This is a genomic window from Streptomyces sp. YKOK-I1, from assembly GCF_054660435.1.
In genome coordinates, this window is record NZ_BAAGDR010000001.1 from 2,501,483 (window position 1) to 2,557,612 (window position 56,130).

Genomic DNA, 56,130 nt, shown 5'->3' on the forward strand with positions numbered 1-56,130 from the left:
TTGCCGAGGGTCTGGCCGATGACCAGGTCGTCCACGGCGGACGGGTCGGCGCCGTGCATGCCGGTGGCGGCCAGGATCAGCCGGCAGAGGATCTCGCTCTCGGCCATCCGGCCGGGCTCCAGCGGGACGGCCGGGGGCGAGTAGCGGACCTGGTTGCGCACGGCGAGGGCGTTGAGCGCGAAGTCGTGGTGCGGGCTCTGGGCGGGCGGGGGCGGCGGCAGCACGACGTCGGCGTGGCGCGAGGTCTCGTTGAGGTACGGGTCGACGCTGACCATGAAGTCGAGCGCGCCGAGCGCCTTGTCGAGACGGTCGCCGTCCGGGGCGGACAGCACCGGGTTGGCGGCCACCGCGATGAGCGCGCGGATCGGCTCGCCCTCCTCGGTGGCGGTGTCGATCTCCTCGGCGAGCGCGGACAGCGGCAGTTCGCCCTTCGCCTCGGGGTGGCGGCTGACGCGGGAGTGCCACCGGCCGAGCCGGAAGCCGCGCCCGGGGCCGGCCGGGCGGGGCGTCCGGTCCGTCGCGGCCAGCGGGAAGAGGGCGCCGCCGGGCCGGTCGAGGTTGCCGGTGAGGATGTTGAGGACGTCGACGAGCCAGCTGCCGAGGGTGCCGAAGGGGACCGTGCAGCTGCCGATGCGGCCGTAGACCGAGGCGGTGGGGGCGGCGGCGAGTTCCCGGGCGAGGGTCCGGATGACCCCGGCCTCCACGTCACAGGCGAGGGCGACCGCCTCGGGGGCGAACTCCCGCACGGCGTCCCGGACTTCGTCGACCCCTTCGAGATGCGGGGCCAGCTCCCCCAGGTCCACGAGGTCTTCCTCGAAGAGCACGTACGTCATCGCCGCGAGCAGGAGGGCGTCGGTGCCGGGCCTGATCTCCACGTGCCGGTCGGCGAGTTTGGCGGTGCGGGTGCGGCGCGGGTCGATGACGGTGAGGGTTCCGCCGCGGGCCTTGAGCGCCTTGAGCTTGCCGGGGAAGTCGGGGGCGGTGCACAGACTCCCGTTGGACTCCAGGGGGTTGGCGCCGATGAGGAGGAGATGGTCGGTGCGGTCCAGGTCGGGCACGGGGATGGCGAGGGCGTCGCCGTAGAGCAGTCCGCTGGAGACGTGCTTGGGCATCTGGTCGACCGTGGAGGCGGTGAAGACGCTGCGGGTGCCGAGCCCGCCGAGCAGCACGGTGGGGTAGAGGGCGCCGGCCACGGTGTGGACGTTGGGGTTGCCGAGGACGACCCCGACGGAGTGCGGCCCGTACCGCTCGACGACCGGGCGGATCCCGGCGGCGACGGCGTCGAAGGCCTCCGCCCAGGTGGCCTCGCGCAGCTCGCCGCCCCGGCGGACGAGCGGGGTGCGCAGCCGGTCGGGGTCCCCGTCCACGGCGCCGAAACTGGCGCCCTTGGGGCAGATGAACCCCTTGCTGAACACATCCTCCCGGTCACCGCGGGCGCCGGTGACCTTGCTCCCCTCGACGGTGAGCGTCAGCCCGCAGGTGGCCTCGCACAGGGGGCAGATTCGCAGGGCAGTGCGGGACACGGGTCCTCCCGGGAGCGGCGGCGTTGCCTTCGTTCCGCCGAGCATACCGACCGGTATGCCCTTCGGCGAGGGGTCGCCCCCGGCAAGACCCACCGAGCCCGGCCCGAACCCGCCCCGGGAACGGCACGGCGGGGCGTGGCGGGACGCGGTGGGACGCGGCACGGGAACGGCACGGCGGGGCGCGGTGGGACGCGGTGACGGCACGGTGGGGCGCGGTGACGGCACGGTGGGGCGTGGCGGGACGCGGCGCGGGAACGGCACGGCGAGGCGTGGCGTGGCGGGACGCGGTGACGGCACGGCGCAACGTGGGAACGACACGGCACGGGAGCGGCACGGCACGGGAAGGGCGCGGATCGGCCCGTCCAAGGAACAGCAGGGCCCGGCACGACCCGGGAACGGCGCGGCGCGGCGCGAGAACAGCACGGCCCGGCAACGGCCCGGCAGGCCGGGCACAGCCCGGAACGACTTGACGCGGGAACGGCACGGCCCGACCCAGCACGGCCCGGCACACCCAGCACGGCCCGCCACGACCTCGCACGCCACAACACCGCACACACACCCCGGCAGGCCCGGCACGGCCCCGCACGCCACGGCCCGGGTGCGGCCCGGCAAGTCTGGCACGACCCTGCCCGGCGCGGCCCGACACAGCCCGCCGACCCCGCACGCCACGACACAACACGCCCCCGCACGGCACGGCCCGGCAAGCCTGCACGACCCCGCCCGACACAGCCCGCCATAACCCCGCACGCCACGACACAACACGCCCCCGCACGGCACGCCACGGTGCGGCCCGGCCCGGCGTCAGGAAGGCTCAGTCCAGTACGCGTGCCAGATACGCCCGCAGCAGCTCCCGCATTTCCGCGATCACCTTCGCGTCGCCCTCCGGGTCCACGCGGAAGGCCAGCTGGACCAGGGTGTCGGCGGTTTCGACGGCGATGAGGAAGGTGCGGCGCAGATCGTCGTCGGGGGTGCGGTCGAGGTAGGCGGAGAGCAGGTCGGTGAGGCGGTCGGCGACGCGGTGGTTGGGTTCGGCCTGGCGGGCACCGACCGGGATCTGGTTGCCGAAGTCGACGAGGGAGAAGCCGGGCGCGGTGCGCTTCATGGCCAGGTACTCGTCGAGCACGGCGTCCATGGCGGCCCGCCAGTCACCGTGCCGGGCCCCCTCGAGCCGCTCCGTGACGCGCTCCGACCAGCGCTCCAGGTTGCGCTGGGCGAGGGCGTCGGCCATCTGCCGCTTGTTGCCGAAGAACCGGTAGACGGAGCCGATGGGCACACCGGCGCGCTGGGCGACGGCGCGGGTGCTCAGGGCGTCGTAGCCGACCTCGTCCAGCAGGTCGGCGCAGGCGTCCAGGATCCTGGTCAGCCGTTCGGCACTGCGCCGCTGGACCGGCGCACGACGGAGCGATGTCGCTTGGGGCACGGACTTCATGATGCCTTTCCGTCGGAGCCTGGTGGAACCTCGCCCCCGGTACGGAGAAAGGTGGCCGTTGCACTCAAGGTGCCCCGGAGGGGGACGGTGAGGGCTCCGAGACCGTGATGTCGGCCGTGCTCTCGACGGGCTTGCCGTCGACGGCCCAGACCGTGCCGTCGTCCGCGTACAGCCGCGCGGTCACCTGGTGGGTGCCGTGCGGGAGGTAACCGGCGGGGATACGGTAGGCCGGGCTGCGCAGATCGGCCACGGGCTGGCCGTCGACCGAGAGCCGGGCGGTGCCGTGGCCGGTGACCGCCCTGGCGCGCGCGCCGGACGGCGAGAGGCGGAAGTCGGTCAGCCGCAGCCGGACGTCCCAGCTGCCGTCGCTGTCGGGCTGGACCTCGACGCCCACCCGGGGCGCGCCCTTCTTGTCCACCTCGCGGTAGTGACGCCCGTCGTCGTCCGTGTCGTCCAGGACCTTGCCGACGGGCGAGGGCGAGACCACGGTCCCCTGTTCCCGGGCATCACCGGACCCGCAGCCCACGGCTCCGGCCAGCGGCAGGACACAGACCGTGAGCGCGACGACGGCTGCGCGCTTCCACGACATGCCCGGGAGATTAGAGCACCTGTCCGACACGCGGATCCCCCTGGGGTCTGGTTCTGGCCGGGTGTGATCGTCCTCAGTGAGGAGGAGCGGCGGACCTCTTGCGCCCACGAAAACGCAATCCTACGGTGATGCATAGGAATCGGCCGGGCAAGGAACCGCAAGGAACCGCCACGCGAGGGAGCGACGATGAGCAGCGGGGACGCACGCAAGACCGCCGAGGGACTGTCCTACCTCTCGGGGTTCGGCAACGAGCACGCCTCCGAGGCCGTGCCGGGCGCGCTCCCCGAGGGCCGCAACGCGCCGCAGCGCGCCCCGCTCGGCCTGTACGCGGAACAGCTCAGCGGTACGGCCTTCACCGAGCCGCGCGCCCGCAACCGCCGTTCCTGGCTGTACCGGATCCGCCCCTCGGCCGCCCACCCGGAATTCACCCGCGCCGGCAACGGTGAGCTGCGCACCGGCCCGTTCACCGAGACGGTCGCCGACCCCAACCGGCTGCGCTGGGAGCCGCTGCCCGAGCCCGCCGACGGCACCGACTTCCTCGCCGGTCTGTGGACCCTGGGCGGGAACGGCGACGCCGCGCAGCGCACCGGCATGGCCGTGCACCTCTACCACGCGAACGCCTCCATGGACCGGGTCTTCGGCGACTCCGACGGCGAGCTGCTGATCGTGCCCGAGCGGGGCGGGCTGCTGCTGCGCACCGAGTTCGGGCTGCTGCACGCCGAGGCGGGGCACGTGGCGCTGATCCCGCGCGGGGTGCGCTTTCGCGTGGAGCTCCTGGACGCCTCCGCGCGCGGGTACGTCTGCGAGAACTACGGCGCCCCCTTCCACCTCCCCGACCTCGGCCCGATCGGCGCCAACGGACTGGCCAACCCGCGCGACTTCCGCGCGCCCGTCGCCGCGTACGAGGACGTCGAGGGGCCGGTGGAGGTGGTCAACAAGTTCTGCGGCAACCTCTGGAGCGCGACGTACGACCACTCGCCGCTCGATGTGGTCGCCTGGCACGGCAACCATGTCCCGTACGTCTACGACCTGCGCCGCTTCAATGTCATCGGGAGCATCTCGTACGACCATCCGGACCCGTCGATCTTCACGGTGCTGACGTCCCCGTCGGACACCCCGGGTCTGGCCGAGGTCGACTTCGTGGTGTTCGCGCCGCGCTGGCTGGTGGGCGAGGACACCTTCCGGCCGCCGTACTTCCACCGGAACGTGATGAGCGAGTACATGGGGCTGATCGAGGGCGCGTACGACGCGAAGTCGGCCGGAAAGGGCGGCTTCGTGCCGGGCGGCGGCTCGCTGCACAACATGATGTCGGCGCACGGGCCGGACCGGGAGACCTTCGACCGGGCGAGCGCCGCCGAGCTGCGGCCGCAGCGGGTCGACGACGGCCTCGCGTTCATGTTCGAGACACGGTGGCCGCTCACCCTCACCCCGCACGCGGCCGGCGCGGACCATCGGCAGCGGCGCTACGACGACGTGTGGCACGGCCTCGAACGCCACTTCCGCCCCTTGCACCGGCCCGTGCCGACCGGTACGGATGGCCCGTGACCTCCTTCGCCCCGGACTCGATCGTCCTCAACCGCAAGCTGCCGCTCTGGTACCAGGTGTCGCAGTCGCTGCGCGCCTCGATACTCGGCCGCTCGCCCCGCGACCCGCTGCGGCTGCCCACCGAGGAGCGGCTGGCCGAGCACTACGGGGTGAGCGTGCTGACCATGCGGCAGGCGCTGAAGGAACTGGAGGACGAGGGTCTGATCACCCGGCACCGGCGGCGCGGCACGTTCATCGAGCCGGATGCGCGGCGGGGGGCGCCGGTGCGGCTGCTGGGCTCGGTCGACGCGATCGTGGCCCAGCAGTCCGGCATGGCGACCCGGCTGCTCGGGCACGGGCGGGCCCCGGTGCCCGCCGGACTCGCCGAGCACTTCCCGGACCTGGCCGAGGTGGCGACGTACCACCGGCTGCGCAGCGACGAGAAGACGGGCGAGCCGACCAACCACGCCCGCAACTACGTCCGTCCCGAGATCGCCGCCCGGATCGACCCGGACGACCTGGTGCGCTGGCCGATGACCAAGGTGCTCAGGGACGTGGTGGGCGCGGACATCGCCCGGATCACCGACACCGTGGAGGCCCGGCTCGCGGACCCGGAGACCGCGCAGCTGCTCCAAGTGCCCCTGCTCAGCCCGATCCTGCACTACACGGGCGTCATCCACGACGGCGACGGGCGGGTCCTCGACGCGGCCGTCATCCACTACCGGGGGGACCGTTTCTCCTTCTCGGTCACGCTCGACGCGACCCCCGGCACGACGTGACATGCCGCGGGCAGTCCCCCGTACCATGCCCAGCGTGACGCACGACGACGCTCCGCGGCTGGCGGACCTCATGCCGTGGTCCGTCGCACCGCCGCGGCTCGGCCGGGGGTGGCCGGCGGCCGCCGACCCGGCTTCCCTGAAGGCCCGCTGGCAGGCGCTGGTGACGGCCGAGGGCCCGGAGCGCGAGGCCCTGTTCGAGCCGACGCGCTCGCGCACCCTGCACACCGCGGTCGGCCGGCTGCCCGGCGGCGACGGCGGCACCGAACGGCTGGTCCGGGCGTCCGGCCCCTGCGCGGAGCCCGTACGGGTGCTGGCCGCCCCGTTCGACGAGCAGTGGCTGATCCCCGACCACCGGCTGATCGACGCGGCCCGCCCGGAACTGTGGCGGGTGGCGGACGAACGGCAGGTGTTCGTGGTGGAGACCCCCGACCTGCCGGCGGCCCCGCTCCTCGCCACCTCCCTGCTGCCCCTGGTGCGGCCCGGCCGCGTGCGTCCGCTGTACCGGCGTCCGGGCGGCGCGGAGCCGAATCTGGCGCCCCGGCTCCTCGAGCACCTGGGCCACTCCCCCGATCCGGTGGACTTCCTGGCCTGGACCCTGACGGCCGTCCGCCCCGATCTCACCGTCCCGCTCCCCCGGGACCCCGAGGTGTGGGCCCGGGGCGTCGAGTCGGGCCGGCGGGCGCTGTGGCTGCTGCGCCGGGACGGCGAGCGCCCCAAGCTGCCCGGCGGCCGGCGCCCCTACGTCCGCGCCCCGCTCCCGGCCCGTCCGCTGACCCTCCTCTACGACCGTGAGGAGGAGACCCTCCATCTCGACGAAGGCCGGATCTCGCCGGTCCCGCCGGAGGCCTGGGACTTCGAGACCGGCACGGGGGTCCGGGTCCTGGAGCGCTGGTTCACCTCCCGGACCGACGAGAGCGCCGAGCCGGGCACCCTGGCGGCGATCCGTCCGGCGGTCTGGCAGCAGACGTGGACGTCCGAACTCCTCGAGCTGATCACGGTGTTGGCGCTGCTCGCGGAAGTGCACGCAGGCCGTCGGGAGCTGACCGTCACGGATCGGGTCACGGCCGGGGAGCTGCGGGCGGCCGGAGTGCTGCCGGTCCCGGACTCCGCCCGGCGCCCCGCCTCCGTGCTGGACCATCAGGAGGAGGGCCCCGAGGGGCAGTTCGCGCTGCTGTGAGTCAAGGGCCGCCCCGGGGCGAGGCGTTCGGCGACCACGGTGTGCGGTAGCGCGGTGCCGAGACCCCGGCCGTGAAGGCGCGGACGCTCGCGGCCGAGGTGGTGACCCGCCAGTCGATCACCCGGACCGCCTCGTACCAGATCACGCCGATGATCCCCGGGTGGCGGGGCAGCGAGCGGAACATGTCGGTGATCCACTCCGCCTTGCGGCCGGCCGCGTCCGTGGCCCCCACCTCGGTGATCACCAGGGGCTTCGCGGTGAGCCGGCGCAGCCGCCGCTCCGAGGCGGTGAAGATCCGGTCGAAGGACTGGTAGTTCTCCAGACCCACGGTGCCGTAGTAGCCGGACAGGCCCACCCAGTCCACGTACGCGTCCCCGGGGTAGAGCTCCTCGAACGGGGTGGCGTTCTCGTAGTGGACGTTGGGGCTCCACACCCAGACCGCGTTGTCGGCGCCCGCCTGCTCGAAGAGGCGGTGCACATGCCGCCAGGCCCGCGCGTACTCGCCCGGCCGGTTGCCGTTGGCCTGCTCGCACCACGGGTACCAGTAGCCGTTCATCTCGTGGGCGAAGCGGATCCCCACCGGGTAGCCGAGCGAGGCGACGCCCTTCGCCCAGGCGCGGATGTACGGGTCGAAGGCGCCGTCGATGATCCGGGAGAGCCGGTAGCGGGGCTGGACCCCGCGCAGTCGCTCCTCGTCGGGCTCGGCGCGGTGGTCCCAGGGTTCCCAGGCCAGCAGGGGCATCATGCCGCGCCGGGCGATGTCGTCGACGGGCCCGGCGTCGAAGGGGTCGCTCGCCCAGTCCAGGGAGAACTCGTAGACCTGCGGGAGGTGTCCGGTGGCCCGGGTGAAGCGGGCCGCCTCGGTGAGGTCGTGGACGCCCGCGTCGGTCATGATGCCGACGAAGGCGTCCCCGGGCGCGGGGAACGTGGCCCGGCGGTCCGGGCGGCCCCGGTGGACGGGGTGGGTGGGCGGCAGCGCCGCGTCGATCGCGGCCGTGCGGCGCCGGTCCCGCTCGCCCGCGAGGTGCGGCGCCACGACGAAGACGTACCCGCCGAGCAGCAGGGCGAGGACCACGGCGAGCACCCGTGCCGGGGTGGGCCTCACCGGGTCTCCCGGGCCGCGAGCAGCGGCGGCAGCAGTCCCGTCAGCAGCGCCAGCACCGCCCACAGCCGGGGTGCCGGGTTGGTGTGGCCGAGGAGGTGACTGGCCGTCAGCGGGGCCGCCATGAGGGCCGCCCAGAGCAGATGGAGCCGGAAGGTGCGCGGTGAGTCGGGGCTGCGCAGCTCGCCCTTGGCGGTGACCGCGTAGCCGAGGGGGCGGCGCAGGAGCGCGGAGAGGGCGGCCGACACGTAGACGGGCCCGGCGAACAGGGCCAGGGCGAAACCCCGGACGCCGAGTTCGCGCCGCTCGTGCTCGGCGAGGTTGAAGCGGCGCAGCCACCACCACAGCCACAGCCAGTTCCCCATACCGGCCGACCACAGGCCCAGCCAGGTCGGCCCGTCGAGACCGGCGGTCGTCACCCCGAGCAGCAGGGCGAGGGCGGTGGCGAGCGTGCCGAGGAGGAGGGTCGCGGCGACGCTCGGGTAGTAGAACTGGACCAGGGCGTAGAGCAGCCGCTGGCGCCGGTCGAGCCGGATGCCCTCGGTGAGGCGGCGGTTGAGCTTGATCTCCCAGACGCCGTAGGCCCAGCGCTTCTGCTGGTTGAAGTAGTCGGTCCAGCTGGTGGGGCCCTCGCCGACGGCGATCACGTCCGGGGTGTAGACACCCTTCCAGCGGTGGCCGGTGGCCGGGTTGACCGTGCCCTGGACGCGCATGCTGGTCAGATGGTCCTCGATGATCGAGTCCTGGTAGCCGCCGATGCTCCGCCAGGCCGTCGCCCGGTAGAGGTGGTTGGTGCCGATCAGCAGCGGCGCGCCGAGGCCGTTGCCGCCGCGCTCGACGATCCCGCTGAACAGGTACTGCTGGACGGAGGCGCCGTGCGCGATCCAGTTGTCGTCCATGTTGCCGTACACCTGGGGCGCGACGACGAACGCGACGTCGGGGTCGTGGAAGTAGCCGAGGCAGCGTTCCAGGAAGCAGGGCAGCGGGACGTGGTCGGGGTCCATCTGGGCGATCACGTCGTAGCCGCGCTCGTGCTCGGCGCGCCACGCGTTGTGGTTCCCGGCCTTGGTCCGGGTGCGGAAGATCCCCCAGGGCCGGTGGTACTCGGGGCGGCCGTTGCGGGTGAAGTGGTGGACGCCGAGGCGCGCGGCGAGGGCGCGTACGGCGGGGTCGTCGCCCTCGTCCAGGATCCACACGTCGACGCTGCCGCCGTAGTAGGTGACCCGGCGCATGGCCCGCAGGGTGCGTTCCACGACGTCGAGGGGTTCCTTGGCGGGCACGATGGTGGTCAGCATCGCCACCCGCAGGCCGATCGGCGGGGTGAGCGGCACGGGGTCGCGGGCGTGCCGGGCGAACGTCCAGACGGCGAAGACCTGCACCACCTTGACGAGTTCGATGGTGACGACCACGCAGAAGGCGAGCCGGGCGAGGATCAGCCGCCAGTCGCCGAGCGCCAGGGCGCCGCCGCCGGGCACGTGCCGGGGCAGCAGCAGCCACCCGGCGAGCACGAGCCCGCTGCACCCGGTGAGCAGCGCGAGGGCGGTGAGGGCGATCCGCTGCGAGGTGCTCAGCACGCTCCGGAACCGCACCTCCACCGGGCCGCCGCCCGTCGGCGCCGACAGCGGCCCGGTGAGCCGGGCACAGCGCCGGTACGACTCCCGCGCCCCCGTCTGTGCTTTCGCCGTCCAGGACACCGGCTCCCACCTCCCCCGCGAAGAACCCCCGGGCCGTACTTCAGACACGCACCGCCGACGGCCGGTTCCGGCCGGCGGGGGCGCGTGGGAGCGCGGGCGGAGCGCGCGGGGGAACGTCAGGTGCGCACGGCGTAGAGCCGGCTGTCGGCGCCCCCGAAGTACACGGCGTCGGCGGTGGCGGTGGGCGGCCCCACCTCCGCACCGGCCGTGAACGTCCAGCGCTTCTCACCGCTGCCGGCGTCGACCGCGTACAGCCGCTGGTCGCTGCTTCCGACGTACACGACCCCGTCGGCGGCGGCGGGCGCGCCCACGTCCCCGTCGGTGGCGAGCGACCAGCGCCGCTCGCCGGTCCGGGCGTCCCAGGCGCGCAGTTCCCGCCCGCTCCCGCAGTAGACAGTCCCCCGCGCCACGAGCGGTCCGGCCTGGGCGGAGACCCCCTTCGCCCGCCAGACCTCCGTCCCGCCCGCGACCCGGACTGCGTACAGGTTCCGGTCGGTGCTCCCGAAGTACACGAGCCCGCCCGTCACCACCGGGAACCACGAGACGGCGCCCGCCGTGGTGAACCGCCAGCGCAGCTTGCCGGTGGCCGCGTCGACGGCGTACAGGCGGGTGTCGCTGCACCCCACGTAGACGGTGTCGCCGGCGACCGTGGGCGAGTGGGTGTCGTGGCCGGTCCTGAACCGCCACCGCCTGCTCCCGTCCGAGACGTCGACGGCGTAGAGATACCCGTCCGAGCTGCCGAGGTAGGCGACCCCGCCGCCGACCGCGGGCGAGTGCACGATCCCGCCCGTGCGGAACGCCCAGCGTCTGGCGCCCGAGCGGGCGTCGAGGGCGTACAGCCCGCCGTCGTCGCCGCCGAGATAGACCACGCCGCCGAGCACCCAGGGCGCCGAGCCCAGCGCCGCACCGGTCGTGTACGACCATCTGCGCGCCCCGGACGCCACGTCGACGGCGTACAGCGTGCCGTCGTTGCTCGCCGCGTAGACCAGGTCCCCGGCGACACTCGGGTGGTTGACGAGCACACCGGTGACCGGGAACCGCCACAGCCGGGTGCCCGCCCTCGCCGGGGGCCCGTCGTCGAGCAGCTTCCAGCCGGTGAACCCGAGGGCGGCGGAGGCGGTGACCCCGGCGGCGGCGAGGAGGAGACGACGACGGGTGGGGGCGGAGGGGGCCGCCGGGGCAGGCTCGGGGCCGGGGGCGGGGGCCGTGGCCGGCGGGTGGGTGGGGCCGCGCGGGGCGGACGCCCCGACGGCGTCCGGGTGCCGGCGGCCCGTCCCCGCGCCCCGGACCAGGAGGTGCCGTGGATCGCCGGTGCGGACCGGGGCCGTCGTGCCGAGGGCGGCCGCGACCTCGCCGAGGCCGGGGCGCCGTGCCGCGTCCTTGGCCAGACAGGCGGCCACGACGCCGAGCAGCCGGTCCGGGACCGCTTCCAGATACGGCTCCTCGTGGACGATGCGGTACAGCAGCACATCGGGCGAGGCCTCGCCGAACGGCCCGGTGCCGGTGGACGCGAAGACCAGGACGGCCCCGAGCGCGAAGACGTCGGTGGCGGTCCCGGTGCCCTCGCCGCGGATCTGCTCCGGTGCCATGTAGCCCGGGGAGCCCATGGTGGTACCGGTGTGGGTCAGCGCGCTGGCGTCGCTCACCTTCGAGATGCCGAAGTCGATGACGCGCGGACCGTCGGACGCCAGCAGCACATTGCCCGGCTTGAGGTCGCGGTGGACCACCCCGGCCGCGTGGATGGCGCCGAGGGCCTGCACCAGCCCGCGCCCCAGCTCGCACACCGCCCGCGCGCCGAACGGCCCGCCGCCGCGCACGGCCTCCGTCAGCGAGGGCCCGGGGATGTAGGCGGTGGCCAGCCAGGGCGGACTGCCCTCGGGATCCGCGTCGACGACGCCCGCGGTGAAGGGTCCGCCGACACAGCGGGACGCCTCGACCTCGCGGGCGAACCGCTTGCGGAAGGCGGGATCCCTGGCCAGTTCGGGCTGGATGACCTTGAGCGCGACCTGCTCGTCCGTCTCCGACCGGGCGAGATAGACCCGCCCCATACCACCGCACCCGAGCCGCGCGAGGAGCCGGTACGGACCGATGCGCCCGGGATCCTCCGCCCCCAAGGACTCCAAGCCCCCACCCCCTCGACTCCGCGCGGGATGGAGCCTTCCCCGAGGGGACTTCTGACACACAGCGGGGCCAACTCCCTCAGGGGCGCGGGGAACTGCGCGACCAGCCCCACGCACCCGCACCCGCACCCGCACCCGCACCCGCACCCGCAGAACAACCCGTCACCCCCGCGGAGCGAACGCGTCCAGCACCCTCTCCACCGCGAACCCGAAGACCGCCTCGAGATCGATCGGCCCCGGATCCTCCAGGAACGCCGCGGCCATCCGCGGATAGGCCCCGCCAGCCAGCTGGCTCCCGAGATAGCCGATCCGCACCGCGTTCTCCTGCTCCTCCGACCACGGCAGCGACCGGGCCCGCTCGGCGGTGGCCAGCTCATTGACGACGTACATCGTCACGACCCCGTTGATCATGCCGACGAGCTGCATCTTCACGCCGTACGTCGTCTCCAGCGGATCCAGGCAGGCCAGGCAGTGCTCCAGGTACCGCAGCGCGTGCGGGCTGAACCCGTACACGGGGGACATCAGCCTCGGCAGCCAGGGATGCCGGTGCATGAGCGCGCGCGTGTCGCCGGCGACCCTGCGCATGTCCGCCCGCCAGTCCCCGCTCGGCTCCCACTCCTCGTGCTCGCCGCTGACCGCGTCCACCATCAGCTCGTACAGGTCCTCCTTGCGGGGGACGTAGTTGTACAGCGACATGGTCCCGCAGCCCAGCGCGGCGGCGACATGCCGCATCGAGACCGCGTCGAGCCCGCCCTCGTCGGCGATCCGCACCGCCACCGCGGCGATGTCGGCACGGGTGTACGCGGGCCTCGGCCCCCGGCCCGTCCGCTCGGGACGGGCCCAGATCACTTCGGGTACGGCCGCTCGGCCCGCCATCGATCATCACCTCGCCCACCATCGTAGTTACGTACACCGTACGTAGTGCGCTATGGTCGACCCATGACAACTACGTACGGTGTACTTAGTGAAGGTCTGGAGAAGCGGTTCGGCGAGGTGCGGGCCCTGCGCGGCCTGGATCTGGCCGTGCCGCGGGGGACGGTCTGCGGGATCCTCGGGCCGAACGGCGCGGGCAAGACGACCGCGGTACGACTGCTGACCACGCTGCTGCGTCCGGACGCGGGGTCGGCCCGGGTCGCCGGCCACGACCTGGCCCGGGAGGCGGCGGCCGTACGCCGAGCGATCGGCGTCACCGGCCAGTACGCGTCGGTCGACGGGGACCTCACCGGCCGCCAGAACCTCCGCCTCTTCGCCCGGCTGCACCGGGTACGCGGCCCGGCCGGGCGCGCCGACGACCTGCTCGCCCGTTTCGGCCTCGCCGAGGCCGCCGACCGCGCCGCCTCGACCTACTCCGGCGGGATGCGCCGCCGGCTCGACCTCGCCGCGAGCCTGATCCGCCGCCCGGAGGTGCTGTTCCTGGACGAGCCGACCACGGGCCTCGACCCTGCCTCCCGCACCGACATCTGGGACGCGGTGCGCGAGCTGAAGCGGGACGGCACCACGGTCCTGCTGACCACCCAGTACCTGGAGGAGGCGGACCGGCTCGCCGACGACATCGCCCTGATGGAGCGGGGCCGGGTGGCCGAGACCGGCTCCCCCGCCCATCTCAAGGCGCTCATCGGCTCCTACGCCGAGGTGGTCGTCGCCGACCGGGGGGAGCTGGCGCGGGCCGCCGCCGTCCTCGACCGGCTCACCGGCGCCGAACCGTCCTTCGACCACGAGCGGGGGGCCGTCGGCGCGGTCACCCGCGACGGCACGCTCACCCTCCCCCGGCTGGTCCGCGAACTCGACGCGGTGGGCGTGCCGTTGCTCGACGCGAGCCTGAGACCGCCCACCCTCGACGACGTGTTCCTGCGCCTGACCGGCGACAAGGTGATGGCGGCATGAGCGCGTTGGCGTACGACGGCACGGCCATGCTGGGCCGGCAGCTGCTGCGGGTGCGCAACAACCCGGCGCTCGTGATCCTGACCCAGACCATGCCGATCACGATGCTGCTGTTCTTCGGGTACGTCTTCGGCAGCGCGCTGGCGATGCCCGGCGCCGCGTACCGCTCCTTCCTGGTGCCGGGCCTGCTGGTGGCGACCGCCGCCAACGGGATCATGACCGGGATGTTCCAGGCGGCGCAGGACGTCCACCGGGGGGTGACGGACCGGCTGCGCACCCTGCCGATCAGCCGGGCGGCGGTGCCGCTGGGGCAGGCGGCGGCCGATGTGCTGGTGACGGCGGCGGGGACGGTGCCCTTCCTGCTGGTGGGGCTCGCGGTCGGCTGGCGTGTGGAGGGGTCGGCGGCGGGGGCCGTCGGCGCGGTGGGTCTGCTGCTGCTGTTCCGGTTCGCGTGCACCTGGGCCGGGATCTTCCTCGGGCTTCTCGCACGCAGCGAGGAGGCGGCCGGCCAGCTCGGCAGCGCCACGTTCATGCTGCCGCTGCTGTCCAACGCCTACATCCCCACGGACAATCTGCCGGGCTGGCTGCGCGCGCTCGCCGAGTGGAACCCGCTCAGCGCGGTGACCACGGCCCTGCGGAAGCTGTTCGGCAACGCGCCCGTGCCCGAGGGCGCCGCCTGGCCGGTGGCGCATCCGGTCGCCGGGTCGCTGCTCTGGTGCGCGGTGCTGATCGCGGCGTTCGCGCCGCTCGCCGTACGGCGTTACGCCCACCCCCGCACATGACCGACCCGGGAGCGGTGGCGGGGAAGTGGGTGCGCCGGTCGGGCCGTCGGGGGTGCCTGCCGCTGCCTCCGATCACACTGCCGGGCGGGTCGGAGGCGGGGAGGGGGGACGTGCCCGCGCTCGGGGAGCACACCGAAACGCTGCTGCGTGCCGCGGGGATGACGGACGAGAAGATCGCAGCGCTGCGCCGGGACGGTGTGGTCCGCTGAGCGCGGGGCTCAGTGCTTGTGTCCGCCGAACAGGGAGCGGCGCAGCCGTCGCAGGGGTGCGAACAGCGAGACGCGGGCCGTCCTGTTGCGGGCGTGAGCGGGTTCGCGTGCGGTCAGTTCGAGCATGAGCGAGGTCGCCTCGACCGTCTCCCGTTGCGGTATGGCGGGGCCCGCCAGCACCGAGAGATGGCGGTCGAGCCGCGCTTTGGTCGCGCTGCTCCCGCAGGTGATCGCAGGGACCCTCGCCCTGCTGCGCATCGTTATCTGTTCCATGTCACTCCCCACCCGTACGAGTCCACCCGGCCCGGGCAGGGTAACCCTATCGCCCCGTCCGGGCACGCGTGTAAAGAGCTCACAGGAATCACCTTCCCCGTAAGGGGGTTGACGACTCCTGTCCGATCACTCTCCGAATCCAACCGATTTCAGGGTGAGTTGGACAATCGGCTGACTGGTGGGCTGAGCTGAGCCCCCGTCGGGCTCCACGGTCACAGCGAGTGATGTCGAGGTCTTGTCGAGACCGGTCGCGACCAAGGGCGTGTCGCCGTCGAAGAGGCCCAGGGAGCGCGGTTGCACGTTGGGGCGCATGAGCCAGAGCTGATGCACCTGCCCGCCGGCCGGCTGCCCGTATCCGCTCAAGGTGATGATCGCCTCACCCTCGGACGCGGAAGCGATTACTCCGATACTGCGGCCCTTGGTGTCCGTACCCGTGTTCGCCCGGGCGTCCGGAGCTGCGAGAACGTGGGCGATCTCACGTGCCTGGGCGCGCTCCGCGTTCAACTGGTCCTGGGTGCGGTTCGCCTGGACGGCGAAGAGCGAGGCGACGACGAGCGCCGCGGCGGCGGTGGCCGTGGCGAACGGCACGAACACCGGCCGGCGCGCGCGGGGCGCACGGGAGCGTCCCGGCGCCGGCCGCGTGCCCCAGACATGTGGGGGCAGTTGGGGCTCGTACGCCCGCTCCGGCGCACGCCCCGGCTCCTGCGGGGTGGCGCGTACGGCGGCCAGCACCCGGTCACGCATCGCGGCCGGCGGCGGCGCCGACTGGGACCAGGCGAGCCGGACGGCGTCCTCGGCCAGGGCGCGCACCTCGGCGGCGCAGCGGTCGCACTTGTCGAGATGCTTCTCGAAGCGGCGGCGCTCGTCCCGCTCCAGGGCGTCCAGGGCGTAGGGCGCGGCCAGCGAGTGCAGGTCACCCCGGCCGAACAGTTTTCCGAACACACTCACGCGGCGCCTCCCAGACAGTCCCTCAGCCGCGTGAGTCCGTCGCGCATCCGGGTCTTCACTGTGCCGAGCGGCAGCTTCAGCCGCTCGGCGACCTCACGGTACGTGTAGCCGTCGTAGTAGGCGAGGGTGACGGACTGCCGCTGGAGATTGGTCAGCCGGTCCAGGCAGCGGCGCACCAACTGCCGCTCCAGGCCCGCCTCGACCTCCTCCGCCACCTGGTCGAAGGCCGGGTCGTGATAGCGCCGGCCCTCGCGCTGCTCGCGGTCGGAGGCGGCGCGGGCGCTGCGCACCCGGTCGACGGCGCGCCGGTGGGCGAGCGTGAGGATCCAGGACAGGGCGCTGCCCCGGCCGGGGTCGTAGCGGGCGGCGGAGCGCCAGGCCTCCAGGAGCACCTCCTGGGCGACCTCCTCGGACTGGGCCGGGTCGCGCACGACCCGGCGCACGAGTCCGAACACCGGCCCGGACACCAGTCCGTACAACTGCTCGAATGCCCGGTGATCCCCGCCGGCGACGAGCACCAGCAGCTCGTCCGCCTCCATCCGGTCCCCCTCTCCGCGGCCGCACCCGGGCCGTCCCGTCACACCAGGCATTCGCAACGGACACACCTCCGGATGGGGTACGGATCCGAGCGGCCGAAACGCGGGTGGAGCAGCGAAAAAAAGTTTTTTGTTTTCGACCAATCCGATCGGCCCTCCGGTCCGTATCACTGTCCGTCAGGCAAGTTGGCACAGAGGACGGACGGCAGGACGGCATGACTGCAGCTATCTCCAACAGCGGCTCGGGGCGCAAGGGCGTCGCGACTCTCATTTGTGGGGCGCTCGCCGCCGGGGGGCTCACCGCCGCCGGCGTCGCCGTTCTGGCCCCCGGAACGGCGAACGCCTCCAGCCACCGCGAGGCTCCCCTCATCTCGGGGACCCCTCAGTACGACAACACCGACTTCTACGCGTTCGTCAGCCCGGACCACCCGGACACGACGACGATCATCGCGAACGTGATCCCGTTCGAGGAGCCCGGTGGCGGCCCGAACTTCTACCAGTTCGCCGAGGACGCGCAGTACGACATCCGCATCGACAGCAACGGCGACGCGAAGGAGGACCTGGTCTTCCGCTACACGTTCAAGACGAACGTGAAGAACCGGAAGTCCTTCCTCTACAACACGGGTGTGGTCGACAGCCTGTACGACCCCGACCTGAACGTCACCCAGACCTACGACCTGACCCTGATCAAGGAGAAGGACGGCAAGGTCGAGCACGAGACCAAGCTCGCGGACGATGTGCCGGTGGCGCCGTCCAACGTGGGCAAGGCCTCGATGCCGAAGTACTCCAAGCTGCGCGACCAGGCGATCTACAAGCTGTCCAACGGCGCCAAGACGTTCGCAGGCCAGGCCGACGACCCGTTCTTCGCCGACCTGCGCGTGTTCGACCTGCTGTACGGCGGTGACCTCTCCGAGGTCGGCCGGGACACCCTCAAGGGCTACAACGTCAACACCATCGCCCTCCAGGTGCCGAACGACCTGATCGCCGAGTCCGAGGACCAGCCGATCGTCGGCATGTGGTCGACGATCCAGCGCGAGAACGCGCAGGGCTACTACGAGCAGGTCTCGCGCCTGGGCATGCCGCTGGTCAACGAGGTCGTCAACCCGATCAAGGACAAGGACAAGTTCAACGCGTCCAAGCCCAAGGACGACGCCCAGTTCCTGAAGAACGTCACCAACCCCGAGCTGCCGAAGCTCATCGAGGCGATCTTCAAGATCAAGGCGCCGGCCGAGCCGCGCAACGACCTCGTCGACGTGTTCCTCAAGGGCGTCAAGGACCTCAACCAGCCGCCGTACGTGACGCCGTCCGAGGAACTGCGCCTCAACACCTCCATCAAGCCGGCGAAGGACCCCAAGCGGCTCGGTGTGCTCGACGGCGACACCGCGGGCTTCCCGAACGGACGCCGCCTCACCGACGACGTGATCGACGTCGCGCTCCAGGTCGTCGAGGGTGAGCTGGTCGGTGCCAAGAACGACCTCGGTGACGCGGTCGACAAGAACGACAAGAAGTTCCAGAACTACTTCCCGTACGTCGGCCTGCCGACCGCCGGTTCACGCGGCAAGACCGTGAAGAGCGGCGCCGACACCAAGAGCGCCCTCGGTGACGGCCTGAGCACCACCTCCGAGAACACCCCGCTGATCGCCGCGTCCGCGGGCGCCGGCGCCGCGGGCATCCTGCTCATCGGCGGTGCCCTCATGTGGTGGCGCCGGATGCAGCGTCCGTCGTACCGCCGCCACTGAGGCACCGGCCGGACCCATCACCCGGTGGGCCGTGGAGAATCCTGCGCTCCCCGGCCCGCCTCGCTCCCCCCACGAACTGGCGCGGCCCGCGTACTCATCCCCCACGGCGCGGGCCGCGCCACCCCCTCCCCCCACACCCGCAGGCCGATTGACCCCAGGCGAGCTAGGAGAGGGCATGTCCCCGCGTACGAACCACGGCGAACCGGAGCACGAGCGGCCGGAATCCGGACCCATGTCCGAGGACGCCACCGCGGCGGACCCGGACCTGCGGGAGAACACGGCGGACGGGGCGACCGCCACGAACACCACCGCCGAGGCCCCCTCCGACAAGACCACCGAGTCCCACCCCACCCACAGCACCACCACCGAGGCCGACCCCGACCGCAGCACCACGACCACCGCGGTCACCTCCGACCCGGCGGCCACGACCACAGAGGCGTCCCCCGACGGCAGCACCACCACCACCGAGGCCAGCCCCGACCGCAGCACCACCACCGCCGAGGCCGACCCCGACCGCAGCACCACGACCACCGCGGTCACCGCCGACCCGGCGGCCACGACCACAGAGGCGTCCCCCGACGACAGCACCACCACCACCGAGGCCGACCCCGACCGCAGCACCACGACCACCGCGGTCACCTCCGACCCGGCGGCCACGACCGCCGCGGTCACCGCCGACCGCGGCACGACCGCCGCTGACGGTCCGTCCGACCGTGAGGTCGTCTCCGGCGTGGACGCCGGTCTCGGGGTCGACTCGGGCTCCGGCCCCGGGGCCGACAGCGGCTTCGACCTGGTCGACGAGCGGGTGGCCGCCGTGCGGCGGGTCGGGGCCGCCGGCCGGCGGTGGCGGCGGGTGCAGCTCGGCGCCTGTGCCGCGATGATGGCGGTGGGACTGACGGCGGGGGCGATCGCGATCGGCGCCGTCCGGGACGGCCGGGCCCCCCACGTGGCCACCGCCGCCGCCGTGTCCCCCGGCCTCCTCGCGAGCGGTGACCTGGACACCGCCATCGCCGCGCTCCAGACCCATCTGCGCGCCCAGCCCAAGGACTACGGCAGCTGGGCCACCCTCGGACTCGCCTACGTCGAGCAGGCCCGCACCAAGGGCGACCCCTCCCGCTACCCCCAGGCCGAGCAGGCCCTGAAGCGTTCCCTGTCCGTGAAGAAGGACAACGACGCGGCGCTGGCCGGCCGGGCCGCGCTCGCCGCCGCCCGCCATGACTTCGCGGGCGCGCTGACGTACGCGGACAAGGCGCTGAAGGAGAACCCCTACAGCGAACGCGCCCTGTGCTCCCGTATCGACGCCCTCGTGGAGCTCGGCCGCTACGACGACGCCGAGCAGGCCGCGAACCTCGCGGACCAACGGCGCCCCGGAGTCCCGGTGTTCACCCGCTACGCGTACGTCCACGAACTCCGCGGCGACGTCACCACCGCCCGCCGCGTCCTCGAACGGGCGCTCTCCGCGTCCACCACGCCCGGCGACATCTCCTACGTGGCCGCCCAGCTCGGCCAGCTCGCCTGGAACCAGGGCCGCTACGAGGAGGCCCTCACCTACTACGCCCGTGCCCTCGCCGCCGACGACACCTACCTCCCCGCGCTGGAGGGCAGGGCCCGCGCCCAGGCCGCGAGCGGACAGCGGGCCGAGGCGATCAAGGGGCTGGAGACCGTCGTCGCCCGCTACCCGCTGCCCGGCCCGCTCGTCGCCCTCGGCGAGCTGTACGAGGCCCGGGGCGCGCAGGGCGACGAGGAGAAGGCACAGAACCAGTACGCCCTCGTCGACGCCTGGACCGCGATCGCCCGCGCCAACGGCGTCAACGTCGACCTCGACACCGCACTCGCCGCCGCCGACCACGGGGACGGGGCGACCGCCCTGCGCGCGGCCCGCGACGACTGGTCCCGCCGGCACACCGTGCACACGGCGGACGCCCTCGCCTGGGCCCTGCACGTCAACGGCAAGGACGCCGAGGCCCTCGCCTTCGCCCGGCAGGCCACGGCCACCGGCTACCGCAACGCGAGCTTCCTCTACCACCGCGGGGTGATCGAGAAGGCCACCGGTCATCCCGACGACGCCCGTACCCATCTCGCCGCCGCGCTGAAGCTGAACCCCGGCTTCTCCCCGCTGGGCGCCCGCGAGGCCCGTACGGCACTCAAGACGCTGGAGGCGGACAAGTGAGGACCCGTCGTCTGTTCGCCTCCTGCGCGGCCGTGTTCACGGCCGGCGTCGCGCTCGCGCTGGCTCCTTCCACCAGCGCGAGCGCGCACCCCCTCGGCAACTTCACCGTCAACCGCTACGACGGTCTCGTCGCCGCGCCCGGACAGCTGCGCGTCGACCATGTCGAGGACCTCGCCGAGATCCCGGCGACCCAGGCCAAGCCCGATCTGAAGCGGCTCGGCACCACCGAGTGGGCCCGGCAGCGGTGCGAGAGCGCCGCGAGCGGCAGCAGGCTCACCGTCGACGGCGAAGCCGTCCCCCTCACGGCCGGCCGCAGCAAAGCGGTGCTGCGGCCGGGCCAGGCCGGACTGAACACCCTGCGGGTGGAGTGCCGGCTGACCGCGGAGCTGCCCGAGCAGCGGACGTTCTCCCTCTCCTTCCACAGCGAGGGCGCCTCCACCGGCCCCGGCTGGCGCGAGATCACCGCGCGCGGGGACCGGATGACGCTCACCGAGTCCGACGTACCGGAGAAGTCGGTGTCGGACGAGCTGACCACGTACCCCAAGGAGCTGCTCTCCTCGCCCGCCGACACCGCGACCGCCGCGCTGACGGTACGCCCGGGCGGCTCGGCGCTCGCCGCGGACGACGACCGGGACGCGCCCGCCGCGTCCGTCCTCCCCCGGGGCGCCGACCGCTGGACCCGGGCGCTGGACAACCTCGTCGCCCGCCAGGACCTCACCCTCGGCTTCGCCGCGCTGGCGCTGGTGATCGCCATCGTTCTCGGCGCGATGCACGCGGTGGCCCCGGGCCACGGCAAGACCATCATGGCCGCGACGGCGGCCGCCCGGGGCGGCAAGGCCCGGATGAAGGACGTCCTGCCGCTGGCCGCGTCGGTGACCATCACCCACACCCTCGGCGTGGTCGCCCTCGGCGTGCTCGTCACCGCCGGCTCGGCGGCGGCCCCCTCGGTGATCGCCTGGCTGGGTCTGGCGAGCGGCGCCCTGGTGCTCTGCGCGGGCGTCACCCTCGCCCGCCGCGCCTGGCGCAACCGGGGCCACGGGCACGGGCACGGCCACAGCCACGGCGGTCACACCCACAGCCACGGCCCCGACGGCGGCCATTCGCACGACCACGGCCACGACCACGACCACGACCACGGTCATCCGCACGACCACTCACCCACCCCCAGCCGTGAGCTCGTCCTCTCCGGCGCCTCCGCCACCCGCGTGCACAGCCTCACGAAGAAGGCCCCCGCGCCCCACGAGCACGAGCACGGACACGAGCACCACCCCGAACACACTCACGACCACGACCACGACCACAAGCACGGCCACAGCCACGCGCACGGCGGTCACACGCACACCCACGGTGGTCACACCCACACCCACGAGGTCGCCCCCACCCTCCGCGGCACCATCCTGCTCGGCTTCGCCGGCGGCATGGTCCCCAGCCCCTCCGCCGTGGTGGTGCTGGTCGGCGCGGCGGCGCTGGGGCACGCCTGGTTCGGGCTGCTGCTCGTCGTCGCGTACGGCATCGGCCTGGCGCTGACGCTGACGGCCGCCGGGTTCGCCGTGGTCAGGCTGGGGGCCGGGGCGACCCGCCTCCTGGACCGGCAGCCGCGCTGGACGACCCACCCGGTGCTGACGCTCGTCCGGCGCAATCTGCCCGTCTGGTCCGCGCTGCTCGTCGTGGCGCTCGGGGCCGGACTGGTGCTCAAGGGGGCCGCATCCGTACTCGGCTGAGCTACGTTTGTGGGGTTGCGGAGGATTTCGCCCGGATGCGATGTGCGAATGGGGGACGCCGTGTCCGAAGAACCGGGCAGTGAACGTCTGATCGCGGGCCGCTACCGTCTGCTGACCCCGCTCGGCGAGGGCGGCATGGGAACGGTGTGGCGGGCCCGTGACGAGGTGCTGCACCGTGAGGTCGCCGTCAAGGAGGTGCGCGCCCCGGCAGGGCTGGCGGCCTCGGACGTCGAGCGGATGTACGCCCGGCTGGAGCGGGAGGCCTGGGCCGCGGCCCGGGTCGCCAACCGGAACGTCGTCACGGTGTACGACGTGGCCATGCAGGACGGCCGGCCATGGATCGTCATGGAGATCGTGCGTGGGATCTCGCTCGCCGAGCTGCTGGACGCCGAGGGTCCGCTGGAGCCGGCGCGCGCGGCGCACATCGGCGCGGAGGTGCTGTCCGCGCTGCGGGCCGCGCACGAGGCCGGGGTGCTGCACCGCGATGTGAAACCGGCCAATGTGCTGATGTCGAACGACGGCCGGGTGGTGCTCACCGACTTCGGCATCGCGACCGTCGAGGGCACCTCCGCGCTGACCATGACCGGCGAGGTCATCGGCTCCCCCGAGTTCCTGGCGCCGGAACGCGCGCTGGGGCGTACGCCGGGGCCGGAGTCGGATCTGTGGTCGCTGGGCGTGCTGCTGTACGCGGCGGTCGAGGGGAACTCGCCGTTCCGTCACGACACCCCGCTGAGCACCCTGCGCGCGATCGTCGACGAGGAGCTGCCGCCGCCACGGCGGGCCGGTCCGCTGGCGCCCGTGATCGAGGGGCTGCTGCGCAAGGACCCGGCGGAGCGGCTGCCGGCCGAGCAGGCCGAGCAGGATCTGCGGCTCGTCGCGGCGGGAGGCAGCCCGCGCTCGGGCACGCTCCGCTCCGCGCCGTACGCGCCCTACGCACCGACCGTCTCGACGCCGCCGACCCCGGTCGAGCCCTACCGCCAGGAGGCGCCGCAGACCGCCCCGTCGTGGGCGGACACCGGGGACGACCGGGCGGAACGGGGCCGCAACCGCACGGTGTTCGTCATCGGGGTGGTGGTGCTGGCGCTGGCGGTCGCCGGGCTGACGTACGGACTTCTGAACCGGGGCGACGACGACAAGGGCGGTGGCGGGGCGGCCACCGACAGCCAGACACAGGGGCTGAGTTCCACGCCGTCCCCGCAGAAGAGCAGCGAGTCGCCGAGCGATTCGCCGAGCCCGAGCCGCAGCGCCTCGTCGGCCGCGCCGCAGCAGACCGTCTCGGTCTCCGTCACCGGCGCGAACACGGACTACCGCGGTTCCTGTCCGCCGCCGAACGACTCCGCGCCGGCCTTCACGGCCACGATCACGGTGGGGCGGCTGCCCGCCACGGTGACCTACCGCTGGGTGGCGAAGGACGGCGAGCTGTCCGGCCAGACCTGGAAGACGCTCGAGTTCCCGTCGGGCGGCGGGAAGTCGAAGCAGGACAAGGTGGTGCTGTCGACGTACGCGCAGAGCGGGACGTACGAGAACGCGATCCGGGTCGAGGTGAGCGATCCGGTGAAGGCGACCTCCGCGTATGTGCCGTTCTCGGTCACCTGCGAGGGGGAGACCCCGACGGGCGGGGCCTCCCCCTCGTCCTCACCCAGTGAGTGATCAGGCAGCGCTGGTGAGCACCGGCAGATAGCCACCCGACTGGCCGGAGGCGGTCGGGTGGTAGGACTCGCCGATGTTGAGCAGGTTGAGGCTGTGCAGCCAGGAGCTGCCGGAGCAGATCTCGTGGCCGCTGAACGTCGTACGGACGTCGCCGAAGGTGAAGCCGTGCGCGGCGGCGCGGCGGGCGACTGCGGCGTCGAGGTAGTCGGCCGCGTTGTTGATGGCGGAGCGCTTGGTCTCGGACAGGCCGAGGCAAACCGTGCCGAGCTTGTAGAAGCGGGGGTAGCCGAGGACGACGACCTCGGCGTTGGGGGCCTTGGAGCTGATGGCCGAGTAGACGGTGTCGAGCTTGCCGGGGAGGGTCGAGTCGACGTACGCCCGGGCCGTGTTGATGCGGCTGACGCAGGTGCTGTCGGAGCTGGTGACACAGGTCGTCATGACGTCGGCGAAGCCCGCGTCGTTGCCGCCGACGCTGATCGAGACGAGGCCGGTCGAGGAGTTCAGGCCGCCGAGCTGACTCGCCAGAACTTCATCCGTTCGGGCGCCCGAGCAGGCGGCGAACGTGAACGAGGAGGGTGAGTGGGCGGCGTTCCAGAGGTAGGGGTACGCCTTGGTGCTGCGCTTGCAGCTGCCGCTGGAGCTGATGTAGCTGCCCGCGCCGACTCCGGAGGAGTAGGAGTCGCCGAGCGCCACATAGCCGCCGCTCGCGGCGAGTTGGGACGCGTGGGCGGCGCTCGCCCCGGTGAGGGCGGCGGCGGTGGCGAGGAGGAGTGAGCTCAGGAATACGACAAGTCGGGAACGTCTCATGGAACCTCCCTTTAGCAGGATCTCTGCCCCAACCGTCGTAGCAACCACGCGCGTTGACGGGAAGTGTCCATGCCAAGACTTTCCGGGCCCGACCACGTGGCCACGGCAGGCTTATTGACACCTTTTCAACACCTTCCGCACATCACCGACACACCGCGCGCACCTCGGAAACCGGGTGCACGGGGCGGCCTCGTGCCGGATCATGGCGGGCATGTCTGCGCACCCACACGAGGCTCTGCCGATCCGGCTCACCGTCGACGACTCCGACTCCCCGTCCGACGTCGTCGACGCGCTGTTCCTCGGCCGCTTCGCGACGGGCGAGCAGCCGTACTCGCACGCGGTGAACATCGACCGCGTACGCTCCGGCGCGACCCTGCTGCCGCCGCAGGCCCGCGTGCTGCGCGTGGCCCGCGACGACGACCGCAGCGCGACGCTCGCCGAGGGCGACGGCTGGACGCTGCTGGTCTCCCGCTGGAACCGCGGCGCCGACGTCACGGTCACCGCGACCAGCGCCGAACTCGCCTCGAAGGTGCTGGACGAGGCCACCGACGGCGCGGCGGACGAGCCCGAACCCCAGCCGGAGAACGTGACGATGGGGTTCTGGTACGTCTCCCCGCGGCGCGGCCCGCACCGCACCACCCGCCAGATCTCCGCCGGCACCTGGGAGGAGATCCGCCCCAACTACACGGCCCCCGTCGCCGAGGCCCTGGACCGGCTGATGGCGACCACCCCGGAGGACATCGCCGGCCGGCTGCTCCTGCTGCACGGCCCGCCCGGCACCGGCAAGACCTCGGCGCTGCGCACGCTGGCCCGGTCCTGGCGGGACTGGTGCCAGGTGGACTGCGTCCTGGACCCCGAGCGGCTCTTCTCCGACGTGGGCTATCTGATGGACATCGCGATCGGCGAGGAGGACGCGGCGGGCAAGGGCCGCTGGCGTCTGCTCCTGCTGGAGGACTGCGACGAACTGATCCGCGGCGAGGCCAAGCACACGGCCGGCCAGGCGCTGTCCCGGCTGCTCAACCTCACCGACGGCCTGCTCGGCCAGGGCCGCAACGTGCTGGTGGGCGTCACCACCAACGAGGACCTGGAGCGCCTCCACCCGGCCGTCGTCCGCCCGGGCCGCTGTCTCGCCCGGATCGAGGTCGGCCCGCTGACCCGCGCGGAGGCGGTCGGCTGGCTGGGCGCCGAGGAGGGGATCGGCCGCGAGGGGGCGACCCTGGCGGAGCTGTACGCGCTGCGGCGGGGCACGTCCCCGACCGCGCTGCCGGAGCCCAGGGGCCGCGCGGACGCGGGGCTGTATCTGTAGGCGCTGTCCGCAGGTGCTTTCATGGAGGTATGACCCTGTACGTCGGCACGTCCGGCTGGCAGTACAAGGACTGGCGTGAGGTCCTGTACCCGGCGGACGTGCCCGTGCGCCGGTGGCTGGAGGAGTACGCCGAGCATTTCGCCACCGTCGAGATCAACAACGCCTTCTACCGGCTGCCGTCCCGGGACACCTTCGCGTCCTGGGCCGGGCGGGTCCCGCCGGACTTCGTGGTCGCGGTCAAGGCGAGCCGCTATCTGACCCACATCAAGCGGCTGCGCGACCCGGCGGAGCCGGTGCACCGCCTGATGGACCATGCGGCCGGCCTCGGCGCCCGGCTGGGTCCCGTGCTGCTCCAGCTGCCGCCGACCCTGCGCGCCGATCCCGAGCTGCTGGACACCTGTCTGTCCCGCTTCCCCGCCGGCACCCGGGTGGCCGTCGAGCCGCGCCACCCCTCCTGGTGGATCCCCCCGGTCCGCGAGGTGCTGCGGGCCCGGGGCGCGGCCCTGTGCTGGGCGGACGTGGAGTCCCGTCCGGCCACCCCGCTGTGGCGGACCGCCGAGTGGGGCTATGTCCGCTTCCACGAGGGCCGCGCCAGCCCCTGGCCGCGCTACGGCCAGCACGCCCTGGAGACCTGGATCGACCGCATCGCGACGACCTGGTCCGCGCACGACGACGTGTACGCCTACTTCAACAACGACCCGGGCGGCGCGGCGGTGGGCGACGCGGCCCTGTTCGGCAGAACGGCCCGGCGGGCGGGCCTGCCGGTGACCCGCACCCCCCGGGCGCTGGCCACCCGCTCACGCTGACCCGTCGGTCATCCCTGATAGGCCGCCCGCAGGGCGTCCCGCACGGCGGCCGACGCCTGCTCCTCGGTCAGCCCCAGCCGCACCACCCGCTCGGCATAGGCCTGCGCGGCGAGCGCGGCCTCGCGCTCCGCGGCCGAGCCCGCCGCGGCCACGAAGGTCCCGTGGCGCCCCCGGGTCTCGATCACGCCGTCCGTCTCCAGCGCCCGGTAGGCCTTGGCCACGGTGTTCGCCGCCAGCCCCAGCGACTCGGCGAGCCCCCGCACCGTGGGCAGCCGGTACCCCACCGGGAGCGCCCCGGACCGGGCCTGTTCGGCGATCTGCGCCCGCACCTGCTCGTACGGCGCGGCGCTGTCATCGATGTGGATCTTCAAGGTCACGGCCCGATTGTCCCCCACCCGGCGGAAAAGCCCAGCGGGAAACCCGGCGAAAAATGGGAGGCACGCGCCCGCACAACGCCCGTAGCGTGCGCTCACATGACCGTCATCGTGCGCGATCTGCGACCCGACGCGACTGCCGAGATCGAGGGCTTCATCCGGGTCCGGCACGCCGCTCTGCCGTACGTCTTCCTCAGCCCGGAGTCCGTACGTCACGCTCTCGCGCTGCCCCATCTGCGCGACTGTCTGCGCCTGCTCGTCGCCGAGGAGGACGGCGAGATCATCGGCACCGCCCAGGTGTCCCTCGCCCAGGACAGCCCCGAGCCCGGCCAGGGCCAGCTCAACATCTATGTGGATCCGGAACGCACCGGCCGAGGCGCGGGCGGGCTGCTGGTGCGCGCCGCCGAGGAGCACCTGACGGCGCACGGGGCGACGCACCTGTACGCCTGGGTCACGGACGGGCCCGGCAACCGCGCCTTCGCCGAACGGCACGGCTACCGCGCCAGCCGCTCCGCGCACTTCCTGGTGCTGGACCTGGCGCACACCGTGCTGCCGCCGCTCCAGGATCCCCCGCCGGGCATCGAGCTGCGCACGGCCGCCGACTTCGCGGACGACCCGCGTCCGCTGTTCGCCCTGGACGCGGAGGCGGGTTCCGACGAACCGGGGGATGTGGGCACCGAGTTCACCGACTACGAGGCCTGGGTGGCGGAGTACTGGCAGCACCCCCATCTCGACCGGGCGCTGACCTCGGTCGCCGTCGCGGACGGGCGCCCGGTCGCCTTCAGCGTGGCCCACACCGACGGCGTCGGCCGCTACGGCACGGGCATGACCGGGACCGTCCGCGACCACCGCGGCCGGGGTCTGGCCAAGCTCGTCAAGAACCACTCCCTGCACCGCGCCCGCGCCGCGGGGTACACGGAGGCGTACACCGGCAACGACGCGGACAACGGGCCGATGCTGGCGATCAACAAGTGGTTCGGATACGAGATCCGCGCGACGGAGGTGCGTTATGTCCGCGCAGTCGGCTGACCCGGCCCACCCGGTGGAGGTCGTCCTGGTCAAGGGCGGCCGTACGAAGATCCGTTACACGGCGGAGCTGCTGTCGGACGACGGCACGCGCATCGCCGTACGCGCCCCGTGGGCCGGTGACGGGGTGCGGGACTTCGGCTTCGTCCGGTTCGAGGCCGGTGACGTCTTCACCGAGTACTACTGGCGGGACCGGTGGTACGCGGTGAAGGAGGTGCGGGCCGCGTCCGGTGCCCTGAAGGGCTGGTACTGCGATGTCACCCGCCCGGCCGTGTTCTCCGGCGGGGAGCGGGGCGAGCTGGTCGTGGAGGATCTCGACCTGGACCTGTGGCGCTCCGCCGACGGCACGGACGTACGGCGGCTGGACGAGGACGAGTTCGCCGAGAGCGGTCTGGCCGAGCGGGACCCCGCGGCAGCGGCCTCCGCGGTGACCGCCCTCGACGAACTGGAGGCGTTCGCGTCCGTCGAAGGCGGCCTGGAGTCCCTGCTGGCGTAGCGGGCCGCTCACACCGTGGCCACCACCGCGTACCGCTCGTCCTCCACCGGCCCGCCCCACAGGCGCGGGTCGTCCGAGAGCCGCTCCAGGCGGGTGTGCCCGGCGAGCGGGGCGAGGAGGGTGGTGAGGCGGTCCGCCGGTATGCCGGCCGGGGTGACCGTCCCCCAGACGCCCTCCACCAGGACGAGGCGCCCGCCGGGCCGCAGCAGGCTCCGCCAGTGCCGCAGGACCCGGGCGGGGTCGGGCAGGGCCCACAGCACATGGCGGACGAGCACGGTGTCGAAGCGCTGTTCGCCGACCGGCGGCGCCGCCGCGTCACCGAGGAGGAACACCGCGTCCCGCCCGGCGAGTTTGGCGCGGGCCCGCTCGATCATCGGCGCGGACAGATCGACCCCGGTGACCCGGTGTCCCTGTTCGGCGGCGAGGAGCGAGAGGCTCCCGGTGCCGCAGCCGAGGTCGAGGACGTCGCCGGCGCGCTCCGGGAGCCAGTCGAGCAGCCGCTCCGCCCAGGCGGCCCGGACGCCGGGATCGCGCAGTCCGTGATCCGGCTCCTCGTCGAATCTCGCCGCCTCCGCGTCCCAGTCGACACGCGCTGAAGTCATTTCGTCACCTTTCCACCCCGTGTGCCCCAGAGTGACACCTGCCACTGACACTCGAATCGTGACACCCGCCACTGACAACGCGAGGTTCGATGAGGAACCCTCCCGGAAAGGGTCCACCTCCGTGGGATCACGGAACCCGGTAGCCCTGAAGGAGGCAGACATGCGCCGCACTACCGTGCAGAAGCCCCTGAAGAAGACGGACTCCCGCCGGATCCGGGAAGAGGCGGACGAGCGCCCCGCCGGGCGCCCCGAGGTGCGAAAGGACATCGCGCGCACCTGGTGGCCGGACGGGTGAGACGGCCCTGCGGCCCGCTCAGTCGAGCCGCTTGCGGTAGTGGAGCCGGTCGTAGCCGCCGTCGACGCGCCGTCCGACCAGCTCGTAGCCGTACTTCGGGTAGATCTTCTGGTTCTCCCACATCAGCACGTTCGTGTAGAGCCTGACCTCGGGCAGGCCGAGCGCACGCGCGTGGGCGTCCACGAAGTGCAGCAGCCGCCGCCCGACGCCCCTGCCGTGGGCGTCGGGGCGCACGGCGATGCTGTCGAGGAACAGATGGTCGGGGAACGCCTCGACGACCACCAGGCCCACGACCGGCTCCCCGGTCACGAACACCTTCCCCGCGGCCACCTCCGCCGCGTGGTCCGCCCGCATGGGCAGCGGTAAGACGCCGATGCGTTCGACGTAGGGCGTGTACGCCGCGTCGGTGACCGCCTTCACGGCCGTCACGTCGGCCGCCGTGGCGGGCCGGATCTCCTCGCTCGTCATGGGGCCCACGGTAGCTACCTGAGCTGCGGCTCAGCGCTCCCTTAAGGCAACCCTAAAGATCGCTGAAGGCCTCGCCCAGCAGGCGTTTTCTACGGTTTCTTGGTTCCGGCACCCCGCCGCGCCGGTTCCCCTCCGGCCGTTCGGACTCCGGGGCCTGACCGGCGGCTCAGGCCGGACAGGCCCCGGCGGGGGACCTTCGGGTCAGCTCAGCGCGGACGCGCAGGTGGTGGGAGTGGCGCGGGCCGGGTCGAGTGCGTTGGCCACCTCATGGAAGGCGATCCGGTCGAACAGGCCGATCGCCACGTGCTCGGAGAGGTCGAGCGGGCACAGGTCCTGCAGCAGGACGTTGTTCACGTCCGATCCGCTGAGGTACTGGCTGCGCCAGGGGGTCGCCACCTCGTCGTACTTGGTGGCGACGACCGTGTAGTGGACGCCGGGGACGGTGTCGCCGCCGGCGTTGAGCTTGGTGAGGAAGGCCGAGCCGGGGATCTGGTCGGCGAGGCCGGGGGTGGCGGCGGAGATGAGGTCCTCGGCGCCCGGGAAGTAGGGCAGCAGGTTGGTGAGGCCGCTGAGGGTGGCGCCGTGGTTGTCGGGGGCGAGGCCGACGAGGGCGTTCACCTTGGCGGCTCCGCCGAGGAACTTCAGGTAGTAGCGGGGCATCATGCCGCCCTGGGAGTGGCCGACGAGGTCGGCCTTGGCGGCGCCGGTCGCGGAGAGCACCTTGTCGACGAAGACGGAGAGCTGTTCGGCCGACTTGTCGATGGGGCCGAGGCCGTAGAAGAGCGGGACGCCCGGCAGTTGACCGTAGTCGAGGGAGTAGACGCAGTAGCCCCGGTCCTCGAGGTAGGGGGCGAGGGACAGCCAGTTGTCGATCGAGTTCCCGAGGGTCCCGTGGACCAGGACGACGGGGCGGGGGTGGGCGGCGGAGGGCTTGCAGCTGTAGTCGTTCCAGCCGCTCGACGAGGTCGCGGCGGTGGTGGAGGCGTGGGCTGCGGAGGCGGGGGCCGTGGCGGCCGCGGCTGCCAGCAGTAGTGCGGTGAGGGGTCTGAGCAGGCGCTTCCAGGGCAGCATCGGGTGATCTCCTTGCGGCTCAAGGGAGGTGCGATGGCCTTACGCCCTGTGATCCGGATCACCAGGATGCTGTTCACTCATCAAGTTACGAACGAGTAGCCGATGTGTGAAGTTACGCGTCAGTAAAAACTTCCAGTGGTAGTAAGCGGCGGCCGGGGCGGCTGACAATCCGTCACCAGGTGGGCCTGATGGGGCCGTAGGGGGCGATGCGCCCCAACCGGTCGCCCAGCGCCCGGACCTCCCCCTCCCCCAGCACGTCCAGCCACCCGCGTACGACCTCCGCGGCCGCCCCCTCCGCCGCCCGGGTGCACTCCCACCCGCGCTCGGTGAGCACGACCAGCCGGGCCCGGGCGTCGCCGGGGTGCGGCCGCCGCTCGACGTACCCCTTGCGCACCAGCTCGTCCACGAGCTGACTCGCCGCCTGCTTGGTGACCCCGAGATGGACGGCGAGATCGGTGACCGTGGCACCGCCCGGGGCCAGCCGGGCGAAGGCGAACCCATGGGCGGGCCTGACCCCCTCGAAGCCGCGGGCCACGACCCCCTCGTGGATGCGCTGGGTCAGCTCACCGGCGGCGGCGAGCAGGGCTGCGGACAGGGCCATGGCCTCGGAGTTCTGCACGGGGGCATTGAAACACCCTTGACGTGATGGTCAAGCTGCTTGACCATTAGATAGTCAAGGCACTTGACCATGTCGAAGGAGACCCTCATGCCCGTCGTCCGCTCCTCCGAGGCCACCACCCACGAGATCCACGGCGCCCGCTTCGTCTCGTACGCCACCCCCCGCACCGGCAGCAAGGAACTGTGCGCCTGGCGCGGGGAGATCCCCGCCGGGACGAAGGCGCCCGCGCACACCGTGAACCGGGAGGAGATCTTCCATCTGCTGGTCGGCGAGCTGATCGTCACGCTCGACGGCCGGACCGAGCGGATCTCGGCCGGGGACACCCTGATCGTCAACCCGGGGGCGACCCTGGCGGTCGAGAACCCGACCGGGCACACCGCGCTGTCGTGGGTCACCACCTCGGTCGGACTGGAGGCGGAGCTGGCCGACGGTTCGCGGATCACCCCGCCGTGGGCCAACTGACGTGCGCGGCGCGGAGTTCCGCACCCCGGAGTCTCAGGCCGCCAGCGCCCCCGGGATCACCGCCCCCGGCCCGAACCTGGCCCGCACCCGGTCGGCGACCTCCTCGACCCGGCGGACCTTCTCGTCGGCGGGGTCGAAGGTGAGCTGGTAGGAGGCCTGGTCGGCGGGGCCGAGGGCCTCCGCGCGCAGGACGATCGCCCGGACCCGGGCGCGCTGCAGCCCGAGCGCCTCGTACAGGGAGTACGCCGTCCTCGTCAGGGCCGCCGAGTGCGCGGTCGGCTCCCCGAGGGTGCGGCTGCGGGTGGTGGAGGTGCGGTCGGCGTAGCGCACGGTGAGGGTCAGGGTGCGGCAGACCTTCTCCAGGGCGCGCAGCCGGGCACCCAGCTCCCCGGCGGCGGACAGCAGGGCCCTGCGATGCCGGTCGGGGTCCAACTCGTCGCGTTCGAAAGGCCGTTCGGCGGCCAGGGAGCGGGAGACGGCGTTCGGGACGACCCGGCCCCGGTCGACCCCGCTCGCCTTCTCCCGCAGCTCGCGGCCCGCCTTCGCGCCGACCAGGCGCTGCAGGGTGGACAGGGGTGCGGCGGCGACCCGGCCGAGGGTGTCGAGGCCGTACTCGCACAGGGTGCGGGCGGTGGCCGTGCCGACGCCGGGCAGCGCGGCGACCGGCTTCCCGGCGAGGAACTCCCGCACCTGGTCCGCGCCTTCCGGGACCGCACGGGTCAGCCCCGGCCGGGCGTCCCGCAGCGCCATCCGGGCCAGCATCGGGCCGGGACCGGCGCCGATGACGCAGTCGACGCCGTACAGCGCGAGGGCGCGGACCCGGATCACCGAGGCCAGTTCCACCGCGCTGCGCCCGAAGTACCGTTCGGCGCCCCGCAGATCGGCCAGCGCCCCGTCCGGCGGCAGCGCCTCGACGACCGGTGTGAACTCCTCGAGCAGCCCGAGCAGTCCCGGCAGGGCCGCCTCGGCCTCGTGCCGCGCAGGCGGCTGGAAACGTACGCAGAGGATGGTCATCCCGCACTCCCCGGACTCTGGTGCCACAACTTCCGTACCGTCGAGGGCCCTTGAGAGGCCTCTTGTCCCGCGGGCCGCAGATCGGCCCACGGATGGAGTTCGTATCCGGTGGACAGATGGATTCGCCTGCCCCCCGTCGAATCGCCGGACCCGGCCGGCCCCTCCCCCGTCCCCGTGCCCACCTCGGGCCCCGGCTCCGGCTCCGCGAGCCGGGCCGCGACCTCCTCCAGCCCGCCCTCGGCGCGCAGTTCGACGAGTTCGGCGAGGTTCCAGGCGGCGGAGCCCACCACGCTCAGGCTGCGCGGCCCGCGCCGCTGCACCACTCCGCGCACCAGCAGCAGCCAGGAGTGGAAGACGGTGTGCGCGCAGGCGTCGTGGGAGTCGTCGAAGAAGGCGAGGTCGACCAGGCCCGTACCGTCGTCCAGGGTGCTGAAGATGACCCTCTTCCCGGACCGGATCGGCGGGGTCTGGGTGGCCGCCTTGGCGCCCGCGACCAGCACGGTCTCCCCGTGCCGTGCCTCACGCAGCCGCCGCGCCGGGACCACGCCCAGTTCACCGAGGAAGGCCCGGTGGTCGTCCATCAGATGGCGTGAGGCATCCATGGACAGCACACCCAGCTCGGCGCTGAGCCGCTCGGCGAAGGACAGGTCCGGCAGCCCGGCGGAGGCCGTCTTCCGCCCGCCCGCCAAGGGGAGTTGACCACCGCCCGCGCCCCGGGCGCCCCGGTGCAGCTCGGTCAGGTGCAGTTGCAGGTCACGGCGGTTGGCGCCGAACTCGTCCAACGCGCCGACCTGTGCCAGCCGCCCGGCGAGCGGACGGCTCGGGCGGGCCCGTTCCCAGAAGTCGAGGAGTGAGGCGTACGGCTGTCCGTCCGCGACCCGTGCCGCCTCCGCCTCGCTGATGCCGTACACGTCGGAGAGGGCCAGCCGCAGCCCCCACACCGAAGGTGATTCAGACACCAGTTCGATACGATGGGCGACTCCCGACCGGTTCACGTCCAACGGCAGGATCGGCACCCCGCGCCGCCGCGCGTCCGCCAGCAGCAACCGCTTCGGGTACATCCCGGGGTCATGGGTGAGCAGCCCGGCGTAGAAGGCGGCCGGGTGGTGCGCCTTCAGCCACGCCGACTGGTACGTCGGGACGGCGAAGGCGACCGCGTGCGCCTTGCAGAAGCCGTACGACCCGAAGGCCTCGACGATCTCCCAGGTCCGCCGAATCGTTTCCGCGTCATAGCCGTTCGCCGTCGCGTGCTGGGCGAACCACACCTTGATCCGCCCTTGCGACTCCGGATCGGACAGCCCGCGCCGCACCCGGTCCGCCTCGCCGCGCCCACAGCGGGTCATGATCGCGACGATGTCGATGATCTGCTCATGGAAGACGACGACCCCGTACGTCCCCTTCAGCGGCTCCTCCAGGTCGGGGTGCGGGTAACGGACCGGCGCCCGCCCGTGCCGTGCCTCGATGAACGGCCGCACCATGTCGGCGGCGACCGGCCCGGGCCGGAAGAGGGAGATGTCGACGACCAGGTCGTGGAAGGTGGCCGGCTGCAGCCGCCCCACCAGGTCGCGCTGGCCCGGCGACTCGATCTGGAAGCAGCCCAGCGTCTCGGCGGACCGGATGAGCCGGTACGTCGGCGGATCCCCCGGCGCCACCGCGTCCAGGTCGACCCGCTCCCCCGTCGCCCGCTCCACCTCGGCCACCGCGTGCGCCATCGCCGACTGCATCCGCACCCCCAGCACGTCCAGCTTGAGCAGGCCGAGGTCCTCCACGTCGTCCTTGTCGAACTGGGCCATGGGGAACCCCTCGCCGCTGGTCGGCACGACCGGCGTACGGGAGAGCAGGGAGGCGTCGGAGAGGAGCACCCCGCACGGGTGCATGGCGATGCCGCGCGGCAGGGCGTCGAGCGCCTCGACCAGCTCCCACAGCTTCCCGTATCTCTCCTTCTCTCCTGCCAGGTCCTTGAGTTCGGGCAGTTCCGCGAGCGCCGCCCGGGCGTCCCGGGCCCGGATGTGCGGGAAGGACTTGGCGATGCGGTCGATGTCGGCGGGGTCCATGGACAGGGCCGCGCCGACGTCCCGGACGGCGTGCCGGACCCGGTAGGTCTCCGGCATCGCGACCGTCGCGACCCGTTCGGTGCCGAACCGGCCGATGATCGCCCGGTAGACCTCGAGCCGGCGCGCGGACTCCACGTCGATGTCGATGTCGGGCAGCACGACCCGTTCCTTCGACAGGAACCGCTCCATCAGGAGCCCGTGCTCGACCGGGTCGGCGTGCGCGATGCCGAGGAGGTGGTTGACGAGGGAGCCCGCACCGGAGCCGCGCGCGGCGACCCGGATGCCCATGTGCCGTACGTCGTCGACGACCTGGGCGACGGTGAGGAAGTAGGAGGCGAAGCCGTGGTGGGCGATGATGTCCAGTTCGTGGTGCATCCGCTCCCAGTAGGCGCGCCGGCCGGTGTAGCCGTACCGCACCATGCCCACCGCCGCCCGGGAGGCCAGCGCCCGCTGGGCGGTGCGGCGGCCCGCGCCGACGAGGTGCGGTTCGGGGAAGTGGACGGTGCCCATGCCGAGGTCGTCCTCGGGGTCCACCAGGCACGCGGCGGCCGTGGCCCGGGTCCGCTCCAGCAGCCGGTGGGCGGTGTCCTTCCGGAAGCCCGCGGCCTCCACGATCCGCTCGGCCGCCGCGGCCATGGCGTCCGCGCCCTTCAGCCAGGCCTCGCCCGAGTCGAGTTCCCCGGCCGGGTCGACGGGGACGAGCCGGCGGGCGGCGTCCAGGATGTCGGCGACCGGGCCCTGGCCGGGGTCGGCGTAGCGGACGGCGTTGCTGAGGACCGGGCGGATCCGCTGTTCGGCGGCGAAGCCGACGGTGCGGGCGGCCAGCCGCAGGGAGCCGGGTCCGGTGCCTTCGCGGCCGTGCCAGACGGCCTCCAGGCACAGGGCGTCGCCGTACACCTCGCGCCAGGGGCCGAGGAGTTTCGCGGCGCGGTCCGGGCGTCCGGCGGCGAGGGCGCGGCCGACGTCGGAGGCGGGGCCGAGCAGGACGGTCAGACCGTCGCCGTGGTTGCCCGTCCAGGGCAGCACCGGGACGTCCCCGTCGGCATGGGCGGTGGTGACGATCCGGCACAGGTCGGCCCAGCCCCGGGCGCCGTCCCGGGCGAGGAAGGTGGCGCGGGGGGCCGACTCGTCGATGAAGGCACCGCCGCGCACGGGCGTGCGGCGCCTCTCCCGTCGTACGTCGCTGTCCTGCCGTACGGGCCCGGCGACCGCCAGGTCCACGCCGAACAGCGGGCGTACCCCCGCCTTCGCGCAGGCCTTGGCGAAGCGGACCGTGCCGGCCAGGGTGTCGCGGTCGGTGAGGGCGAGGGCGTCCATGCCCCGCTCGGCGGCGCGCCCGGCCAGCCGGTCCGGGTGCGAGGCCCCGTGGCGCAGGGAGAACCCGGAGACGGTGTGCAGATGCGTGAAGCCTGGCACACGCACCTCCCACGCTCACGCTTCGAACATCAGTTCCCTAATCCCTCACCCCCACCATAGACCAAATTCCGAACATCTGTACGACTACCCTCCGGACGTCTCTCACCTGCGGAAACACACGAAGGAGCCTCAGCCGATCCGTGCGCCCGTCGCCGACAGCGCCTCCGTCACCGGCTGGAAGAACGTCTCCCCGCCCGAGGCACAGTCACCGCTGCCGCCGGAGGTCAGACCGATCGCGTCACTGCCCGAGAAGAGCGGGCCGCCGCTGTCGCCGGGCTCGGCGCAGACGTCGGTCCGGATGAGACCGTCGACGATCTCGCCGTTGCCGTAGTTCACGGTCGCGTCCAGACCGGTGACCGTGCCGGAGTGGACCTGTGTGGTGGAGCCGCTGCGGGTGACCCGCATACCCACGGTGGCCTCGACGGCGCCGGTGATCGGCTGGGCCGAGCCGTCGTACAGATCGACCTCGCCGGGGTGCGGCACGTCGGCCGTGTACCTGACCAGTCCGTAGTCGTCGCCGGGGAAGCGGGAGACCGCGTCGGCGCCGATCACGGTCCCGGAGGAGTCCGACCAGGTGGAGACGGCCTCGGTGCAGTGCCCGGCGGTCAGGAAGTACGGCTCGCCGCCCTTGACCACGTTGAAGCCGAGCGAGCAGCGGCCGCCCGCGCCGGTGATCGCGTCACCACCGGCCATGAAGGGCCTGAACTCCCCCTTGGTCCGCTGGAGTTCGGCCGTACCCCCGAGCCCGTCGACCACCTCGGCGAGCTTCGCCCAGGCGGCGGCCGAGACCGTGCGGTCGGCGGTGACGACGACCTTGCCGGTGCGCGGGTCGGTCACCCAGGCGGTGCCGGGGACGGCCGCGTCCGCCCTGAGGACCGCACGGGCGCCGGCCAGTTCGGCGAGGGAGTGCTCGACGATTCTCGCCCTGGCGCCGGCCGCCTCGACGGTCTGCGCGGCGGCCGCGTCGAGCACGTTCACCACGAGGCTGCGGCTCCTCGCGTCGTAGTAGGCGCCCGCCGCGTCGGTGCCGAGGTCCGCGCCGAGGGCCGAGGCGAGCTTCCCGGCCGCGAAGGCCGAGAGCGGGGCCGGCCGCGGACTCCGCGCCGGTTCACCGGCGTTCGCGGTCCGGAAGGTGACGGCCGCCGCGACGAGCGCGGCGACACCCGCGCCCGCCATGACCGTCCGCCGCCGGGGTATGCGTCGGTGCTGCACCTCGCGTCCTCCTGTGGGGGATCGGCCCGGACGGCTGTGGGGGGACCGTACGGGCCGAAGAGTGGCCGGTTGACGGCAGGTCACTCTTCCGAAGGACACAGGGAGCACACAAGGTTGACTCCGGGACGCGCACAGGGCGGGCACTTCACGCCCTCTGCGCCTTCACCACCCCGTTTGCGACCGGGACTTCACTCCTGGATCGGCTTCCGCTCCGGTGCGGGTGGCGTGGGCGGTTGCTGCTGCGCCCTCTCCAGGAACCTCAGCAGTTCCACCGGGAACGGCAGCACCAGCGTGGAGTTCTTCTCGGCGGCGACCGCCACCACCGTCTGGAGCAGCCGCAGCTGGAGCGCGGCGGGCTGCTCGGACATCTCGCGGGCCGCCTCCGCGAGCTTCTTGGAGGCCTGGAGCTCGGCGTCGGCGTTGATGACCCTCGCCCGCCGCTCCCGGTCGGCCTCGGCCTGCCGGGCCATGGACCGCTTCATCGTCTCGGGCAGGGAGACGTCCTTGATCTCGACCCGGTCGATGGTGACGCCCCACTCCACGGCCGGGCTGTCGATCATCAACTCCAGCCCCTGGTTGAGCTTTTCGCGGTCGGAGAGCAGATCGTCCAGCTCGCTCTTGCCGATGATGGACCGCAGCGAGGTCTGCGCCATCTGCGAGACGGCGAACCGGTAGTCCTCCACCCGGACCACCGCCTCGGCCGGCGAGGTCACCCGGAAGTACACGACGGCGTCGACCCGGACCGTCACGTTGTCCCGGGTGATGCCCTCCTGACCCGGCACCGGCATCGTGACGATCTGCATGTTGACCTTCCGGAGCCGGTCGACGCCCGGCACGATCAGGGTCAGCCCCGGTCCGCGCACCACGGGCCGGAGTTTCCCGAGCCGGAAGACCACACCCCGCTCGTACTGCTTGACGACCCGTGCCGCCGCCGCCACATACACCACTCCGGCGGACACGAGCGCGGCTCCCGCCGCCACCAGCTCCTCGACCATGCCGGCCCCCAGGGGTCCGAAGCCCTTCCCGTCCCACGACGGCGTCCTTCGACGGTAACCCCGCCCCCGCCCAAGAGGGAGCCCCCGCACGGCGGTTCACGTGCGGGGGCCGGGCACACACTGTGGGGAAGGACTAGAACACGCTCACGCCGTACGCGCTCAGGGCTTCGGCCACCGGCTGGAAGAAGGTCGTACCGCCGGAGGTGCAGTTGCCGCTGCCGCCGGAGGTCAGACCGTAGGCGATGCCGCTGGTGGAGTACAGCGGGCCACCGGAGTCACCGCCCTCGGCGCAGACGTTGGTCTGGATCATGCCGTAGACGATGTCGCCGCTGCCGTAGTTCACGGTGGCGTTGAGCGCGGTGACCCGGCCGCTGTGGATGCCGGTGGTCGAGCCGTCACGGTAGACCGTGGTGCCGACGCTGGGCGTGCCGGAGCTGGTGATGTCCGTGTTGCCCGCGGTGCCGGACTTGGTGACCGAGGTGTTGGTGTAGCGGACCAGCGCGTAGTCGTTGGTCGGGAAGCTGTAGCTGACGTTCGTGCCCAGCGTGGTCGTCTGCCCGGAGTTGGAGTACCAGGTCGAGGCGACCTCGCCGCAGTGACCGGCGGTCAGGAAGTAGTAGGTGCTGCCGCTGACCACGTTGAAGCCGAGCGAGCAGCGGTAGCCGCCGCCGTAGATGGCGTCGCCGCCCGCGATGAGCTTGTTGAACTTGCCGGGGGTGTGCTTGATCGTGAGGGCGCCGGCGTTGCTGCCCGCGGCCTCCTTGATCTTCGCGATCTCGGCGTCGGAGACGGTGCTGTCGACGGTGACGAGAAGGCGGTTGGTCTTGCTGTCGACGGCCCAGGCGGTGCCCGGGACGTCCGCCTGGAGCACGGAGGTGCCCGCGCTCTTCAGCTGGGCGGAGCTGAAGGTGGCGGTGTCCGCCGCGCTCGCGTGGGGGATCGCGATGGCGGCTGCGGCCACGAGTCCGGTGGTGACGGCGATCAGCCGGCTCCGTCTCGAGATACCGCGGGTGGTGGGGGTGGTGCGCTTGATCCTCACGTTTCGTTCCCTCCTAGGGGAAGTCGGGGGCCCGTCGTGTGGGGTCGGGGCCCGTGAGGCGCAGCCAGGGTCGGACGTTCGCCCGGATTCCGGACACGCCGTGTCCCTGACAAGCGCTGAGGGGGAGTATTCGGCCGAACGGCCGGTCGGCGCAAGGGCGCCTTTCGGCCGTCAGACCTTGAACGAACTACGTGAGTTGGGCCCTCTTCGAGGGCTCTTGCCCCAGCTCAGACCAGGTTGCGCTCCCCTGCCTCGATCTCCACGTCGAGAGTGTTCCCCGGTGGCGGGAAGGGGCAGATGAAAGCGTCGGTGAATGCACACGGAGGCAGTACGGCACGGTTGAAGTCCACGGTCGTGCGCCCCTCGTCGTCGGGGGCACCCGGATGGAGGAACCGGAACCGATGGCTGCTCACCCCACTGGTGGAGTCGGCGAAGACCGCCCATAGCGAGCCGTCGTCCTGCACGGCCACCTGGAGCGTGTGCTCCCGCCCGTCGAGGGTGAACGCCAGTTCCCCACCGAGCCCGAGGCCGCGCTCGCGCCCGTCGGCGTTCTGGACCCGGACGGTCCGGTTCTCGCCGTACGGCGTGAAGCGCCCCGGCACCGACCAGCGCGTCTCGTACGGGGTGGCCTCGACGCCCCGGAACAGGCGCCGGGCCTCGGCCGCGGGGTCGAAGTCGCGCACCCCCCAGACCCCCTCCCGCACCAGCACGACCAAACGCCGCTCCCCGTGCGCGACGCGGGACGCGTCCACCGCTCCCGGGTCGGCGCCGAGCCGTGCCGTTCCGCCGAACGGCCGTCCGTCCAGGGTCAGCCCGTCGGTCTCGGCCGCCGTGAGCACCACCGCGTCCCCTTCCGCCACCCAGACCCCGGGGATGTCCGGAAGTCGACCGTCCGGAAAGTCGTCCAGCCAGAAGGTTCCGGTGAGGGCGAGCGGGCCGTAGGGCGCCGCGAGCGTCTCCAGCCGGTGTTCGTGCCAGCGCTTCCAGAGATCCGGAGCGTCCGTCGTATCCGTCACATCCGTCGCCATATGTGGTCAGCCTTTCGCTACCGGGTCGGACGACCCGAGGGGTGAGGATCCGCCCGCGTACTGGTGGGCGGGCCGGGCCAGGTCGAGGTGCTCGCGCAGGGTGCCGCCCGGGTAGAAGGTGCGGAACAGACCGCGGTGCTGGAGCAGCGCTACCGTTCCGTTGACCAGGCGTTCCAGATCGCGGTGGGGGTCGACGGGGACCAGGTGGAAGCCGTCGGCCGCGGCGTCCCGGTGCCAGGAGGCGATCAGCTCGGCGAGGTCGACGGGGCCGCCCCGGTAGAGCGGGCCGCGGCCGGTCTGCCGGGGGCCGCCCCCGCCGTGGCCCGGTTCGGCCGCGTGCTCGCCGTCCCCGAGGTCGACGAGCAGACTCACCAGCACCCGCAGGGAGTCCGGGTCCCGCCCGGCCGCGGCGGCCGCCGCGCGCAGGTCCGCGCGGACGGCCCGGGCCTCGGCGGAACCCGCCACCCGGACCAGCGCCACATCGGCGTACCGGGCGGCGGCGGCCCGGACGGCCGGCTCGGTGGCGTCGGCGACCCGTACGGCATGCCCCTGCGCCGACGGGGGCACGGACAGCTCCCCCGACGCGACCCCACCCGGTGACACGTCGATCCACCGACCGACCCGCCCGGACGCAACGACCTCGACACCGGCCTCGACACCGGCCTCGTCACCGTCACCGGCACCGCTCCCGACCGGCGGCCCGGTGAGCCGCCCGCTTGCCGGCCCACCGAGCGGGACCATCTGGCCGACGGCCCCGGCACCGGCACCGCTCCCGGTTGACGGCCCGGACCGCTGCCCGGTCAGCGGGGCCACCTGGCCGTCGCCCCCGGCATCGACCCCGGTCGACCGCCCGCTTGTCGGCCCGGTCTGCAGCTCGGTGAGCGGGGCCACCCGTCCGACGGTCCCGGCACCGGTCCCGGTCGACCGCCGGGTTGACGGCCCGGACCGCTGCCCGGTCAGCGGGGCCACCTGGCCGTCGGCCCCGGCACCTGCACCGGTCGATGGCCCGCTTGCCGGCCCGGTCTGCAGCTCGGTGAGCGGGGCCACCCGTCCAACGGTCCCGGCACCGACCCCGGTCGATGGCCCGGTCGACCGCCCGCTTGCCGGCCCGGACCGCTGCCCCGTCTGCGGCCCGCTGAGCGGGGCCACCAGTCCGACGTGATACGTGGCATCCGCCATCCGGCCGAGCACGATCGAGGCATCGAGCCCGGATCCGGACCCAGCCGCAGCCCCAGTCCTGGCCCCGGGCCCGGACCTGGAGCCAGAGCCAGAGCCAGAGCCAGACCCGGACCCAGACCCGGAGCCAGAGCCAGACCCGGAGCCAGAGCCAGACCCGGAGCCAGACCCGGACCCCGAGCCAGACCCGGACCCCGAGCCAGACCCGGAGTCGGCGAACGTGGCGTCCAGTGTCACGAAGTCGAGCCCGCCGCGCTCGGCGAGCCGTGCCAGCTCGACATAGGGACCGGCCCCGTCCGCCCCGGGCAGGGAGAGGGCGGCGGCCAGATGCAGCAGTCCCATGGCTCACAGCGCCTTGGACGGCAGCGGCCCCGGGCCGGACCCCCGACGCGGGGGCCTGAGGGCGACCATGACGGTCATCGCGGGAACTCCTTCGGTGGGCCGGGTCGGCTCAGGCGGCGGCATCGGCGCCGAGGTCGCGCAGGAACACCAGGGCGGCGCGCGCGGTGGCGTCGTTCTGCCGGAACGCGGGACCGCCCGTGCGGGGGCGGGTGAACGCGCCGGGGGTGCGTCCGTCGGTGTGCGGGCCGAGCGCGAACCGCCGCGGGTGCGGCCGCCCGCCGCGGTCCAGGACCCGTCCGTCGGCGCGGTCCACCCGCAGCAGTCCGTCGGCCGTCTCCCCGGCGCCCTCGGCGTGCAGGGCGCGCAGCAGCGGGTCGAGGGCGCGGCGCAGGGTCGGTTCGGGCAGCCGCGCCTCCACCAGCGCCCGTGCCTCGACGGAGAATCCCGGCACGGTCGGGCTGGACGCCCGGAACACCCCGCCCTCGGCGTGTACGGCCATGTCGGCGCCGACGAACCGGAGTACTCCGGCCCGGGACAGCGCGAGCAGCTGCCGCAGCCGGGGTCCGGGCGGCCCGGAGGCGAGGTAGCTGAAGAACCCGTGCCACCAGGACCCGATGTCCCCGAGCCGCACGAGCTGCCCGTAGACCGACAGCAGCCCGAGGAACACGGACAGATCGGCGCTGTGCGCGGGATCGTGACGGCGGCTCAGATCGTCCTCGACGTACCGTCGCAGGCCGTCCTGGAACTCCTCGTGCGAGGCGTACCGCCGCCCGTCCAGCGGCCGGTCGAGCGCGGCCAGGTCGAGCCGGTCGGCCGGGTCGGGCACGGCGGAGGCGACGAGGGCCTCCCGGTCGGCCTCCCCGGAGGCGGCCGCGTACTTCTCCTCGAAGTCCGTCCAGGCGATCGCGGTCCGCTCGGGGTGGGCGGCGAACAGCCGGTGGTAGTGGGCGAAGCCCAGCTCCTTCTCCACCAGCGGCCACACATCCCGCCGGAAGTCGAACCCCCCGGGCCGGGCGAGGAGTTCGTCGGTCTCGGTGGGTCCGAGGAACCGGGGCAGCGGGGGCCGCTCGCCGGTCCAGTCGTAGCCGATCTTCGCGTGGTACGGCACTCCGCGCCGCGACCCGACGTACAGCACCGGCTCCCGCCCCGAGGGCACATAGACGTCCCCCTCGTAGCGTCCGCCGCGCCCCTCCGTGAGCAGCACCATCAGATCGACGAAGGCCAGCCCGAAGCCGCGCACGAGGACGGGTTCGCCGGGCCGGAGCGCGGACAGGTCGCTGTCGGCGGTGAAGTCGGGCGGCAGATGGACGAGCCCGTGCTCACGGGCGTACGCGGCCAACTCCCCCTGATTACCGTCGAGTTCGGCGTCGAGATGGCCGAGGGCCAGGACGACGAGGTCGGCGTGGAGCGGCTGGGACCGCCCCTCCAGCCACACCTGCTGACGCCCCTCGCGGGGACCGCTCACCCGCAGCGCGCGCCGGGGGTGGTGGTGGACGGTGATCTCCTCCGGCAGGGCGGCGACGGCCTGTTCGTGCACCCAGCTCAGATAGGCGCCCTGGAGCTGCCGGTCGGCGAAGAGCCGCCCGTCGACACCGGCCCACTCGTGCAGGGTGGGCCCCGGCCGCACCGGACCGTCCATCACCACGGTCTCGTCGGTGAACATGGTGACGTCCTCGGCATGCGAGTTCATCCACAGCAGCGGTGACTGCGCGGCCCGCCAGATCCGGCCGGCGCCCGGCGGGTGCGGGTCCACGAGATGGATGTCGAGGCCCGGACCGGCGTACAGCTCGGGCGCGCTGGCGGCGATGCGTTCGATCAGACCGGTCCCCCGCGGCCCGGCCCCGACGATGACGAGCGACTGTCTCGTGTCCGGGGCGGCGGGAACGCGGGCAAGGGTGTGGGAAGACATGCGAAGGCTCCGTGACGCAATCGGTCGAACACGGTGGATGCCTTCACACGGAGAACAAACGACGGCCGAGCCCCTCAGCAGGGCCGTACAGCGAGAGTACGGCGGTGTTTCCCCTCACTGTCAAGGCTGTCCGGACTGTGAGCCGTACGTCTCAAGTCGGTTGACGCCCCACCGGAGACCTGTTCCACTTGGCCCATGCATCCGCAGCAGTGGCTGGTCACCCGCTCCCACATCGACTTCGGTCGAGTGTGGTCCTCTTCCTGTTGAGCTGACCCCCTGCGCGCCCCGGCCTCTTGACCGCCGGGACGCTTTCGCGTTCTCGCCCTTCGCCTTCACACACCCCTCCCCTCCCTGCACAGCCACGTTCACGCCCACCCACCTCAGGGGCGCGGGGAACTGCGCGAACAACCCCCACGCACCCACACCCGTACGGCGATTCAGCGCACCCCCACGGTCCGCACCCCGGAAGAAGCCCGCACCCCGATGACCCGGTCCATCAACACCCCCAGGACATCCCGCACCGACCCCCGCTCCCGCGCGTCGCACTCCAGCACCGGCACCTCGGGGTCCAGCCCCAGCACTCCCCGGACCTCCTCCAGCGCGCACCGCTCGGCCCCGTCGAATCGATTCACCGCGAGCACGAACGGCGCCTCCTGCGCCTCGAAGTAGTCGACGGCGGGGAAGCACTCCTCGATCCGCCGGGTGTCCGCGAGGACGACCGTCCCCAGCGCCCCCTCCACCAGGTCGTCCCACAGGAACGAGAACCGTGCCTGCCCGGGCGTCCCGAACAGATACAGCGCGATGGCCGGATCGAGGGTGATACGCCCGAAGTCGAGCGCGACGGTGGTCCTGGTCTTGGTCTCCACCCCTTCCAAGGAGTCGACTCCCACCGACACCTGGGTGATCGCCGCCTCGGTGTCGAGGGGCTCTATCTCGGAAACGGCCCCGATGAAGGTCGTCTTACCGACCCCGAGCCCCCCGCTCACCACGATCTTCACGGCAAGCGGCACGGTTTTCTCTGAGCGCCCGGGCATGATCCCTGATCCTTTCGAGCTTCCGTGTCTCGACAGGAGATACGTCCCGGAGCCGCCCGGCACTCACCGCGTGCGTCAACCGCGTGCATCAACCGCGTGTGTCAACCGCGTGTGTCAGCAGGAACAGTCGCAGCCGCAGCAGTCGCATCCGTCGCAGCAGTCGCAGTTGCAGCAGTCACCGCACCCGCAGTCGCAGTTCCCGCAGCAGCCCTCACGCTTCCTGCGCGACCACGGCCCCTCGAACTCGTCGGCACAGCACACCTGGCAGGTGCAGAACAGCCCGAGCGCGACCGCGCACCCGGCGAGCAGCCCCCGCGGCTGCTTGGGCGGCGCGGGCATCTGCGGCGGCGGCCCGAACGCGGCACGCCCCTCGTACGCATGCCCGTGCGCATGCCCGTGTCCGCACGAGGACGTCCCGAACGCCCGGTCCACCGACCGCTCCAGCTCGTGCGCGAGCAGCAGATGCGCGAGCCGCCCCTCCGTGAACTCGACGTCCTTCAGCGCGAGCCGTATCCCGTGCAGGGCGTCGTCCGCGAGCCGCCGGGCCTCGGTGAGCGGGGTCCCGGTGGCCGTGAGCGGATTCCAGGCGCCGGCCTCGGCATCGGCGGCCTGGTCCTCCACGGCGTCCAGCAGATGCGCGAGCCGTCCGAAGAGCCGCCCGGCCTCGGCGAGCGGGACGGCGTTGCCCGGCCGGCCGGCGAGGATCGCGGTGTGCGCGAAGGCGGCAGCCGTGGCGGTCTCGGTCGGTTCGGTGACCGTCAGCAGCGAAGTACCGGGCCCGGCCAGCGCCTCCAGCCCGATCTGCCGGTCCACCGCGTCCACCAGGACCGCCGTGTCGAAGCCGACCGCGGCCCCGGCGCGTGCGCCGGCCCGCCCCCAGCTCCTGGCCACCCTGCGGGCGGCGACGGCGACCGGACGCCGGGCCAGCAGCCCGTCCCCGTCGGCGACATGGTCGCGCACCTTGGCCGAGGCCAGCACCAGCGAGACGGCCGCCGCGAGCCGCGCCCCCTCGCCCTGGGCGACGGAGGCGGTGCGCATCCCGCGCAACGGGCACGGCCCCGCCGTACGCCGCCACCCGCCCCCGGTCCCGGCCTGAGCCTCCGTCAGAACCGAGACGAGCAGCCCGTCGTAGTTGGTGACGACCCGTGCGAACTGGCCGTGGTCGCCGCGCAGCGCGAGACAGAGTCCGCACAGATGCGCCATCCACTGGCTCTTGAGCCGCTCACCGAGCCGGTGACTGCACGGTCTGACGATTCCGAACATGACAACCCCCGCTCTCAAGACATTGAGCTGCCGCATGCTACCGGCCGATAATCGACGTTGAACGCTCCGCCCTGTTCACCCGTACGCACCACGTATCACCCGTACGCCACGAACAGTCATATTTCACTCTCAGTCAGCAGCCGTACACAGCAGGACCCTTGGGGGACGCGGGCTCTCGACGGATTCTCTGTGCACCAGTACCGTCACAAACCCCCCGCGCGGCGTCTATCCACTTGGCGCGACATCCGCATCATGGACGACCATGGGTTGCGGAAAGGAAGAAAGACCGCTGTGAGAGGAGGCGTCCATGGGATCGGTGCGCAAGGCGAGTGCCTGGCTTGGCCTCGTCGACGACAACGATGACGAGCGTTACTACGACGACGACTACTCCGAGGGGACCGACTCGCAAGACGCCTGGGTCACCGACCCGCGCGTCAAGGTCGCCTCGGACACGGCCGAGGAGAAGGGCCGCCGGATCGGCACGGTCACCCCGGACAGCTTCCGGGACGCGCGGCTCATCGGTGAGCTGTTCCGCGAGGGCGTGCCGGTCATCGTGAACCTCACGGCCATGGAGGCCGGGGACGCCAAGCGCGTCGTCGACTTCGCGGCCGGCCTGATCTTCGGACTGCGCGGTTCGATCGAGCGGGTCTCGACCCGGGTGTTCCTGCTGACCCCGTCCAACACGGAGATCGTGAACGGCGACCCGGCCGGGCACCGCACGGACGGTTTCTTCAACCAGAGCTGAGGCAGGGCCGCTCGCCGGCCCCGCCTCGGCCCCCGGGCCGGGTCAGCGGAAGGCGTCGAGTCCGGTGAGCGCCTTGCCCAGCACGAGCTGGTGCATCTCGACGGTGCCCTCGTAGGTGAGCACCGACTCCAGGTTCGTCGCGTGCCGCATGACGGGATACTCCAGCGAGATCCCGTTGGCCCCGAGGATCGTCCGCGCGGTGCGGCAGATCTCGATGGCCTCCCGCACGTTGTTGAGCTTGCCGAAGCTGACCTGCTCGGGACGCAGGCGGCCGGCGTCCATGCGCCGCCCCAGATGGTGGGCGAGCAGAATCCCCTTGTGCAGCTCGACCGCCATGTCGGCGAGCTTGGCCTGGGTCAGCTGGAACCCGCCGATGGGCCGCCCGAACTGCTCACGGGTGCGGGCATAGTCGACGGCGGCCTCGAAACAGGTGCGGGCCGCGCCCATCGCGCCCCAGACGATCCCGTAGCGGGCGTGCGACAGACAGCTCAGCGGCCCCCGCAGTCCGACGACCTCCGGCAGTACGGCGTCCTCGGGCAGCCGCACCTCGTCCAGCACCAGCTCACTGGTCACGCTGGCGCGCAGCGACCACTTGTGCTTGATCTCCGGCGCGGAGAAGCCGGGGCTGTCGGTGGGCACGACGAATCCGCGGACGCCCGCGTCGGTCTGCGCCCAGACGACGGCGACCCCGGCCACGGACCCGTTGGTGATCCACATCTTCCGCCCGCTCAGCACCCAGTCCGAGCCGTCGCGCTTGGCGTACGTGCGCATACCGGCCGGATCGGACCCGTGGTCGGGCTCGGTGAGCCCGAAGCAGCCGATGACCTCGCCGGCGGCCATCCGGGGCAGCCACGCCTGCTTCTGCTCCTCGGAGCCGAACCGGTGGATCGCGTACATGGCGAGGGAGCCCTGCACGGACACCAGGGACCGGATCCCGGAGTCGGCGGCCTCCAGCTCCAGACAGGCGAGCCCGTACTGCACGGCGCTCGCCCCGGCGCACCCGTACCCGTCGAGGGACATCCCGAGCGCCCCGATCGTCCCGAGCTCCCGGGCGAGCTCCCGGATCACCGGCAGCTCCCCGCTCTCGTACCACTCGGCGACGAACGGCTCCACCCGCTCCGCGGCCCAGCTCCGCACGGTGTCGCGGATCGCCAGATCCTCCGGTTCGAGCAGATCGTCGATCCCGAGCGGATCGGCGGGGTCGAAGGGGGGCAACTTCGAGGACGCGACCATGACGAGATCCTCCGCGGCGAGCCGAAAACTAGCAGCGCTAGTTACGATGTCGGTCCGAAGGTACCACCCGAGGCTCTACGGAGAGCCGCCGACGGCGAACCCGCCCCTCAGGCAGGGCCGACCTGTCAACGCACGGTCACGGGTGGTGCGTGGGTGGGAGACACCTCGCGGGGAGCGGGCAGCGCAACCGCCGACTCGCACTGCATCACCCGCGGCAGCCTCAGCGCCATCACCGCCCCGAGCAGCAGCAACCCCGCGCTGACCAGGAGCGTGACATGCAGCCCGTGCACGAAGCTCTCCCTCGCGGCCCGCCGCAGCGCCGCCCCGGTCGGCCCGCCGAGCTGACCTGCCACCTCGTAAGCCTCGCCCAGCGAGTGCCCCGCGGCCGCCGACGCGGACGCCGGCACCCCGGGCACCGAGGACAGTCCGGGCGTGTACGCCGCGTTCATCACGCTGCCGAGCAGCGCGATCCCGATGCCCGCGCCGAGCTGGTAGGAGGTCTCGCCGATGGCCGCCGCGCCGCCCGCCCGTTCCGGCGGGGCCTCGCTCAGCATCGACTCGTACGCCGCGAACAGCGTCGTCTCCAGCCCGAACCCGAGCAGCACGAACCCGGACAGCAGCAGCCCCGTGTTGTCCGCCTTGCCCATCGCGGTGAGCAGCAGCACGGCGAGCGCGGTCAGCAGGAACCCCCCGCACACCATCCGCCGCGGCCCGAACCCGCGCAGCAGCCGCGCCCCGGCCAGTCCCGCCGCCATCGCGGCGAAGGTCAGCGGCAGCAGTCGTAGACCCGTCTCCAGCGGGGAGAGACCGAGCACCAGCTGCAGGTACTGCGCGGCGATCAGCTCCAGACCCACCAGCGCCAGCATCGCCAGCACGATGCACCCGACGGAGGTGCTGAACGCCGGCCGGGAGAACATCCGCAGGTCCACCAGCGGATGCTCCCGCCGCCGCTGACGCCGTACGAAGAGGACCATCAGCACCGCGCCGACCAGCAGCGGCACCACGGTGAACGCGCCGAGCTCCGCGCCGCCCAGCCGCTTGACGCCGAGGACCAGGGTGAACAGCCCGGCCGCCGCCATCAGCGCGCCGACCACGTCCCAGGGCCCCTCGCCGGTGCCCCGGGACTCCGGCAGCAGCAGCCGCCCCACCGGGAGGCTGACCAGCATCAGCGGGATGTTGACGAGGAAGACCGAGCCCCACCAGAAGTGCTCCAGCAGGAAGCCGCCGAGCAGCGGTCCGACGGCCGCGCCGACCGCGGCCACCGCGCTCCAGATGCCGATGGCGAGCGCCCGTTCCCGGCGGTCGGGGAAGACCTGCCGCAGGATCGACAGCGTGGCCGGCATGATCATCGCGCCGCCGACGCCGAGCAGGGCCCGCGCCAGGATCAGCACCTCGGCGCTTCCGGCGAAGGCCGCCAGCGCGGACGCGACGCCGAACAGGGCGTACCCGATCAGCAGGATCCGGCGGCGGCCCACCTTGTCGCCGAGCGTGCCGAACAGGATCAGCAGCGAGGCGCAGACGAGTGGATAGGTGTCGACGATCCAGAGCAGCTCGATCGCGCCGGGCCTGAGGTCCTCGGTGACCGCGGGCACCGCGACGTGCAGCACGGTCGCGTCGACCGCGACCAGGAGCAGGCTGACGCAGAGCACCACGAGCACGACCCAGCGGTTGGCACCGGCCCCGGCCGCCCGACGGCGCAGCCCGACGGCGGCCGTGGTCGTCCCGGACATGTACGTACCTCCCAGGTGATCCCCTCGGTCCGGCGGGCTCGCGGGACGGGGACTTCCCACGACTCGGCCGGAGAGGAGCGGTGGTCTCCGGCCCGCGCAAACGAACACGAGTGACTCGCAGCGTACGCGAGTTCGCGCCAAGGCCACGTGGCGGAACTCTCACACGTCACGGCGAACCCTGTGGTGTACGCCACTTCCCGAGCAGCTGTTTTCCCGGTCCGCGTACCGCCCGGTCGATAATCGGGGCCGTGACGGATCTTGGAACGCGCGTGGTGGCGCCCGGCGGTACGGCCCTGCGCCGGGCGGCCCCCGCCCTGCTGGGCTACATGGCGGTACGGGGCCTCGGCCTGCTCGTCCTGGCCCTGTGGAGCGCCGCCCGCGGCACGAGCGCGCACACCCTGCTGACGGCCCGCTGGGACGCCCTCTGGTACACGAGGGTGGCCGAGCTGGGATACGGCTACGAGGTCCGGCTGCCCAACGGGGACGTCCACTCCAATCTCGCCTTCTTCCCGCTGCTGCCGTGGCTGGAAAGGCTGCTGCACGCGGTGAGCCCGCTGTCCTACGCCGACGCCGGGTTCACGGTCGCGCTGCTCGCCTCGCTCGCCGCGGCCTGGGGGATCTTCGCGGTCGCCGACCACGTGTACGGCTCTCGGGTGGGCGTCTGCGCGGTGCTCGTGTGGGCGCTGCTGCCGGTCGCGATCGTGCAGTCGATGGCGTACAGCGAGTCGCTGTTCACCGCGCTCGCCGCCTGGTCGCTGTACGCGGTGCTCACCGGACGGTGGGTGGTCGCGGGTGGGCTCGCGTCACTGGCGGGTCTGACCCGCCCGGTGGGGCTCGCGGTGGTCGCGGCGGTCTGGGCGGCCGGTCTGGCGTCCTTCCTACGGGAGCGGGGCGCGTCCTCGGGTTCCCCGTTCGGGCGGAGCGGCAGCACGGCGCCCGCGCCCGGCGCGCGCCCGGCCGAACACGCCCCCCGCCCGGCCGCGGACGGCTCTCTCCGGAGCGCACCGGCACCAAAGGGCGCCCGCCCCGCCGTACGCGCCCTCGGCATGCTCCTCGCGCCGCTGGGCACCGCGGGCTATGTGCTGTGGGTCGGCCACCGCACCGGGCGTGGCCCGCTCGGCTATCTCGACGTCCAGGCGGGCTGGCGCAACGGCTTCGACGGCGGTTACGCCTTCGCCCGTTTCATCGCCGACAAGTTCACGTCATTCCCGTCCGCCCTGGCCGGCCTGGGCCTGATCGTCGGCGTCGCCGCGCTGATCCGGCTGTACATGGTCTGCGTCCGGCAGCGTCAGCCGCTTCCCCTGCTGGTCTACGGCGGTGCGGTGCTCGTCCTCGCCCTGTGCGCGTCGAGCTACTTCGGCTCCAAGCCGCGGCTGCTGCTGCCCGCGTTCCCGCTGCTGTTCCCGCTCGCCGTGGCCCTGGCCCGGCCGCGCGCGTCGAGGGCGGCGCTGGTCGTGGGCGGTGTCGCGGTGGCGTCGGCCGTGTACGGGGCGTGGTGGCTGAACGGCTCCGGTCCTCCGTGAGTTTCCGGTGAACTCATTCATAAGTTCCTTAAAACTGTCTCCCACAATGATCAAAGGAATTGAAGGAACCGGCGTTCGAGGATTAGCGAATCCGCAGGAATTAAGTCCCTCCTGAGAGCAATCCCACATCACATGGTCATCACAAACCAGGGGATTCGGTCGGGCGCCGAGCTCACTCGCTGTAACGTCGTTTAGGTGCGTACCGAACGAAACCTCACCCGTCTGGACCGGGTGTTCGCCAGGCTCGACCGTGAGCCGGAACGACCGGCCCACATCGATGTGCCGAGGATGAGCAGGCACCGGATCGCGCTGTTCGCGGCGACCCTGGCCTTCTATCTGGCGATCGTGTGGCTCGTGGTGGTCACCTCGTGGCTGGTCCGCCTCGACTGGCAGGTCATGTTCTTCCGGCCGTACCAGCAGTGGCCCGAGATCCACGCGTTCCTGGACTACTACGTCGTCCTCGGCCAGCGCGGCCCGACCGCCGTCATGGTCGCGGCCTGGCTCGGCTGGAGATCCTGGCGGCAGCACACCCTGCGCCCGCTGCTCACCCTGGGCGCCTCGCTGCTGCTGCTGAACATCACCGTCGGCGCCGCCAAGCTCGGCATGGGCCGGCTCGGACCGCACTACGCGACCGCCATCGGTTCCAACGAGATGGGTCTGGGCGGCGACATATTTCCCAGCGGCCACACCGCCAACGCGGTCGTGACCTGGGGAATCCTGGCCTATCTGGCCTCCACTCCACGAGCCCGCCGCTGGCTGTCCGCCGTCTCCGCGGTGGTCTCGCTGGGCGTCGGTCTGACCACCGTCTACCTCGGTACGCACTGGCTGAGCGATGTCGTACTCGGCTGGGCCGCGGGGCTGCTGATCCTGCTGGCCCTGCCCTGGTGCGAGCCGCTGATCGCCCGTGCCGAGATCGGAATCCTCGACCTGCGCGACCGCTGGCGCGAGCGCCGCACCGGCACCCTCCCGGCGCCGGCCGCGCCCGTCGCCGTACCCGTGCCGTTCGCACCGCGGCCCACGGCCCAGGAGGAGGCCGCGGCGGCCCGCGAGACGGTCGCGGCCGCCCGTTCGCCCCGGGCGCCGGTCTACCTGGCCCCGGGCCCGCACACGCCCCGCTCCGAGCGCACCCCGGTCACCCCCGTCGGCAGCCGAAGACCCCCGCACACCGAGCGTGTGCCGCGCGGGGCGACCGCCTCCGCGGCCCGGCCGCTGGCCGGCGGCTGACCGGCGGCAGACCCCCTGAGCAGCGGGACCACCGGTACGCACAACCGGTCCCGCGACCGAAGGCCCCGGTTCCCCTCCTGACGGGAACCGGGGCCTTCGCCGTGTCGTGCTCAGCCCTTCCAGGCCCGCGCCACCCGCCCGTCGCGCACCTCGAAGTTCAGCCGCCCGAATTGGTACTCCATGGTGATGATCGTCCCGGGCGCCAGCGCGCGGACGGTCGACCACCCCCGTTCCCGGGCCAGCCGCTCGGCGTGAGCGGCGTCGAGACCGACGTATCCGTCCGGATTGTCCTGGGGCTCGTTCACTGACATACGGCCCACGCTAGGCCGCGCGGGGCCACCGGGGAAACCCCCCGGAACGCGCGTGCGGATCACTCCGGTCACGCTTCTGTCACAGGATCACGACGGATGTTCCGGTCGAACTCGGTCACACGGACGAGCGGTTCCCGGGGCCTTCCGTACGCATTCGAACGTAATTCCCGCGTGTCGTCACCGCTCCTCGGAAAAACCGGCGGAATGTTCCCGGAGAATCCTCCCCCGAGCCCCTTTCCCCGGCCTTTTCGCACGGGTTCGCGGGAGCTGACACCTCGTAGGAAATGCACCACTTGGCCACACAACCTCCGCAGGGGCGAGCGATGGGGACACAGACCGTACCGGCGACGGCACCACCCGTGCGACGCAGGCGCAGGGGCCGCGTGGTCGTCGACTGGCTCACCACCACCGATCACAAGAAGATCGGTCACCTGTACCTGATCACGTCGTTCGTGTTCTTCCTGATCGGCGGGGCGATGGCCCTGGTGATGCGGGCCGAGCTCGCCCGGCCCGGACTCCAGATCGTGGACAACGACCAGTTCAACCAGCTGTTCACGATGCACGGCACGATCATGCTGCTGCTCTTCGCGACCCCGTCCTTCGCGGGCTTCGCCAACGAGCTGATGCCGCTCCAGATCGGCTCCCCGGACGTCGCCTTCCCCCGGCTGAACATGTTCTCGTACTGGCTGTTCCTGTTCGGCGGGCTGATCGTGCTCGGCTCCCTGCTCACCCCGGGCGGGGCCGCCGCCTTCGGCTGGTTCGCCTACGCGCCGCTCAACAGCGCCCGGTTCTCCCCCGGCATCGGCCCCGACCTGTGGATCATGGGGCTGGCGCTGGCCGGGTTCGGCACGATCCTCGGCGCGGTCAACTTCATCACGACGATCCTCGGGATGCGCGCCCCCGGCATGACCATGTTCCGGATGCCGATCTTCACCTGGAACGTCCTGTTCACCTCGATCCTGATCCTCTTCGCCTTCCCGGTGCTGGCGGCGGCCCTGCTGGTGCTCGAGGCGGACCGAAGGTTCGGCGCCCAGGTGTTCGACGCGGACAACGGCGGGGCGCTGCTGTGGCAGCACCTGTTCTGGTTCTTCGGGCATCCCGAGGTCTACATCATCGCGCTGCCGTTCTTCGGGATCATCACCGAGATCATCCCGGTCTTCAGCCGCAAGCCGATCTTCGGCTACCTCACCCTGGTCGGCGCGACCATGACGATCACCGGGCTGTCGATCGTCGTCTGGGCGCACCACATGTTCGTCACGGGCGCGGTGCTGCTGCCGTACTTCTCCTTCATGAGCTTCCTGATCGCCGTCCCGACCGGCGTGAAGTTCTTCAACTGGACCGGGACCATGCTCAAGGGCTCCCTGTCGTTCGAGACGCCGATGCTGTGGGCGGCGGGCTTCCTGGTGACGTTCCTGTTCGGCGGGCTGACCGGGGTGATCCTGGCCTCTCCGCCGATGGACTTCCAGGTCAGCGACTCGTACTTCGTCGTCGCGCACTTCCACTACGTCGTCTTCGGCACGGTCGTCTTCGCGGTGTTCGCCGGATTCTCCTTCTGGTGGCCGAAGTTCACCGGGAAGATGCTGGACGAGCGGCTCGGGAAGATGCACTTCTGGACCCTCTTCGTCGGCTTCCACCTGACGTTCCTGGTGCAGCACTGGCTGGGCGCGGAGGGCATGCCCCGCCGGTACGCCGACTATCTCGCCGCCGACGGTTTCACCACCCTGAACACGGTCTCGACGATCGGCGCCTTCCTGCTCGGCCTGTCCACGCTGCCGTTCCTCTACAACGTCTGGAAGACCACCAAGTACGCCGAGAAGGTCGAGGTCGACGACCCCTGGGGCTACGGCCGCTCCCTGGAGTGGGCGACCTCCTGCCCACCCCCGCGGCACAACTTCACCACCCTGCCGAAGATCCGCTCGGAGTCCCCGGCGTTCGACCTCCACCACCCCGAGTACGCGGCCCTGGAGGCGGCCGATCAGGGCGGGTAGGCGAGCTGGGGGACGTCGAAGCAGGTGCGGTCCATGTCCCCCTGGGTGATCCAGCCCCTGCCGTCCCGCCAGCGGGCGACCGACAGACAGGTCCGCCGGGTCTTCGGCGGCGCGGTGAGCCGTTCGAAGACGACCGGGATCAGCAGGCCGCCGGCGTCGAAGCCCTCGCTGCGGTCCATGAAGGCGTCGACGCACGCGCGCGTGATGCCGCTCGCCGCACACGACCGCGCCGCCCGGGTGAACCACTGGGCCGCCGCCCAGCCCTCCAGCTGCCACTGGGAGTGCGTCGGCAGGCCCTTCGTCGCCTCCCGGAACTCCCGTACGGCCGGGTCGGAGGTGTCGTCGAAGTTCCGGCTGGACCCGGTCACCCACAGGGCGCCGCGGCAGGCCGGGGAGTTCCTGTAGTCCTCGGGGACGGTGGACGTCCAGTTCTGCACATGGGTGACCTTGGCGGTGACCCGGGCCCCGACCTGGTCCATCGCCTCGCACAGCCGCGCGTTGCCATGGGTGTCGAGGGCGTCGAGGACGAGGTCGGCGCCCCGCGCCTTCAGGTCGGCGGCGGCGGCGCGGAAGTTGGGCAGCGCGAAGTCGACCTGCTCCGCGACCACCTGGTAGCCCTCGGCCCTCAGCCCCCGCTCGACCAGCCGGGCGTAGGACGTGGACGCCGGCTGGTTGTAGGAGACGACGGCGGCGGTACGGGCGCCGTGCTCCCGCTT

49 protein-coding genes and 1 pseudogene (2 of these 50 only partly in view) are annotated in these 56,130 nt (G+C 72.5%); 20 read left to right on the forward strand and 30 right to left on the reverse strand.

All coding sequences use genetic code 11. From position 1 onward, the window contains the following. From ACYQ8Q_RS10630 to ACYQ8Q_RS10640, 3 genes are all read right to left on the reverse strand, one after another. Positions 1-1,523, reverse strand: partial view of a molybdopterin oxidoreductase family protein gene (locus ACYQ8Q_RS10630; protein ID WP_460063931.1) — the 5' portion only. Its footprint begins 718 nt before the window's first position; 1,523 of the gene's 2,241 nt are visible here — the first part of the coding sequence; its start codon is at positions 1,521-1,523; its stop codon lies off the left edge, out of view. Positions 1,524-2,334: 811 nt separating this feature from the next. Beyond that, positions 2,335-2,952, reverse strand: coding sequence for a TetR family transcriptional regulator (locus tag ACYQ8Q_RS10635; protein WP_460063934.1), 618 nt, complete (start codon positions 2,950-2,952; stop codon positions 2,335-2,337). Between the two features lie 64 nt (positions 2,953-3,016). Further along, positions 3,017-3,541, reverse strand: a complete 525-nt coding sequence (locus ACYQ8Q_RS10640) for a hypothetical protein (RefSeq protein WP_460063935.1) — start codon at positions 3,539-3,541, stop codon at positions 3,017-3,019. A gap of 186 nt (positions 3,542-3,727) precedes the next feature. On the opposite strand from ACYQ8Q_RS10640, the gene hmgA reads away from it, so the two are divergent. The 3 genes from hmgA to ACYQ8Q_RS10655 are packed head-to-tail and all read left to right on the forward strand — an operon-like array spanning position 3,728 to position 7,021. After that, positions 3,728-5,086 carry a homogentisate 1,2-dioxygenase gene (hmgA, locus tag ACYQ8Q_RS10645; protein WP_460063936.1) on the forward strand — a complete coding sequence of 453 codons (1,359 nt, stop codon included), beginning with the start codon at positions 3,728-3,730 and terminating at the stop codon, positions 5,084-5,086. Continuing rightward, positions 5,083-5,844, forward strand: coding sequence for a GntR family transcriptional regulator (locus ACYQ8Q_RS10650; protein WP_460063938.1), 762 nt, complete (start codon positions 5,083-5,085; stop codon positions 5,842-5,844). The genes hmgA and ACYQ8Q_RS10650 overlap by 4 nt, the downstream gene beginning before the upstream one ends. A 25-nt stretch (positions 5,845-5,869) precedes the next feature. Continuing rightward, complete coding sequence (locus ACYQ8Q_RS10655) at positions 5,870-7,021, forward strand: type ISP restriction/modification enzyme (RefSeq protein WP_460063940.1); 1,152 nt, start codon at positions 5,870-5,872, stop codon at positions 7,019-7,021. Between the two features lies 1 nt (position 7,022). Here the strand turns inward: ACYQ8Q_RS10655 and ACYQ8Q_RS10660 are convergent, their stop codons facing one another. From ACYQ8Q_RS10660 to ACYQ8Q_RS10675, 4 genes are all read right to left on the reverse strand, one after another. Next, positions 7,023-8,126, reverse strand: coding sequence for a glycoside hydrolase family 26 protein (locus ACYQ8Q_RS10660; RefSeq protein ID WP_460063943.1), 1,104 nt, complete (start codon positions 8,124-8,126; stop codon positions 7,023-7,025). Then, positions 8,123-9,817, reverse strand: a complete 1,695-nt coding sequence (locus ACYQ8Q_RS10665; RefSeq protein ID WP_460063945.1) for a glycosyltransferase family 2 protein — start codon at positions 9,815-9,817, stop codon at positions 8,123-8,125. Before ACYQ8Q_RS10665 ends, ACYQ8Q_RS10660 begins: the two co-directional genes overlap by 4 nt. A gap of 116 nt (positions 9,818-9,933) precedes the next feature. Next, positions 9,934-12,084 (reverse strand): outer membrane protein assembly factor BamB family protein, encoded by a 2,151-nt coding sequence (locus ACYQ8Q_RS10670; RefSeq protein WP_460063948.1) that lies wholly within the window; start codon positions 12,082-12,084, stop codon positions 9,934-9,936. 15 nt (positions 12,085-12,099) lie between these two features. After that, positions 12,100-12,813 (reverse strand): TetR/AcrR family transcriptional regulator, encoded by a 714-nt coding sequence (locus ACYQ8Q_RS10675; protein WP_460063950.1) that lies wholly within the window; start codon positions 12,811-12,813, stop codon positions 12,100-12,102. Between the two features lie 63 nt (positions 12,814-12,876). Here ACYQ8Q_RS10675 and ACYQ8Q_RS10680 point away from each other — a divergent pair, with 63 nt between their 5' ends. The 3 genes and pseudogenes from ACYQ8Q_RS10680 to ACYQ8Q_RS10690 form a co-directional block, all read left to right on the forward strand. Beyond that, a complete protein-coding gene (locus ACYQ8Q_RS10680) occupies positions 12,877-13,821 on the forward strand; it encodes an ATP-binding cassette domain-containing protein (protein WP_460063954.1) in 945 nt (314 codons plus the stop codon). Continuing rightward, positions 13,818-14,600 carry an ABC transporter permease gene (locus tag ACYQ8Q_RS10685; protein ID WP_460063956.1) on the forward strand — a complete coding sequence of 261 codons (783 nt, stop codon included), beginning with the start codon at positions 13,818-13,820 and terminating at the stop codon, positions 14,598-14,600. Before ACYQ8Q_RS10680 ends, ACYQ8Q_RS10685 begins: the two co-directional genes overlap by 4 nt. A 6-nt stretch (positions 14,601-14,606) precedes the next feature. After that, a pseudogene (locus ACYQ8Q_RS10690) lies at positions 14,607-14,809 on the forward strand (CoA transferase); the annotation flags it as partial. Positions 14,810-14,818: 9 nt separating this feature from the next. On the opposite strand, the gene ACYQ8Q_RS10695 reads toward ACYQ8Q_RS10690, so the two are convergent. The 3 genes from ACYQ8Q_RS10695 to ACYQ8Q_RS10705 all read right to left on the reverse strand — a co-directional run bounded on the left by ACYQ8Q_RS10695 (position 14,819) and on the right by ACYQ8Q_RS10705 (position 16,569). Further along, positions 14,819-15,082, reverse strand: coding sequence for a hypothetical protein (locus tag ACYQ8Q_RS10695; RefSeq protein ID WP_359282265.1), 264 nt, complete (start codon positions 15,080-15,082; stop codon positions 14,819-14,821). A 126-nt stretch (positions 15,083-15,208) separates the two neighbouring features. Continuing rightward, entirely contained in the window at positions 15,209-16,030 is an 822-nt protein-coding gene (locus ACYQ8Q_RS10700; protein WP_460063959.1) for an anti-sigma factor, read from the reverse strand. Beyond that, the gene (locus ACYQ8Q_RS10705) at positions 16,027-16,569 is read right to left on the reverse strand and encodes a sigma-70 family RNA polymerase sigma factor (protein WP_055631884.1); all 543 of its coding nucleotides are present in this window, start codon (positions 16,567-16,569) and stop codon (positions 16,027-16,029) included. Before ACYQ8Q_RS10705 ends, ACYQ8Q_RS10700 begins: the two co-directional genes overlap by 4 nt. Before the next feature lie 212 nt (positions 16,570-16,781). On the opposite strand from ACYQ8Q_RS10705, the gene ACYQ8Q_RS10710 reads away from it, so the two are divergent. The 4 genes from ACYQ8Q_RS10710 to ACYQ8Q_RS10725 all read left to right on the forward strand — a co-directional run bounded on the left by ACYQ8Q_RS10710 (position 16,782) and on the right by ACYQ8Q_RS10725 (position 23,846). Further along, positions 16,782-18,305: a DUF4331 domain-containing protein gene (locus tag ACYQ8Q_RS10710; RefSeq protein ID WP_460063962.1), complete on the forward strand. Its 1,524-nt coding sequence runs from the start codon at positions 16,782-16,784 to the stop codon at positions 18,303-18,305. 175 nt (positions 18,306-18,480) lie between these two features. Further along, a complete protein-coding gene (locus tag ACYQ8Q_RS10715) occupies positions 18,481-20,475 on the forward strand; it encodes a tetratricopeptide repeat protein (protein ID WP_460063963.1) in 1,995 nt (664 codons plus the stop codon). Next, entirely contained in the window at positions 20,472-22,196 is a 1,725-nt protein-coding gene (locus ACYQ8Q_RS10720; protein WP_460063965.1) for a nickel transporter, read from the forward strand. The genes ACYQ8Q_RS10715 and ACYQ8Q_RS10720 overlap by 4 nt, the downstream gene beginning before the upstream one ends. Before the next feature lie 60 nt (positions 22,197-22,256). After that, positions 22,257-23,846, forward strand: coding sequence for a serine/threonine-protein kinase (locus tag ACYQ8Q_RS10725; protein WP_460063967.1), 1,590 nt, complete (start codon positions 22,257-22,259; stop codon positions 23,844-23,846). Here ACYQ8Q_RS10725 and ACYQ8Q_RS10730 read toward each other — a convergent pair whose 3' ends face one another. Then, the gene (locus ACYQ8Q_RS10730; RefSeq protein WP_460063969.1) at positions 23,847-24,653 is read right to left on the reverse strand and encodes an SGNH/GDSL hydrolase family protein; all 807 of its coding nucleotides are present in this window, start codon (positions 24,651-24,653) and stop codon (positions 23,847-23,849) included. It lies immediately after the preceding gene. A gap of 211 nt (positions 24,654-24,864) precedes the next feature. On the opposite strand from ACYQ8Q_RS10730, the gene ACYQ8Q_RS10735 reads away from it, so the two are divergent. Together ACYQ8Q_RS10735 and ACYQ8Q_RS10740 are read left to right on the forward strand one after the other, a co-directional pair. Next, positions 24,865-25,959: a DUF5925 domain-containing protein gene (locus ACYQ8Q_RS10735; RefSeq protein ID WP_460063972.1), complete on the forward strand. Its 1,095-nt coding sequence runs from the start codon at positions 24,865-24,867 to the stop codon at positions 25,957-25,959. Positions 25,960-25,988: 29 nt separating this feature from the next. After that, entirely contained in the window at positions 25,989-26,765 is a 777-nt protein-coding gene (locus ACYQ8Q_RS10740; protein ID WP_460063975.1) for a DUF72 domain-containing protein, read from the forward strand. An 8-nt stretch (positions 26,766-26,773) separates the two neighbouring features. Here ACYQ8Q_RS10740 and ACYQ8Q_RS10745 read toward each other — a convergent pair whose 3' ends face one another. Next, positions 26,774-27,142 carry a GntR family transcriptional regulator gene (locus tag ACYQ8Q_RS10745; RefSeq protein WP_460063978.1) on the reverse strand — a complete coding sequence of 123 codons (369 nt, stop codon included), beginning with the start codon at positions 27,140-27,142 and terminating at the stop codon, positions 26,774-26,776. 96 nt (positions 27,143-27,238) lie between these two features. Here ACYQ8Q_RS10745 and ACYQ8Q_RS10750 point away from each other — a divergent pair, with 96 nt between their 5' ends. Further along, positions 27,239-28,168 carry an N-acetyltransferase family protein gene (locus ACYQ8Q_RS10750; RefSeq protein WP_460063981.1) on the forward strand — a complete coding sequence of 310 codons (930 nt, stop codon included), beginning with the start codon at positions 27,239-27,241 and terminating at the stop codon, positions 28,166-28,168. Beyond that, positions 28,149-28,661 carry a ribonuclease FAU-1 family protein gene (locus ACYQ8Q_RS10755; RefSeq protein ID WP_460063984.1) on the forward strand — a complete coding sequence of 171 codons (513 nt, stop codon included), beginning with the start codon at positions 28,149-28,151 and terminating at the stop codon, positions 28,659-28,661. The genes ACYQ8Q_RS10750 and ACYQ8Q_RS10755 overlap by 20 nt, the downstream gene beginning before the upstream one ends. An 8-nt stretch (positions 28,662-28,669) precedes the next feature. Here the strand turns inward: ACYQ8Q_RS10755 and ACYQ8Q_RS10760 are convergent, their stop codons facing one another. Next, positions 28,670-29,263 carry a class I SAM-dependent methyltransferase gene (locus ACYQ8Q_RS10760; protein ID WP_460063987.1) on the reverse strand — a complete coding sequence of 198 codons (594 nt, stop codon included), beginning with the start codon at positions 29,261-29,263 and terminating at the stop codon, positions 28,670-28,672. 160 nt (positions 29,264-29,423) lie between these two features. On the opposite strand from ACYQ8Q_RS10760, the gene ACYQ8Q_RS10765 reads away from it, so the two are divergent. After that, positions 29,424-29,558, forward strand: a complete 135-nt coding sequence (locus tag ACYQ8Q_RS10765) for a hypothetical protein (protein WP_133913577.1) — start codon at positions 29,424-29,426, stop codon at positions 29,556-29,558. An 18-nt stretch (positions 29,559-29,576) separates the two neighbouring features. Here ACYQ8Q_RS10765 and ACYQ8Q_RS10770 read toward each other — a convergent pair whose 3' ends face one another. The 3 genes from ACYQ8Q_RS10770 to ACYQ8Q_RS10780 form a co-directional block, all read right to left on the reverse strand. Further along, positions 29,577-30,026 (reverse strand): GNAT family N-acetyltransferase, encoded by a 450-nt coding sequence (locus ACYQ8Q_RS10770; RefSeq protein WP_460063989.1) that lies wholly within the window; start codon positions 30,024-30,026, stop codon positions 29,577-29,579. 201 nt (positions 30,027-30,227) lie between these two features. Next, positions 30,228-31,097: an esterase/lipase family protein gene (locus tag ACYQ8Q_RS10775; protein ID WP_460063992.1), complete on the reverse strand. Its 870-nt coding sequence runs from the start codon at positions 31,095-31,097 to the stop codon at positions 30,228-30,230. A 172-nt stretch (positions 31,098-31,269) separates the two neighbouring features. Next, a complete protein-coding gene (locus ACYQ8Q_RS10780; RefSeq protein WP_460063993.1) occupies positions 31,270-31,716 on the reverse strand; it encodes a MarR family winged helix-turn-helix transcriptional regulator in 447 nt (148 codons plus the stop codon). Positions 31,717-31,803: 87 nt separating this feature from the next. Between ACYQ8Q_RS10780 and ACYQ8Q_RS10785 the strand changes: the two genes are divergently transcribed. Beyond that, positions 31,804-32,178 (forward strand): cupin domain-containing protein, encoded by a 375-nt coding sequence (locus ACYQ8Q_RS10785; protein WP_460073249.1) that lies wholly within the window; start codon positions 31,804-31,806, stop codon positions 32,176-32,178. A gap of 33 nt (positions 32,179-32,211) precedes the next feature. On the opposite strand, the gene ACYQ8Q_RS10790 is transcribed toward ACYQ8Q_RS10785, so the two are convergent. The 10 genes from ACYQ8Q_RS10790 to ACYQ8Q_RS10835 form a co-directional block, all read right to left on the reverse strand. Then, positions 32,212-33,192, reverse strand: a complete 981-nt coding sequence (locus ACYQ8Q_RS10790) for a DNA polymerase Y family protein (protein ID WP_460063996.1) — start codon at positions 33,190-33,192, stop codon at positions 32,212-32,214. Next, complete coding sequence (locus ACYQ8Q_RS10795) at positions 33,189-36,662, reverse strand: DNA polymerase III subunit alpha (RefSeq protein WP_460063999.1); 3,474 nt, start codon at positions 36,660-36,662, stop codon at positions 33,189-33,191. The genes ACYQ8Q_RS10790 and ACYQ8Q_RS10795 overlap by 4 nt, the downstream gene beginning before the upstream one ends. Positions 36,663-36,791: 129 nt before the next feature. After that, positions 36,792-37,874: a S1 family peptidase gene (locus ACYQ8Q_RS10800; protein WP_460064002.1), complete on the reverse strand. Its 1,083-nt coding sequence runs from the start codon at positions 37,872-37,874 to the stop codon at positions 36,792-36,794. A 188-nt stretch (positions 37,875-38,062) separates the two neighbouring features. Next, entirely contained in the window at positions 38,063-38,869 is an 807-nt protein-coding gene (locus ACYQ8Q_RS10805; protein ID WP_460064004.1) for a slipin family protein, read from the reverse strand. 133 nt (positions 38,870-39,002) lie between these two features. After that, positions 39,003-39,908: a S1 family peptidase gene (locus ACYQ8Q_RS10810; protein ID WP_460064007.1), complete on the reverse strand. Its 906-nt coding sequence runs from the start codon at positions 39,906-39,908 to the stop codon at positions 39,003-39,005. A 227-nt stretch (positions 39,909-40,135) separates the two neighbouring features. Next, a complete protein-coding gene (locus ACYQ8Q_RS10815; protein WP_460064009.1) occupies positions 40,136-40,936 on the reverse strand; it encodes a DUF1684 domain-containing protein in 801 nt (266 codons plus the stop codon). Between the two features lie 6 nt (positions 40,937-40,942). Continuing rightward, positions 40,943-41,827 (reverse strand): LLM class flavin-dependent oxidoreductase, encoded by an 885-nt coding sequence (locus tag ACYQ8Q_RS10820; RefSeq protein ID WP_460064011.1) that lies wholly within the window; start codon positions 41,825-41,827, stop codon positions 40,943-40,945. Between the two features lie 736 nt (positions 41,828-42,563). Next, the gene (locus ACYQ8Q_RS10825) at positions 42,564-44,363 is read right to left on the reverse strand and encodes an FAD/NAD(P)-binding protein (protein ID WP_460064013.1); all 1,800 of its coding nucleotides are present in this window, start codon (positions 44,361-44,363) and stop codon (positions 42,564-42,566) included. Between the two features lie 437 nt (positions 44,364-44,800). Continuing rightward, complete coding sequence (locus ACYQ8Q_RS10830; protein WP_460064016.1) at positions 44,801-45,397, reverse strand: GTP-binding protein; 597 nt, start codon at positions 45,395-45,397, stop codon at positions 44,801-44,803. Positions 45,398-45,511: 114 nt separating this feature from the next. Next, positions 45,512-46,660, reverse strand: a complete 1,149-nt coding sequence (locus tag ACYQ8Q_RS10835) for a DUF5685 family protein (RefSeq protein WP_460064019.1) — start codon at positions 46,658-46,660, stop codon at positions 45,512-45,514. Positions 46,661-46,967: 307 nt separating this feature from the next. Here ACYQ8Q_RS10835 and ACYQ8Q_RS10840 point away from each other — a divergent pair, with 307 nt between their 5' ends. Beyond that, positions 46,968-47,405: a cell division protein SepF gene (locus ACYQ8Q_RS10840; protein WP_055634925.1), complete on the forward strand. Its 438-nt coding sequence runs from the start codon at positions 46,968-46,970 to the stop codon at positions 47,403-47,405. 42 nt (positions 47,406-47,447) lie between these two features. Here the strand turns inward: ACYQ8Q_RS10840 and ACYQ8Q_RS10845 are convergent, their stop codons facing one another. Together ACYQ8Q_RS10845 and ACYQ8Q_RS10850 are read right to left on the reverse strand one after the other, a co-directional pair. Then, on the reverse strand, positions 47,448-48,638 hold the full coding sequence (locus tag ACYQ8Q_RS10845) for an acyl-CoA dehydrogenase family protein (RefSeq protein WP_460064023.1): 1,191 nt from the start codon (positions 48,636-48,638) through the stop codon (positions 47,448-47,450). Positions 48,639-48,763: 125 nt separating this feature from the next. Beyond that, positions 48,764-50,368: an MFS transporter gene (locus ACYQ8Q_RS10850; RefSeq protein WP_460064026.1), complete on the reverse strand. Its 1,605-nt coding sequence runs from the start codon at positions 50,366-50,368 to the stop codon at positions 48,764-48,766. Between the two features lie 248 nt (positions 50,369-50,616). Here ACYQ8Q_RS10850 and ACYQ8Q_RS10855 point away from each other — a divergent pair, with 248 nt between their 5' ends. Both ACYQ8Q_RS10855 and ACYQ8Q_RS10860 read left to right on the forward strand, forming a co-directional pair. Beyond that, entirely contained in the window at positions 50,617-51,891 is a 1,275-nt protein-coding gene (locus tag ACYQ8Q_RS10855) for a mannosyltransferase family protein (protein WP_460064028.1), read from the forward strand. Positions 51,892-52,086: 195 nt separating this feature from the next. After that, positions 52,087-53,115, forward strand: a complete 1,029-nt coding sequence (locus tag ACYQ8Q_RS10860; protein WP_460064030.1) for a phosphatase PAP2 family protein — start codon at positions 52,087-52,089, stop codon at positions 53,113-53,115. Positions 53,116-53,225: 110 nt separating this feature from the next. Here ACYQ8Q_RS10860 and ACYQ8Q_RS10865 read toward each other — a convergent pair whose 3' ends face one another. Then, entirely contained in the window at positions 53,226-53,426 is a 201-nt protein-coding gene (locus ACYQ8Q_RS10865; RefSeq protein ID WP_460064031.1) for an I78 family peptidase inhibitor, read from the reverse strand. Between the two features lie 323 nt (positions 53,427-53,749). Between ACYQ8Q_RS10865 and ctaD the strand changes: the two genes are divergently transcribed. Further along, positions 53,750-55,414 carry an aa3-type cytochrome oxidase subunit I gene (gene ctaD, locus ACYQ8Q_RS10870; protein WP_460064033.1) on the forward strand — a complete coding sequence of 555 codons (1,665 nt, stop codon included), beginning with the start codon at positions 53,750-53,752 and terminating at the stop codon, positions 55,412-55,414. Here ctaD and ACYQ8Q_RS10875 read toward each other — a convergent pair. Then, positions 55,402-56,130 carry the 3' portion of an ABC transporter substrate-binding protein gene (locus ACYQ8Q_RS10875; RefSeq protein ID WP_460064035.1) on the reverse strand. The gene runs 555 nt beyond the window's last position, so only the last 729 of its 1,284 coding nucleotides appear in the window; its start codon lies off the right edge, out of view; it ends in the stop codon at positions 55,402-55,404. The two genes, ctaD and ACYQ8Q_RS10875, sit on opposite strands and share 13 nt — an antisense overlap.

Excerpts from the sequence above, each read along its gene's own strand:
- ACYQ8Q_RS10830 (WP_460064016.1), bottom strand. The coding sequence starts at position 45,397 with ATGCCCGGGCGCTCAGAGAAAACCGTGCCGCTTGCCGTGAAGATCGTG.
- ACYQ8Q_RS10845 (WP_460064023.1), bottom strand. The coding sequence starts at position 48,638 with ATGGTCGCGTCCTCGAAGTTGCCCCCCTTCGACCCCGCCGATCCGCTC.
- ACYQ8Q_RS10635 (WP_460063934.1), bottom strand. The coding sequence starts at position 2,952 with ATGAAGTCCGTGCCCCAAGCGACATCGCTCCGTCGTGCGCCGGTCCAG.
- ACYQ8Q_RS10740 (WP_460063975.1), top strand. The coding sequence starts at position 25,989 with ATGACCCTGTACGTCGGCACGTCCGGCTGGCAGTACAAGGACTGGCGT.
- ACYQ8Q_RS10850 (WP_460064026.1), bottom strand. The coding sequence starts at position 50,368 with ATGTCCGGGACGACCACGGCCGCCGTCGGGCTGCGCCGTCGGGCGGCC.
- ACYQ8Q_RS10770 (WP_460063989.1), bottom strand. The coding sequence starts at position 30,026 with ATGACGAGCGAGGAGATCCGGCCCGCCACGGCGGCCGACGTGACGGCC.
- ACYQ8Q_RS10750 (WP_460063981.1), top strand. The coding sequence starts at position 27,239 with ATGACCGTCATCGTGCGCGATCTGCGACCCGACGCGACTGCCGAGATC.
- ACYQ8Q_RS10685 (WP_460063956.1), top strand. The coding sequence starts at position 13,818 with ATGAGCGCGTTGGCGTACGACGGCACGGCCATGCTGGGCCGGCAGCTG.
- ACYQ8Q_RS10655 (WP_460063940.1), top strand. The coding sequence starts at position 5,870 with ATGCCCAGCGTGACGCACGACGACGCTCCGCGGCTGGCGGACCTCATG.
- ctaD (WP_460064033.1), top strand. The coding sequence starts at position 53,750 with ATGGGGACACAGACCGTACCGGCGACGGCACCACCCGTGCGACGCAGG.
- ACYQ8Q_RS10675 (WP_460063950.1), bottom strand. The coding sequence starts at position 12,813 with ATGGCGGGCCGAGCGGCCGTACCCGAAGTGATCTGGGCCCGTCCCGAG.
- ACYQ8Q_RS10730 (WP_460063969.1), bottom strand. The coding sequence starts at position 24,653 with ATGAGACGTTCCCGACTTGTCGTATTCCTGAGCTCACTCCTCCTCGCC.
- ACYQ8Q_RS10715 (WP_460063963.1), top strand. The coding sequence starts at position 18,481 with ATGTCCCCGCGTACGAACCACGGCGAACCGGAGCACGAGCGGCCGGAA.
- ACYQ8Q_RS10760 (WP_460063987.1), bottom strand. The coding sequence starts at position 29,263 with ATGACTTCAGCGCGTGTCGACTGGGACGCGGAGGCGGCGAGATTCGAC.
- ACYQ8Q_RS10695 (WP_359282265.1), bottom strand. The coding sequence starts at position 15,082 with ATGGAACAGATAACGATGCGCAGCAGGGCGAGGGTCCCTGCGATCACC.
- ACYQ8Q_RS10865 (WP_460064031.1), bottom strand. The coding sequence starts at position 53,426 with ATGTCAGTGAACGAGCCCCAGGACAATCCGGACGGATACGTCGGTCTC.
- ACYQ8Q_RS10755 (WP_460063984.1), top strand. The coding sequence starts at position 28,149 with ATGTCCGCGCAGTCGGCTGACCCGGCCCACCCGGTGGAGGTCGTCCTG.
- ACYQ8Q_RS10785 (WP_460073249.1), top strand. The coding sequence starts at position 31,804 with ATGCCCGTCGTCCGCTCCTCCGAGGCCACCACCCACGAGATCCACGGC.
- ACYQ8Q_RS10835 (WP_460064019.1), bottom strand. The coding sequence starts at position 46,660 with ATGTTCGGAATCGTCAGACCGTGCAGTCACCGGCTCGGTGAGCGGCTC.
- ACYQ8Q_RS10815 (WP_460064009.1), bottom strand. The coding sequence starts at position 40,936 with ATGGCGACGGATGTGACGGATACGACGGACGCTCCGGATCTCTGGAAG.
- ACYQ8Q_RS10710 (WP_460063962.1), top strand. The coding sequence starts at position 16,782 with ATGACTGCAGCTATCTCCAACAGCGGCTCGGGGCGCAAGGGCGTCGCG.
- ACYQ8Q_RS10805 (WP_460064004.1), bottom strand. The coding sequence starts at position 38,869 with ATGGTCGAGGAGCTGGTGGCGGCGGGAGCCGCGCTCGTGTCCGCCGGA.
- ACYQ8Q_RS10765 (WP_133913577.1), top strand. The coding sequence starts at position 29,424 with ATGCGCCGCACTACCGTGCAGAAGCCCCTGAAGAAGACGGACTCCCGC.
- ACYQ8Q_RS10705 (WP_055631884.1), bottom strand. The coding sequence starts at position 16,569 with ATGGAGGCGGACGAGCTGCTGGTGCTCGTCGCCGGCGGGGATCACCGG.
- ACYQ8Q_RS10680 (WP_460063954.1), top strand. The coding sequence starts at position 12,877 with ATGACAACTACGTACGGTGTACTTAGTGAAGGTCTGGAGAAGCGGTTC.
- ACYQ8Q_RS10840 (WP_055634925.1), top strand. The coding sequence starts at position 46,968 with ATGGGATCGGTGCGCAAGGCGAGTGCCTGGCTTGGCCTCGTCGACGAC.
- ACYQ8Q_RS10735 (WP_460063972.1), top strand. The coding sequence starts at position 24,865 with ATGTCTGCGCACCCACACGAGGCTCTGCCGATCCGGCTCACCGTCGAC.
- ACYQ8Q_RS10640 (WP_460063935.1), bottom strand. The coding sequence starts at position 3,541 with ATGTCGTGGAAGCGCGCAGCCGTCGTCGCGCTCACGGTCTGTGTCCTG.
- ACYQ8Q_RS10825 (WP_460064013.1), bottom strand. The coding sequence starts at position 44,363 with ATGTCTTCCCACACCCTTGCCCGCGTTCCCGCCGCCCCGGACACGAGA.
- ACYQ8Q_RS10775 (WP_460063992.1), bottom strand. The coding sequence starts at position 31,097 with ATGCTGCCCTGGAAGCGCCTGCTCAGACCCCTCACCGCACTACTGCTG.
- hmgA (WP_460063936.1), top strand. The coding sequence starts at position 3,728 with ATGAGCAGCGGGGACGCACGCAAGACCGCCGAGGGACTGTCCTACCTC.
- ACYQ8Q_RS10790 (WP_460063996.1), bottom strand. The coding sequence starts at position 33,192 with ATGACCATCCTCTGCGTACGTTTCCAGCCGCCTGCGCGGCACGAGGCC.